Origin of the sequence: Actinotalea sp. Marseille-Q4924 (assembly GCF_916618755.1) — a bacterium.
Classification (GTDB): Bacteria; Actinomycetota; Actinomycetes; order Actinomycetales; family Cellulomonadaceae; genus Actinotalea.
This window is the reverse complement of the sequence record NZ_CAKAKB010000002.1, coordinates 115,344-173,014: the sequence shown is the minus strand read 5'-3', so window position 1 is coordinate 173,014 and position 57,671 is coordinate 115,344. Positions and strand designations below refer to the sequence as shown.

49 protein-coding genes, 1 pseudogene and 1 riboswitch (2 of these 51 cut by a window edge) are annotated in these 57,671 nt (G+C 74.1%); of the genes and pseudogenes, 21 read left to right on the top strand and 29 right to left on the bottom strand.

From position 1 onward, the window contains the following. The 4 genes and pseudogenes from LG379_RS05065 to LG379_RS05055 form a co-directional block, all read right to left on the bottom strand. A protein-coding gene (locus LG379_RS05065) for a TerC family protein (RefSeq protein ID WP_225753507.1) crosses the window boundary here: on the bottom strand, positions 1–653 show its 5' portion. It extends 436 nt beyond the left edge of the window; only the first 653 of its 1,089 coding nucleotides appear in the window; the start codon lies at positions 651–653; its stop codon lies beyond the left edge, outside the window. 220 nt (positions 654–873) lie between these two features. Then, a complete protein-coding gene (locus LG379_RS05060; RefSeq protein ID WP_255632887.1) occupies positions 874–1,815 on the bottom strand; it encodes a glycoside hydrolase family 32 protein in 942 nt (313 codons plus the stop codon). Next, positions 1,755–2,180, bottom strand: a pseudogene (locus LG379_RS17060) (glycoside hydrolase family 32 protein); the annotation flags it as partial. The pseudogene LG379_RS17060 and the gene LG379_RS05060, both read right to left, overlap by 61 nt. A 40-nt stretch (positions 2,181–2,220) precedes the next feature. Further along, positions 2,221–3,204 carry a cyclic nucleotide-binding domain-containing protein gene (locus LG379_RS05055; protein WP_225753506.1) on the bottom strand — a complete coding sequence of 328 codons (984 nt, stop codon included), beginning with the start codon at positions 3,202–3,204 and terminating at the stop codon, positions 2,221–2,223. 106 nt (positions 3,205–3,310) lie between these two features. Here LG379_RS05055 and LG379_RS05050 point away from each other — a divergent pair, with 106 nt between their 5' ends. The 7 genes from LG379_RS05050 to LG379_RS05020 all read left to right on the top strand — a co-directional run bounded on the left by LG379_RS05050 (position 3,311) and on the right by LG379_RS05020 (position 14,270). After that, positions 3,311–6,799: an adenylate/guanylate cyclase domain-containing protein gene (locus LG379_RS05050; RefSeq protein WP_225753505.1), complete on the top strand. Its 3,489-nt coding sequence runs from the start codon at positions 3,311–3,313 to the stop codon at positions 6,797–6,799. After that, the gene (locus tag LG379_RS05045; RefSeq protein ID WP_225753504.1) at positions 6,796–7,641 is read left to right on the top strand and encodes a maleylpyruvate isomerase N-terminal domain-containing protein; all 846 of its coding nucleotides are present in this window, start codon (positions 6,796–6,798) and stop codon (positions 7,639–7,641) included. The genes LG379_RS05050 and LG379_RS05045 overlap by 4 nt, the downstream gene beginning before the upstream one ends. Before the next feature lie 168 nt (positions 7,642–7,809). Next, entirely contained in the window at positions 7,810–10,521 is a 2,712-nt protein-coding gene (gene nirB / locus LG379_RS05040) for a nitrite reductase large subunit NirB (RefSeq protein WP_225753503.1), read from the top strand. Beyond that, positions 10,518–10,997 (top strand): nitrite reductase small subunit NirD, encoded by a 480-nt coding sequence (nirD, locus tag LG379_RS05035; protein ID WP_225753502.1) that lies wholly within the window; start codon positions 10,518–10,520, stop codon positions 10,995–10,997. Before nirB ends, nirD begins: the two co-directional genes overlap by 4 nt. Further along, positions 10,994–12,262 carry a uroporphyrinogen-III C-methyltransferase gene (gene cobA / locus LG379_RS05030; protein ID WP_225753501.1) on the top strand — a complete coding sequence of 423 codons (1,269 nt, stop codon included), beginning with the start codon at positions 10,994–10,996 and terminating at the stop codon, positions 12,260–12,262. Before nirD ends, cobA begins: the two co-directional genes overlap by 4 nt. A gap of 62 nt (positions 12,263–12,324) precedes the next feature. Next, positions 12,325–13,419 carry a uroporphyrinogen-III synthase gene (locus LG379_RS05025; RefSeq protein WP_225753795.1) on the top strand — a complete coding sequence of 365 codons (1,095 nt, stop codon included), beginning with the start codon at positions 12,325–12,327 and terminating at the stop codon, positions 13,417–13,419. Further along, on the top strand, positions 13,416–14,270 hold the full coding sequence (locus LG379_RS05020) for a sirohydrochlorin chelatase (protein WP_225753500.1): 855 nt from the start codon (positions 13,416–13,418) through the stop codon (positions 14,268–14,270). Before LG379_RS05025 ends, LG379_RS05020 begins: the two co-directional genes overlap by 4 nt. Before the next feature lie 30 nt (positions 14,271–14,300). Here the strand turns inward: LG379_RS05020 and LG379_RS05015 are convergent, their stop codons facing one another. After that, positions 14,301–15,716: a M15 family metallopeptidase gene (locus LG379_RS05015; RefSeq protein WP_225753499.1), complete on the bottom strand. Its 1,416-nt coding sequence runs from the start codon at positions 15,714–15,716 to the stop codon at positions 14,301–14,303. A gap of 372 nt (positions 15,717–16,088) precedes the next feature. Between LG379_RS05015 and LG379_RS05010 the strand changes: the two genes are divergently transcribed. Continuing rightward, the gene (locus LG379_RS05010; RefSeq protein WP_225753498.1) at positions 16,089–17,558 is read left to right on the top strand and encodes an L-threonylcarbamoyladenylate synthase; all 1,470 of its coding nucleotides are present in this window, start codon (positions 16,089–16,091) and stop codon (positions 17,556–17,558) included. Between the two features lie 109 nt (positions 17,559–17,667). On the opposite strand, the gene LG379_RS05005 is transcribed toward LG379_RS05010, so the two are convergent. Both LG379_RS05005 and LG379_RS05000 read right to left on the bottom strand, forming a co-directional pair. Beyond that, on the bottom strand, positions 17,668–19,353 hold the full coding sequence (locus LG379_RS05005; RefSeq protein ID WP_225753497.1) for a glycoside hydrolase family 13 protein: 1,686 nt from the start codon (positions 19,351–19,353) through the stop codon (positions 17,668–17,670). A 23-nt stretch (positions 19,354–19,376) separates the two neighbouring features. Beyond that, a complete protein-coding gene (locus LG379_RS05000; protein ID WP_225753496.1) occupies positions 19,377–20,513 on the bottom strand; it encodes a LacI family DNA-binding transcriptional regulator in 1,137 nt (378 codons plus the stop codon). A 302-nt stretch (positions 20,514–20,815) separates the two neighbouring features. Beyond that, a riboswitch (guanidine-III (ykkC-III) riboswitch) is annotated at positions 20,816–20,878 on the top strand. 10 nt (positions 20,879–20,888) lie between these two features. Here LG379_RS05000 and LG379_RS04995 point away from each other — a divergent pair. Then, complete coding sequence (locus tag LG379_RS04995) at positions 20,889–21,203, top strand: multidrug efflux SMR transporter (protein ID WP_225753495.1); 315 nt, start codon at positions 20,889–20,891, stop codon at positions 21,201–21,203. Positions 21,204–21,293: 90 nt separating this feature from the next. On the opposite strand, the gene LG379_RS04990 is transcribed toward LG379_RS04995, so the two are convergent. Next, positions 21,294–22,340: a DUF4380 domain-containing protein gene (locus LG379_RS04990; RefSeq protein ID WP_225753494.1), complete on the bottom strand. Its 1,047-nt coding sequence runs from the start codon at positions 22,338–22,340 to the stop codon at positions 21,294–21,296. Between the two features lie 236 nt (positions 22,341–22,576). Between LG379_RS04990 and LG379_RS04985 the strand changes: the two genes are divergently transcribed. Beyond that, the gene (locus LG379_RS04985; protein ID WP_225753493.1) at positions 22,577–23,482 is read left to right on the top strand and encodes a Gmad2 immunoglobulin-like domain-containing protein; all 906 of its coding nucleotides are present in this window, start codon (positions 22,577–22,579) and stop codon (positions 23,480–23,482) included. Between the two features lie 73 nt (positions 23,483–23,555). After that, positions 23,556–24,173, top strand: coding sequence for a nitroreductase family protein (locus LG379_RS04980; RefSeq protein WP_225753492.1), 618 nt, complete (start codon positions 23,556–23,558; stop codon positions 24,171–24,173). Positions 24,174–24,202: 29 nt separating this feature from the next. On the opposite strand, the gene cofC is transcribed toward LG379_RS04980, so the two are convergent. Next, positions 24,203–24,844, bottom strand: a complete 642-nt coding sequence (gene cofC, locus LG379_RS04975) for a 2-phospho-L-lactate guanylyltransferase (protein ID WP_225753491.1) — start codon at positions 24,842–24,844, stop codon at positions 24,203–24,205. A gap of 70 nt (positions 24,845–24,914) precedes the next feature. Next, the gene (gene cofD, locus LG379_RS04970) at positions 24,915–25,886 is read right to left on the bottom strand and encodes a 2-phospho-L-lactate transferase (RefSeq protein WP_225753490.1); all 972 of its coding nucleotides are present in this window, start codon (positions 25,884–25,886) and stop codon (positions 24,915–24,917) included. Positions 25,887–25,992: 106 nt separating this feature from the next. On the opposite strand from cofD, the gene LG379_RS04965 reads away from it, so the two are divergent. The 4 genes from LG379_RS04965 (at position 25,993) to LG379_RS04950 (ending at position 29,721) form a co-directional block, all read left to right on the top strand. Beyond that, positions 25,993–26,391: a universal stress protein gene (locus LG379_RS04965; RefSeq protein ID WP_225753489.1), complete on the top strand. Its 399-nt coding sequence runs from the start codon at positions 25,993–25,995 to the stop codon at positions 26,389–26,391. 329 nt (positions 26,392–26,720) lie between these two features. Beyond that, a complete protein-coding gene (locus LG379_RS04960; protein WP_225753488.1) occupies positions 26,721–27,791 on the top strand; it encodes a putative F420-0 ABC transporter substrate-binding protein in 1,071 nt (356 codons plus the stop codon). A gap of 101 nt (positions 27,792–27,892) precedes the next feature. Then, positions 27,893–28,930, top strand: a complete 1,038-nt coding sequence (locus LG379_RS04955; RefSeq protein ID WP_370634455.1) for a putative F420-0 ABC transporter permease subunit — start codon at positions 27,893–27,895, stop codon at positions 28,928–28,930. Further along, positions 28,927–29,721: an ABC transporter ATP-binding protein gene (locus LG379_RS04950; protein WP_225753487.1), complete on the top strand. Its 795-nt coding sequence runs from the start codon at positions 28,927–28,929 to the stop codon at positions 29,719–29,721. Before LG379_RS04955 ends, LG379_RS04950 begins: the two co-directional genes overlap by 4 nt. Here LG379_RS04950 and LG379_RS04945 read toward each other — a convergent pair. The 14 genes from LG379_RS04945 to LG379_RS04880 all read right to left on the bottom strand — a co-directional run bounded on the left by LG379_RS04945 (position 29,718) and on the right by LG379_RS04880 (position 46,674). Then, a complete protein-coding gene (locus LG379_RS04945) occupies positions 29,718–30,944 on the bottom strand; it encodes an MFS transporter (protein ID WP_225753486.1) in 1,227 nt (408 codons plus the stop codon). The two genes, LG379_RS04950 and LG379_RS04945, sit on opposite strands and share 4 nt — an antisense overlap. A gap of 2 nt (positions 30,945–30,946) precedes the next feature. Next, positions 30,947–31,408, bottom strand: a complete 462-nt coding sequence (locus LG379_RS04940; RefSeq protein WP_225753485.1) for a peroxiredoxin — start codon at positions 31,406–31,408, stop codon at positions 30,947–30,949. Between the two features lie 89 nt (positions 31,409–31,497). Further along, positions 31,498–32,049 carry a hypothetical protein gene (locus LG379_RS04935; protein WP_225753484.1) on the bottom strand — a complete coding sequence of 184 codons (552 nt, stop codon included), beginning with the start codon at positions 32,047–32,049 and terminating at the stop codon, positions 31,498–31,500. Further along, entirely contained in the window at positions 32,046–33,596 is a 1,551-nt protein-coding gene (locus LG379_RS04930) for a tripartite tricarboxylate transporter permease (protein WP_225753483.1), read from the bottom strand. The genes LG379_RS04935 and LG379_RS04930 overlap by 4 nt, the downstream gene beginning before the upstream one ends. Before the next feature lie 179 nt (positions 33,597–33,775). Next, positions 33,776–35,239 (bottom strand): aldehyde dehydrogenase family protein, encoded by a 1,464-nt coding sequence (locus LG379_RS04925; protein WP_225753482.1) that lies wholly within the window; start codon positions 35,237–35,239, stop codon positions 33,776–33,778. A 103-nt stretch (positions 35,240–35,342) separates the two neighbouring features. Next, positions 35,343–36,851 carry a GMC family oxidoreductase gene (locus LG379_RS04920; RefSeq protein ID WP_225753481.1) on the bottom strand — a complete coding sequence of 503 codons (1,509 nt, stop codon included), beginning with the start codon at positions 36,849–36,851 and terminating at the stop codon, positions 35,343–35,345. Positions 36,852–36,960: 109 nt separating this feature from the next. Further along, positions 36,961–38,046, bottom strand: coding sequence for a tripartite tricarboxylate transporter substrate-binding protein (locus tag LG379_RS04915; protein WP_225753480.1), 1,086 nt, complete (start codon positions 38,044–38,046; stop codon positions 36,961–36,963). A gap of 42 nt (positions 38,047–38,088) precedes the next feature. Beyond that, positions 38,089–38,625, bottom strand: coding sequence for a cupin domain-containing protein (locus tag LG379_RS04910; RefSeq protein ID WP_225753479.1), 537 nt, complete (start codon positions 38,623–38,625; stop codon positions 38,089–38,091). 170 nt (positions 38,626–38,795) lie between these two features. Continuing rightward, positions 38,796–40,070: an MFS transporter gene (locus LG379_RS04905; protein WP_225753478.1), complete on the bottom strand. Its 1,275-nt coding sequence runs from the start codon at positions 40,068–40,070 to the stop codon at positions 38,796–38,798. A 73-nt stretch (positions 40,071–40,143) separates the two neighbouring features. Next, positions 40,144–41,271: an ABC transporter ATP-binding protein gene (locus tag LG379_RS04900; RefSeq protein ID WP_225753477.1), complete on the bottom strand. Its 1,128-nt coding sequence runs from the start codon at positions 41,269–41,271 to the stop codon at positions 40,144–40,146. A 16-nt stretch (positions 41,272–41,287) separates the two neighbouring features. Beyond that, complete coding sequence (locus LG379_RS04895; protein ID WP_225753476.1) at positions 41,288–43,030, bottom strand: iron ABC transporter permease; 1,743 nt, start codon at positions 43,028–43,030, stop codon at positions 41,288–41,290. After that, positions 43,027–44,184 carry an ABC transporter substrate-binding protein gene (locus tag LG379_RS04890; protein WP_225753475.1) on the bottom strand — a complete coding sequence of 386 codons (1,158 nt, stop codon included), beginning with the start codon at positions 44,182–44,184 and terminating at the stop codon, positions 43,027–43,029. The genes LG379_RS04895 and LG379_RS04890 overlap by 4 nt, the downstream gene beginning before the upstream one ends. Before the next feature lie 316 nt (positions 44,185–44,500). Then, a complete protein-coding gene (locus LG379_RS04885) occupies positions 44,501–45,229 on the bottom strand; it encodes an isochorismatase family protein (RefSeq protein ID WP_225753474.1) in 729 nt (242 codons plus the stop codon). A gap of 167 nt (positions 45,230–45,396) precedes the next feature. After that, entirely contained in the window at positions 45,397–46,674 is a 1,278-nt protein-coding gene (locus tag LG379_RS04880; protein ID WP_225753473.1) for an MFS transporter, read from the bottom strand. Positions 46,675–46,881: 207 nt separating this feature from the next. On the opposite strand from LG379_RS04880, the gene LG379_RS04875 reads away from it, so the two are divergent. After that, complete coding sequence (locus LG379_RS04875; protein ID WP_225753472.1) at positions 46,882–47,517, top strand: cupin domain-containing protein; 636 nt, start codon at positions 46,882–46,884, stop codon at positions 47,515–47,517. A 105-nt stretch (positions 47,518–47,622) separates the two neighbouring features. Then, on the top strand, positions 47,623–48,291 hold the full coding sequence (locus LG379_RS04870; RefSeq protein ID WP_225753471.1) for a hypothetical protein: 669 nt from the start codon (positions 47,623–47,625) through the stop codon (positions 48,289–48,291). A gap of 82 nt (positions 48,292–48,373) precedes the next feature. Here LG379_RS04870 and LG379_RS04865 read toward each other — a convergent pair whose 3' ends face one another. After that, a complete protein-coding gene (locus LG379_RS04865; RefSeq protein ID WP_225753470.1) occupies positions 48,374–49,561 on the bottom strand; it encodes an MFS transporter in 1,188 nt (395 codons plus the stop codon). A gap of 321 nt (positions 49,562–49,882) precedes the next feature. Between LG379_RS04865 and LG379_RS04860 the strand changes: the two genes are divergently transcribed. Genes LG379_RS04860 through LG379_RS04845 form a run of 4 tightly spaced genes read left to right on the top strand, consistent with a single transcriptional unit; the run spans position 49,883 to position 53,121 of the window. Further along, positions 49,883–50,938 carry an energy-coupling factor ABC transporter permease gene (locus LG379_RS04860; protein WP_225753469.1) on the top strand — a complete coding sequence of 352 codons (1,056 nt, stop codon included), beginning with the start codon at positions 49,883–49,885 and terminating at the stop codon, positions 50,936–50,938. After that, complete coding sequence (cbiQ, locus tag LG379_RS04855; protein WP_225753468.1) at positions 50,931–51,812, top strand: cobalt ECF transporter T component CbiQ; 882 nt, start codon at positions 50,931–50,933, stop codon at positions 51,810–51,812. The genes LG379_RS04860 and cbiQ overlap by 8 nt, the downstream gene beginning before the upstream one ends. Then, positions 51,809–52,711, top strand: coding sequence for an energy-coupling factor ABC transporter ATP-binding protein (locus tag LG379_RS04850; protein ID WP_225753467.1), 903 nt, complete (start codon positions 51,809–51,811; stop codon positions 52,709–52,711). The genes cbiQ and LG379_RS04850 overlap by 4 nt, the downstream gene beginning before the upstream one ends. After that, complete coding sequence (locus LG379_RS04845; protein WP_225753466.1) at positions 52,708–53,121, top strand: helix-turn-helix transcriptional regulator; 414 nt, start codon at positions 52,708–52,710, stop codon at positions 53,119–53,121. Before LG379_RS04850 ends, LG379_RS04845 begins: the two co-directional genes overlap by 4 nt. Before the next feature lie 309 nt (positions 53,122–53,430). Here LG379_RS04845 and LG379_RS04840 read toward each other — a convergent pair whose 3' ends face one another. The 4 genes from LG379_RS04840 to LG379_RS04825 all read right to left on the bottom strand — a co-directional run. Then, complete coding sequence (locus LG379_RS04840; protein ID WP_225753465.1) at positions 53,431–54,414, bottom strand: LLM class flavin-dependent oxidoreductase; 984 nt, start codon at positions 54,412–54,414, stop codon at positions 53,431–53,433. Positions 54,415–54,416: 2 nt separating this feature from the next. Next, positions 54,417–55,802: a dihydroorotase family protein gene (locus tag LG379_RS04835; protein WP_225753464.1), complete on the bottom strand. Its 1,386-nt coding sequence runs from the start codon at positions 55,800–55,802 to the stop codon at positions 54,417–54,419. After that, on the bottom strand, positions 55,799–56,746 hold the full coding sequence (locus tag LG379_RS04830; protein ID WP_225753463.1) for an alpha/beta hydrolase: 948 nt from the start codon (positions 56,744–56,746) through the stop codon (positions 55,799–55,801). Before LG379_RS04830 ends, LG379_RS04835 begins: the two co-directional genes overlap by 4 nt. Before the next feature lie 309 nt (positions 56,747–57,055). Next, a protein-coding gene (locus LG379_RS04825) for an XdhC/CoxI family protein (protein ID WP_225753462.1) crosses the window boundary here: on the bottom strand, positions 57,056–57,671 show its 3' portion. Its footprint extends 533 nt past the window's final position; only the last 616 of its 1,149 coding nucleotides appear in the window; the start codon falls outside the window, past its right edge; its stop codon occupies positions 57,056–57,058.

Here is a 57,671-nt window from a genome sequence, read left to right as displayed (position 1 = left end):
ACCGCGAAGATCGCCGGGATCGAGTCGACGGCGAAGACGATGTCCGTCACCTCGACGAGCACGAGCACCGCGAGCAGCGGCGTGGCGACGACGACACCCGCCTTGCGGACGAGGAAGCGCTGCCCGTGGTACGCGTCGGTCATGGGCACCCAGCGGCGGAAGAGCCGCAGCGCACGCGACTTCTCGGGGTCGAGGTGCTCGTTGCGCTGCCGGATCATCCGGTAGCCGGTCCACAGCAGGAACGCGGCGAACAGGTAGAGGATCCAGCCGAAGCTCGCGATGAGCACTGACCCCGCCGCGATGAACGCGCCGCGGAAGACCAGGGCGCCCAGCACGCCGAGGAACAGGACGCGGTGCTGGTACTCCCTCGGCACCGCGAAGTAGGTGAAGATGATCGCCCAGACGAAGACGTTGTCGACGGCGAGCGACTTCTCGATCAGGTAGCCGGCGAAGTACTGCTGGCCGGCCTCGGAACCCCAGACCTGCCAGACGATCGCGCCGAACGCCACACCGAGGGCGACCCAGACGGCCGACCAGATCGCGGCCTCGCGTACCGCGATGACGTGCGCCTGCCGGTGCGCGACGAGGTCGACGGCGAGCATGACGAGGATGGCGCCGAGCACGGCGAACCAGACCCACAGGGAGACGTCCACAAGGACCCTTCCGGTCGATGACCGGAGGTCTCTCCCGACCTCCCGGTCCCGACAGGACCCAGGCGGCCCGCGGCGCCGAGCCCGCATCCGACGGGCTGTGGTGACGACGTCCGCGCGGCGGGATACTCCCCTCCAGCGCAGCTCATGGCTGCAACCGGAGTAGTGAAACAGATTTCAGGTTTACCGTCAACGCGCGCAGCCCGGCGAGGCGCCGTTGCTCTCAGGAGAGGCCGAACACCCGCGCCCCGCCGTCGCCCTCCACCGCGACCCGCAGCGCCGGGCCGGCGGCGACGGCGAGGCCCATGACGCCCGCCGTGGTGAACACCTCGCACGTCGGCCCGTCGACGACCACGCGCACCGGGCCGGTGCCCCGCGGCATCTCCCACCGCTCGTCGCCCAGGCGCGCCACGAGCAGCCCGCCGTCGGCCTCCAGCACGACGACCGGGACGACCGCGTCGCGGTCGTCGTCCGCCGCGACCCGCAGCGCCGACCGCTCACCCGCGTCCCACTCGACGTCCACCGCCGACGACGGCGCCGCGACGTCGTGCCCGTCCGTCGCCTCTCCGAGCGCACCGGTGCGTGCGGCGGCGACCGCCGGGTGCGGCTCGCAGACCACGGCGTCGCCCTCCAGCCGGAGCAGGTGCGGGACGCTGTGCGCGCCGGCCCAGCCGTCGCCGGCGACCTGCCGCATCCAGTGGATCAGCCCGCGGCGACCCTCCCGGTCGGCGAACGCCGACCCGGCGTAGTACGACGGGCCGAACGTCAGCCGGGACCACCGCTGCGCGGTGAACCGGCCGTCGGTGAAGTCCCCGACCGCGTAGACCGCGTGGTGCGGGTGGTCCGGCTCCCACGCGGAGAGGGTGAGCACCCACCGCCCGTCGAGGGGGAACAGCTGGGGGCACTCCCAGGCCGGGCCGCTCCACTCCCCGTCCGTCTGGGTGGTGTGCCGGGTCGTGAGGAGCCCGTGGTAGGCCCACGCCTCCAGGTCCGTCGAGCGGTACACCCACGCGGTGGCCGTCCCCCCGCGCTCGTCCCGCAGCCCGCCGCCGACGACCATCCACCACGCGTCGCCCTCGCGGACGACCCACGGTCGCGGTACGCCTCGACGTCCTCCGGGGCGAACTCCGGCGGCAGGTCGGCCACCACCGGCCCCTTCTCCCACCGCGACCACGTGTCGTCCACCGGCCGCGCCACGCGGTTGCGGCCGATGCCCAGCCCGGCCTCCTGGGACACGCTCGTGTAGAACAGCGCGGCCGGGCCGCCGTCCTGCGGGACGGCGATGCTGCCGGACCACACCCCGTCGTCGCCGTCGCCCGGCAGGAGCACCGGCTCGTGCTCGTCCCAGTGCAGGAGGTCGTCGCTCGTGGCGTGCCCCCAGTGGCAGTGCAGCTGCCAGTCGGTGCTGTCGGGCACGTGCTGGAAGAACAGGTGGTAGCGCCCGTCGTGCCATGTCAGCCCCAGCGGGTCGTTGACCCAGCCGGCACGCGGGGCGAGGTGGACGAGGGGGCGCACGGACGACGGGCTCATCGCGCCAGTCTCGCCGACACGGCGGCTCGTCCCGCGGTGCTCACCGACCCTCGGGCGCCTCGTCCTCCCGGCGGTGCCCCGTGACCAGCACCTCGAGGTCCTCGCGGGCGAGCGTGCTGCCGTCCACGAGCGCGACCGTCAGCGGCGTCACCGCCCGCACCGTCGCCGTCCGGGCGCCCTCCAGCAGCGCCCGCTCCCCCAGCACCGCGCCGGGCCCGATCTCGACGAGGAACCGGCCGTCACGCACCACCTCGACGACGCCGTCCAGCAGCAGCGCGACGTCCGAGCCGGCGTCGCCCTGCCGGAACAGCTCCTCACCGGCCTCGAGGCTGCGCACGCGCCGCTGCGCCTTGAGCTCGCCCATGACCTGGCGGGACAGCCGCCGCTCGAGCTCGGTCTCGACGGGCGTGACGACGGCGGACGCGTCCTGGCCGCGCCAGGGCGTCGCCGTCGCCTCCATCGTGTGCAGCCACGCGTCGAAGCCGGTCGTGGCCACCTTCTCCACGAGCGCGCCCTCGTCGTCGTAGACCCAGTGCCGCGGGAACGCGCTCGCACCGGTCACGGACGCCGCGGACGTGCCGTCCGCTCGGAGCTCCAGCTCCAGGGTCGTCCAGACCAGCGGCGCGACGAGGCGTGGCCGCCCGTTGACCAGCCGCGGCGCCGGCAACGGCGCCCGCCCGCCCGCCGTCTGCCGCACGACCGCGCGCGCGCCGTCGTCGGCCACCTCGACCGTCCGCAGGTCCGGCATGGCGACCGCCGGGAAGCGCACCGCGCCCCCGAGGAGGTTGGTCAGCCCGATCGTCCCGCCGCAGTCCTCGCCGAGGTCCACGCCGACGACGCGACCGTCCTCGACGCGCGCGGACGCCTCGACGCGGTTCACGAACCGGAACCGTCCGGCGCGGCGCAGCGTCGCCAGGTCCCCCGGCGCGATCCGGTCCGGCGGCGGGTCGTCGTAGTGGGTCAGGCCGAGGTCGAAGGGCACGCGGAGCACGCCCGTGACGAGCTCGGACGGGATCCAGGACACGGACGTGATCGACGGCACCGTCGCCCCCGCAGGCCAGGGGGTGATTCCGGCCGAACCACCCTCACGGCGCACGCTAGTACGGCGCGCAGAGGTCTAGCCTCCCGACGTGCCCTCCGTCGACCGGCGCGTCGTCACGGTCCTGTTCGCCGACCTCGCGGACTTCACCGGCCTGTCCGAGCGCCTCGACCCGGAGGACGTCGCGCGCGTCCAGGAGGCGTACTTCTCGCTCGCCGAGCAGGCGGTGGCGGCCGAGGGCGGCCTCGTGGAGAAGTTCATCGGCGACGCGGTCATGGCCACCTTCGGCACGACCCGGGCCGCCGACGACGACGCCTTGCGGGCCGTACGCGCGGGGCGCGGCCTCGTCGAGGCTGTCGACCGGCTCGGCCAGGAGCTCGGCATGGCGGGCGCGCTCAGCGTCCGGGTCGGCGTGGACACGGGCGTCGTCGTCGTGACGCGGCTGGGCGCCGGCTGGCGCGTCACCGGCGACACCGTCAACACGGCCGCGCGGCTCCAGGCCGGCGCGGAGCCCGGTCAGGTCCTCGTCGGCCCGCACACGGCGCTGGCGGTCGAGGACGACGTCGAGCTCGTCCCGGCCGGCGAGCGGCACCTCAAGGGCAAGGCCGCGCCGGTCCCGACCTGGCTCGCCGGGGCCGACCGGCAGGGCGCCCACCGGCAGGACGGCCGCCGGCTGGGCTCCCACAGGCACGGCCTGCGCCGGCACGGGCTGACGGCGCCGCTCCTCGGCCGCGAGGACGAGATGGCCCGCCTCCTGGACCTCCTCGAGCCGGCCGGCGGCGACCCGGCCGGCGACGCCCGCGCCGCGCTCGTGCTCGCACCACCCGGGACGGGCAAGACGCGCCTGGTCACCGAGCTCGCCGAGCGGCTCCAGGCGCAGGGCCGGCCCTGCTGGACGGTCCGTGTGGGCCTGGCCCCGGGTCGCGGGTACGACGTGGTCGCGGACCTGCTGCTCGCGGCATGGACGGCATCGAGGGCGACCGGCGGCGCCGACCACCCCGACGACGCCGCCCGGGTGGCGGACGCCTTCACCGCGGCGCTCACCGAGGAGGACCCGGCCCACGCCCGCCGGGTCGCCGAGCTCGTCCGGGCGGTCGTCGACGGCGACCCCCTCGACGCGACACCGGCCGAGCTCTACGAGGCCTGGACGTCCGCGCTCGACGCCGCCGCCCCGCACGCCGTCTGGGTGGTGGAGGACCTCCACCTCGCCGGTGCCGACCTCAAGGCGTTCCTCCACCACGCGCTCGAGCACCCCGCCGTCGGGTCGCGCCGCCGGGTCGTCCTCACCGCCCGGCCGGGGCCGCTCGGCGCGGACGCGCTGGCCGGCTCCCCGCACGTCGCCGTCCTCGCGCTCGAGCCCCTCGCGGCGCAGGCCGCCCGCGAGCTCGTCGTGGCCTACCTGGGCCCCGGGGTCCTGCCCGAGGGGCTGCTCGACGCGGTGGTCGTGGCGTCGGGCGGGAACCCGCTCTTCGTCGAGGAGCTCGTGCGCTCGTGGATCCAGACGGGTCTGCTGCGCCGCACCGACCCCGGCGGGTGGCGCTTCACCGGTGACGCCGCCGGCGCCCCCGCCCTGCCGACGACCGTGCAGGCGATCTACCAGGGCCAGCTCGACGCCCTGCCCGACCCGGTGCGCGCCGTCGTCGAGCACGGCTCGGTGCCGGGGACGACGTTCCCCGTCGGCGCCCTGCCCGCACTCGGGGTGGCGGACGCGACCCGGCCCCTCGACGAGCTCACCCGGGTGGGCCTCCTCGTGGGCCCGCACGAGCACGCCGTCGGCGCCGCGTCGTACACCTACCGCCACGCGCTGCTCCGGGACACCGCGTACGGCTCGATCGGCCGGCACCGCCGGGCGGAGCTCCACGTCCGCTTCGCCCGCTGGATCCAGGGGCTGCCCACGGCGCTGGGCACCGAGCTCGCCGGCACCCACCTCGCACTCGCCCACGACGTCCTGCCCGCCACGAGCGCCGGGCTCGACGACGGCACGACGGCGGTGGACCTCGCGCGGGACGCGGCGGCCCTGCTCGCGAGCGCCGCCGCGGCGTCGATGGTCAGCGCTCCCCAGCGGGCCGCGTCGCTGCTGGCGCACGCGCTCGCGCTGCCCGCCGGCACGGGCGCCGAGCGGCTGACCCGCCGCCTGGACCTCGCCGAGGCGCTGCGCCGCTCCGGGGACCTCGCCCTCGCCCTGGAGGCGTTCGGGGCCGGCGCGGAGCAGGCCCTGGCCCGCGACGACGACGCCGGTCTCGTCACCGCCGCCGTCGGGTACGAGGAGACGATCTTCGCCAGCCGGCTGCCGCGCGACGACCGCTCCGTCCAGCTGCTGCGCGCGGCCGAGCGGCTGGTCCCTGCGGACGACGCGGTCGGCCGCAGCCAGGTGCTCTCGCTGCTCGGACGGGCGCTGCACTTCACCGGCGACACCCGCGGCGCCCAGGAGGCCTGCCGCCGGGCCGTCGAGCTGGTCGACCGCCTGCCGCACCGCTCGGCGGCCGACGGCGGTACGGCCGGCCTGCCCCACGCGCCGCTCGCCCGCGCCCTGCTCGCCCTGCGCATCACCCAGGACGCCCCGGACCAGCTCGCCGAGCGCCTCCGCGACGGACGGCGCGCCTTCGAGGCCGTGGGGGGCGCCGACGCCCCCGACGTCGGGCCCGAGGACCTCGAGCTGCGGCTCGACGTCGCACGCCTGCACCTGCTCGACCTCATCGAGTCCGGCGACCTCGCCGGCGCCGACGCCGTGCTCGCCGTCGCCACGGGGACGGTCGAGCTCCTCGCCCGCCCGCTGCACCGGTGGTACCCGCCGATGTGGCGCGGGATGCGCGCGCTCCTCGACGCGCGCTTCGCCGAGGCGGCCGCCCTCGCCGAGACGTTCCGGACGGAGGCCCACCGCGCGCGGTACGCGTCCGCGGAGCTGGTCTGGACGGTCCAGCGCCTCCAGCTGGCACTGGACACCGGCGGCCTGGAGGACCTGCTGCCCGTGCTGGCGACGCGGCGCGCCGAGGCCCCCGTCCGCTGGGCGTTCGGGCCGGCACTGGCGCTGGCCCGTCTCGGACGGCGCGCCGAGGCGCAGGTCCACCTCGACGTGCACGACGAGCAGCTCAGCCAGGTGCCGCACGACCTGTCGCGGTCGGCGGTGCTCAGCTACCTGGCGCAGGCTGCCTTCCTCCTCGACGACGCCGCGGCGGCCGCTCGTCTCCGCGACGCGCTCGAGCCCTGGGACGGCCACCGGGTCGTCCTCGGCGCCGGCGCGGTCTGCCTGGGGTCCGCGACCGCGCCGCTCGCGCTGTGCCACCTGGCGACCGGCGACGTGGCGGCCGCGACGGCCCTGCTCACCCGGGCCGTGGCCGAGGACGACGCCCTGCCGGCGCCCGCGGCGGCGGTCTGGTCCCGCACCTGGCTGGCGACCGCGCTGCAGCGCGCGGGGCGCGACGAGGAGGCCCGCGGCGTCGTCGTGCGGGCGCAGGCGGACGCCGCGAGGCTGGGCATGGCGGAGGCTCTGCGGGTCCTGGGTGCGGCAGAGGCCGCGCACGGGGTGGCCAGCGACGGCGCCGACGAGGGGCTCGGGAACCTGGTGGAGGAGGTCGGATGAGCGGCGGACCGGCGGGGACGGGTCTGACGGTGACAGGCGCCAAGGAGCTGTCCCTCACCGCGTGGGACGCGTTCGCCGTCGCGGTGACGAGCGCCGGGCGCACCGCACCGGCGACGGCGACCCGGCTCGCCGGCTGGTCCGTGGAGGACCTCGTCCGCCACACGGCGTGGGGCATGAGCATGGAGGCCGAGGCGCTGCGCCTGGCGGTGGTGGGCGAGGCGCAGCGGCACGGCGTGCGGGCCGCGGGACGCGCGACCGACGGGCTCACGGGCCACCCGCTCGACCTCGCGTGGCACCGCAGCCGGGCGGAGCTCGCGGCCGCCTTCGACACGGTCGCGGCCGCCGTGGCACGGGGGGCGTCGCCCGTGCTGCCGATGCCCTACGGGGACGTCCCGCTCCCGGTGGCACTCGACACCTTCGTCATGGAGGCGACGGTGCACGCCGACGACCTGCGCGCGGCGCTCACGCCCGACGGGGCCGAACCACCGCTCGACCCGCGCGCCGTCGCGCCGTGCGCACGGTTCGTGCAGCACTTCTGGCCCGTGCTCGCCTCGCTCGGCACCCCCGTGCCGCACGGCACCAGCATCCGGCTGGTCGGGGACGCCGTCGTGCTCGGCGGCACCTATGACGGGACGACCTGGCACCCGGTGGACCCGCTGCGGCGGCCCGGGCCGGACGACGCGCCGCATCGGTCCGACGGTCCCTCGGTGACCCTGCGCGGCGACGACTCCACCGTCCTGCGCGTGGTGCTCGGACGGGTGCCGGTCGCGGCGTCGCGGCTCCTCGTCGAGGGCGACACGGCCCTCGGGTACGCCCTCAAGGAGCACGTGCCGGGCCCCTGAGCCCGCGCTCCCGCGGCCCGGCGGCTCACACCGGCCCGGGCCCGCCTGTGCGTGAGGTGTTTCCCGCAGGAAACACGACGGCGACGCCCGGGGAAACATGCGCTGCCTACCGTCGGCGTCCTGGCCCCGCAGCAGGGGGTGCCGGACCGGCCAGCACGAGGAGCGCGCATGTCACCCGAGCCGCACGTCCCCGACGCCGAACCCGCCCGCGACCCCGACGCCGGCCCGACACCTGCGCGCGACGCACCCCGCCTCGTCGTCGTCGGCGGCGGCATGGTCGCCCAGCGGCTCGTCGAGGCGCTGCGGGACCGCGACGCCGGCGGCGCCTGGCACGTCACCGTGCTCGCCGAGGAGCCCCGCGCCCCCTACGACCGCGTCGCGCTCACCTCCTACTTCTCCGGGCGCGACCCGGAGGACCTCTCGCTCGGCGACCCGGCGCTGTGGAGCGACCCGCTCGTCACGCTCGTCCGCGACGCGACCGTCACCGCGGTCGACCGGGCCGCCCGGGTCGTCACCCTCGCCGACGGCCGCACCTGGGCCTACGACGAGCTCGTCCTCGCCACCGGTTCCCGGGCGTTCGTCCCGCCGATCGAGGGCACCGACCTGCCGGGGGTCTTCGTCTACCGCACCATCGACGACGTCGCCGCCCTGCGCGGGTGGGTCGAGGAGCAGGCGTCCCGCTGGGACCGCCCCGTGCGCGGCGCCGTCATCGGTGGCGGGCTGCTCGGGCTCGAGGCCGCCGGGGCGCTGCAGGCCCTCGGCGCGCAGTCGACGGTCATCCAGTTCGGCACGCACCTCATGTCCGCGCAGGTCGACCTCGGCGGCGGGGAGGCGCTGCGGCGGCTCATCCAGTCCCTCGGCGTCGCGGTGCGGGTCGACACGGCCACCACCCGCCTCCGCGCGAACCGGCGCGGCACGGTCGGCCGGCTCGACTTCGCCGACGGCGGGCGCCTGGACGTCGACGTCGTCGTCGTCGCGGCGGGCGTCCAGCCGCGCGACGAGCTGGCCCGCGCGGCCGGCCTGCCCGTCGGGCCGCGCGGCGGCGTCGTCGTCGACGCGGCGTGCCGGACGCCCGACCCGCACGTCTGGGCCGCCGGCGAGGTGGCGTGCATCGACGGGGGCTGCATCGGCCTCGTGGCGCCGGGGTACGCGATGGCCGAGGTGGTCGTGGACCGGCTCCTCGGCGGCGCCGCCGAGTTCCCCGGCGCCGACACGGCGACGAAGCTCAAGCTCGCCGGCGTGGACGTCGCGAGCTTCGGTGACGCGTTCGGCACCACCCCCGGCGCGCTCGAGCTCGTCCACTCCGACCCGGTGGCCGGCGTCTACACCAAGCTCGTCCTCTCCGACGACGCCCGGACGCTCCTCGGCGGCGTCCTCGTGGGCGACGCCTCGGCGTACGCGGCCCTGCGGCCCATGGTCGGCCGCGAGCTCACCGGCGACCCTTCCACGTACCTCCTCCCCGAGGGCGCGTCCGGCCGCAGCCGCGGCTCGGTCGACCTGCCCGACGACGCCGCCGTCTGCTCGTGCAACAACATCACCGCCGGCACCATCCGGCACGCCGTCACCGACGGCGGCTGCACCGACCTGGCCGCGGTCAAGGCGTGCACGAAGGCCGGCACGTCCTGCGGCTCGTGCCTGCCGCTGGTCAAGAAGGTCGTCGGCACCGAGCTGGAGAAGGCCGGCATCACGGTGAGCACGACGCTGTGCGAGCACTTCGCGCTCTCGCGGCGGCAGCTCTTCGACGTCGTTCGCGTCACCGGGCTGCGGACCTTCAGCGAGATCCTCGCCCAGCACGGCGCGCCCGGCCTGCCCGCCGGGGCGCGCGGGTGCGACATCTGCAAGCCGGTCGTCGCCTCGGTCCTCTCCTCGCTCGACGACGGCCACGTCCTCGACGGCGACCGCGCCACCCTGCAGGACACCAACGACCACGTCATGGCGAACCTGCAGAAGGACGGGACCTACTCGGTCGTCCCCCGCATGCCCGGCGGCGAGGTGACGCCCGAGGGGCTCATCACGGTCGGCCAGGTCGCCAAGGACTTCGGGCTGTACACGAAGATCACCGGCGGCCAGCGCGTCGACATGTTCGGGGCGCGCCTCGAGCAGCTCCCGCTCATCTGGCGGCGGCTGGTCGACGCCGGGTTCGAGTCCGGGCACGCGTACGGCAAGTCGTTGCGGACGGTGAAGTCGTGCGTCGGGCAGACGTGGTGCCGGTACGGCGTGCAGGACTCCACGTCGCTCGCCGTCGCGCTCGAGCTGCGGTACCGAGGGCTGCGCGCGCCGCACAAGTTCAAGCTCGGCGTCTCCGGATGCGCCCGCGAGTGCGCGGAGGCGCGCGCCAAGGACGTCGGGATCATCGCCACCGACCACGGCTGGAACGTCTACGTCGGCGGCAACGGCGGCTTCACGCCCCGACACGCCCAGCTCCTCGCCGAGGACCTCGACACCGAGACGCTCGTGCGGACCGTCGACCGGTTCCTCATGTACTACATCCGCACCGCCGACCGGCTCCAGCGCACCGCACCGTGGATCGAGGAGGTCGAGGGCGGTCTGGCGGGCGTGCGGGCCGTCGTCCTCGAGGACAGCCTCGGCATCGCGGCCGAGCTCGACGCCGCGATGGCCGCGCACGTGGACCGCTACGAGGACGAGTGGCGCGCCACCCTCGACGACCCGGAGAAGCTGCGCCGGTTCGCGTCGTTCGTCAACGCGCCGACGACCCCCGACCCGAGCCTCGCCTACGTCACGGAGCGCGGTCAGCGCCGCCCGGCCACCGCCGCGGAGCGGGCCGCCGGCCTCGCCGTCCCGGTCGACGCGGTCCGTCCCGACGAGGTGCCCACCGGTCCCGTGCTCGTCGCGGGCCCCGCCCTGGAGGTGCGCGCATGACCGTCGAGAGCCCGACCATGACGACCCCGGCCGACCGGGTCGGCACGTCGGCCGCGTGGGTCGCCGTCTGCCGCCTGGACGACCTCGTGCCCGAGCGCGGGGCCGCGGCCCTCGTCGCCGGCGAGCAGGTCGCGCTGTTCCGGCTCCTCGGCAGGGGACCCGCGGCGTCGTCCGACGCGGGCGCCGAGGAGGTGCTGGCCGTCCAGCAGCTCGACCCGTTCATGGACGCGCACGTCCTGTCCCGCGGCATCGTGGGCAGCCGCGGTGCGTCGCCCACCGTCGCGTCGCCGCTGCTCAAGCAGGTGTTCGACCTGCGCACCGGTCGGTGCCTGGAGCCGGTCGGCCGCGAGCCGCGGCACCTGCGGACCTGGCGCGTCCGGCTCGAGAACGGCGTCGTGCTCGTGGCCGCGACGCCGGACCCGCCCGTCGAGGGGCCACCCGGGGCACGTCCCGCACCCGCGGGGGGTGCGCGATGACCACGTTGCTGGGCATCGAGCTCGCCGGCCGGGACGTGCTCGTCGTCGGCGGCGGTCCGGTGGCGGCGCGGCGCACGCAGGCGCTGCTCGTCGACGGCGCCGTCGTCCGCGTCGTCGCCCCGGCGCTGTGCCCGGAGCTGGCCTCGCTCGCGTCCCGCGGCGCCGTCGCCTGGGACGCCCGCGAGGTCGCCGCCGACGACGTCGCGGGTGCGTGGCTCGTGCAGTGCGCCACGGGAGACCCTGCCGTGGACGAGGCCGTCGCCGGGTGGGCGCACGACCGGCAGGTGTGGTGCGTGACGGCCGGCGACGTCCGCCGCGGCTCCGCGCGCACCCCCGCGACCGCGACGCACGGCGACCTCCTCGTCGGGGTCGTCTCGGGCGGGGAGCCGGACCCGGCCCGGACCGCCGGCGTCCGGGACGCCCTCGCGGAGCACCTGCGGTCGGGCGGCGCGGACCTCCGGCGGCGACGCCGGGCGCGACGCGGCGGGGCGGGGCGCGTGGTGCTCGTGGGCGGCGGGCCCGGCGCGACGGACCTGCTCACGCTGCGCGGGCGGCGTGCGCTCGCCGAGGCCGAAGTGGTCGTCACCGACCGGCTCGGACCGCGGTCGGTCCTCGCCGAGCTGCCCCCGGACGTCGAGGTCGTCGACGTCGGCAAGCGCCCGGACCACCACCCCGTGCCGCAGGAGGAGATCAACCGGATCCTCGTGGACCGGGCCCGGCGCGGGCTCGTGGTCGTCCGGCTCAAGGGCGGCGACCCGTTCGTGTACGGCCGCGGCGGCGAGGAGGTGCTCGCGTGCCGCAGCGCGGGCGTGCCCGTCGAGGTGGTGCCCGGCATCAGCAGCGCCCTCGCGGTGCCGGCCGCCGCCGGCATCCCGCTGACGCACCGCGGGACGGTCGCCGCCGTTCACGTCGTCAACGGCCACGACGGGCTCGACGACGCGGCGCGCACCGCCCTCCGTGACGGCTCGGCGACCGTCGTCGTCCTCATGGGGGTCGCCGCCCTGGGGTCCATGGCCGCCGAGGCGATCGCCCACGGCGCCGACCCGACGACGCCGGTCGCGGTCGTCGAGAACGGCACGACGGACCGGCAGCGGACCACGCGGGCACCCCTGCACGCGGTCGCCGAGCGGGCGCGGGCGGCCGGCGTCCGCGCACCGGCGATCGTCGTCATGGGCGCCGTCGCCGCCGAGGGTCTGCTCGGGACCGCGTGCGGCACGACGGCGCTCCACGGCGTCGTCGACCCGGCCGTCGTGGCGGGCCCGTGAGCGCCGCGCCCGCGGACGGAGCGGTCGAGGCCGCGCACGACGCACCCACGCTCGCGCAGAGCATGGCGGGGTGCGTCGTGCTCGTCACGGCCGAGCGCCGGTCGGCGGAGCTGTCGGCGGCCCTGGAGCGCCGCGGGGCGGTCGTGCGCCACGCGCCGTCGCTGAGCATGGTCCCGCACACGGACGACGCCGAGCTCATGCGCGCGACCCTGGAGCTGCTCGCCACGCCCCCGGACGTCGTCGTCGTCACGACGGGCATCGGCTTCCGTGGCTGGGTCGAGGCGGCCGACGCGCACGGCGTCGCGGACCGGCTGCTCGACGTGCTGCGCGACGCCCGGCTCGTCGCGCGCGGGCCCAAGGCGCGGGGTGCCCTTCAGGCCGCCGGCCTGCGGGCGGACTGGGTCGCGGAGTCCGAGACGTCCGCGGAGATCGCCGAGGCCCTGCTCGCGGACGGCGTCGGCGGGCTGCGCATCGCCGTCCAGCACCACGGCGCCGGTGCGGACGGGCTCGACGAGGCGTTCCGCGCCGCCGGCGCCGACGTCCACAGCCTCGTCGTCTACCGGTGGGGCCCGCCGCGCGACCCGGCCGCGGTCGCCGCGTCGGCGCGGGCGACCGCCGACGGCGAGGTGGACGCCGTGGTGTTCACCTCCGCCCCGGGCGCCGCCGCGTGGCTCGAGGCCGGCGAGCGCGCCGGGGTGGGTGAGGCCGTCCTGGCGCGGCTGCAGCACGGCTGCACCCTCGCGGCAGCGGTCGGACCGGTGACCGCGAGACCGCTGCGGGACCGGGGCGTCGAGCCGCTGGTGCCCGACCGCGGCCGACTGGGCTCGCTCGTGCGTGCCCTCGTCGGGCACTTCGGCGGCCTGACGACGCTGGACACGGTCGCCGGGCCGCTGCAGGTCCACCGCGGCGCGGCCGTCCTCGACGGGGACGTCCTGCCGCTGTCGCCGTCGGGCCTGGCCGTGCTGCGCCTCCTCGCGGCGCGTCCCGGCGGCGTGGTGACGCGCCGCGAGGTGCTGGAGGTGCTGCCGGGGGACTCCAGCGACCCGCACACCGCGGAGGTCGCCGTGGCGCGGCTCCGGGACGCCGTCGGCCGGGACCTCGTCCGCACGGTGGTCAAGCGCGGCTACCGGCTCGAGCTCGCGGAGGTGCGGGGATGACCGGGCCGGTCCTCGTCGGCTGCTCGCACGGCACCGACGACGCCGCCGGTCGGGCGGCGATCGCGGCGATCCTCGACGGCGTGCGGCGGCGACGCCCGCACCTCGACGTCCGCGAGGCGTTCGTCGACGTGCAGCAGCCGGAGGTCGCGGACGTCGTGGCGGACGCGGTCATCGACCGGGACACCAGCGCCGCGGGCGGCGACGCGGGTGCCGGGGCGGGCGCCGTCGTCGTCCCGCTGCTGCTCTCCGCCGGCTTCCACACGCACGTCGACGTCGCGCGCGCGGTCGCGGGCGTCCCCGGCGCGGTCGCGTCCGGGACGCTCGGACCGGACGAGCGGGTCGTCGCCGTGCTCGCCGACCGGCTCCACGAGGCGGGCACCCGTCCGGGCGACGCCGTCGTCCTGGCCGCGGCCGGGTCGAGCGACCCCCGCTCGTCGGCCGCGGTCGAGGCGGTCGCGGACGCGCTGCGCCGGCTGTGGCCGCACGGGCCCGTCACCGTCGGGTACGGCTCGGCGGCGACGCCGACCGTCCCCGAGGCGGTGGCCGCGGCGCGGGCCGACCTGGGGCAGGACCGCGGGGCGCGGGGCGGGCGCGTCGTCGTCGCGTCCTACCTGCTCGCGCCGGGCTTCTTCCAGAACCGTGTCCTGCGGGCGGGCGCCGACGTCGTGACCGCGCCGCTGGCCCCGGACGAGCGGCTCGTCGACGTGGTGCTGGACCGCTACGACTGCGCGGCGGCGGCGGCGGCCGGCGCGTGCCTGCCCGGCCGGCGCTGCCCCGTCCTGGGCGGGTGCTCGGTGCGGGCGGACGACGACGCAGGCCACACGCAGCGGGAGACCGTCACCCTGGGGTGACGGTCTCCCACGACGTGCCGGTCCGGTCGGTCACTCCGTCCCGAACTCGAAGTGCCACGGCTCGGGCGGGCCGCTGCCACCGGGGCGCATGGCCTCCGGGTGCACCCAGCCGAACTCCTCGCCGTTCTCGAGCATCCACCGGTACCGCGGGGAGTCGAACTGGCCGAGGCCACCGAAGCCGCCGAGGTCCACGGCGATGCCGAGGCCGTGGTTCGACCGACCGGCCGGGGCGGCCAGCCAGCCCTTGGTCGCCTTGAGGGAGGCCTGCTCCTCGAAGGTCCGGTACCCGCTGCTGACGACGAGGTCCTCGCCGAACTCCGCCGTGTACGCCTCGTTGACCGCCTCGAGGGCCGCGGCCGCGTCGCAGCGCAGCAGGAAGTCGGGAGCGAAGGCCGGCGCGCACAGGAGGGCCGTGGGGATGCGGCCGTTCTCCATCCCGAGCGTCGACAGGGACGCGGGGAGGAAGGACTCCCACTGCACGACGCGGGAGGCAGCCAGCGCGCTGGGCAGCACGGGCATGGCCTCCAGGGTCGTCAGCTCGGTCGACACCGCGCCGCTCGCCGCGGCCACCGCCGCCTCGAGGTCGGCGAGCCCGTCGGCGACCTCCACCGGCAGGGCGTCCGGTGCAGCGGGCTCCGCCGGGGCCGCCGGGGCCTCCGGGGCCGCGGGAGCGGCACCCGGCTCGGCCGGCGCAGCGGGCGCCTCGGGCGGTGCTGCGGGGGCGGCGGCCTGCGGCGCCGTCACGTCGGTCTGGGCCAGGTCCGTCGTGCCGGCCGCCGCAGCGGGGTCGACCGCACCGGGCTCGGTCGGGGCGGGCTGCGCGGCCGGCGGCGCCGGCGGCGGCACCGCGAGTGCCTCGAGCGGCCGGGGCCGGGTCAGCTGCAGCGGCGGCGCGTCGAGGCCGGGCAGGCCGGGTCCGGTCGTCGCCGTCGCGGTCGCCTCGACCTCGAGGGCGACGCGGAAGACGTCGGCCGCGAGCGCCGCGACCTCTTCGGCCACGGCGAGGCGCTCCGACACCGTCAGCGCCGGCGGGGGTGTGACCGAGTCGGGGAGCACGAGGGACGCGCCCCCGGCCCGCTGGGTCACGGTGGTGCCCTCGTGGGTGCGGAGGAGGGCGCGCAGGGCGTCGACGGACTCCTCGAACCCGACGACCGGGGCGGGCGTGCTGCCGGCCGAGGCGACAGACACCTCGCGCGAGGCCTGCGTGACGAGGGCGCTCGAGGCGTCCGCGGCCGCGAGCGCCGCCCGGCCGACCGCGACCGCGTCGTCCAGCCGAGCACGGGACCACTCGTCCGCGCGGGCCTCGAGCAGCTGCGCCGCGGGCATCGCCGCACCGGCGTCGCCGATCGTCCGGCCGTCCGGGACGACCGACCCACCGGGGATCGCGCCGGCGGCCGAGGCCGTCGCGCCACCGCTGAGCATGACCGTCGCCGCGAGGGCGCCCACTGCTGCACCGCGGGCGGCCGGAAGGCCCAACCGACGGGCGAGCGAACGCGCGCTCGACGCGCCTCCGCGTGTCCTGACCTGGCTCATCGTGCCCCTCACGTCGTGCGCCGCCCGGACCACCCGGTCACCCCGCTCCCGGTGCTGCGGTCCCCGTCGACCGCCGCTGTCCGTCCTCGGCGAGTCCACCCTCACATCCATCGACCGCGAACACCAGGCCCTTGAGGTCCCTTCCCCCTTTAGCCGCATATCGGACACGTACGCGGTGCGTGATTCACCCGATGGGCGTCCCCCGGACGGCTCAGAGGCCGCCGGACGGCTCATGGTCGCGCGACGGCGCAGTCCCCGGCGGGCGGCTGGGACACTGGAGGCACCATGCCCGAGACGCCCGCACCCCGCGCCGCCGGCGCCACCGGCGCAGCCACGGATCAGCACCCGGCCGCCGGACCCGCACCGTCCGACCGCGCGACCGAGGCGCAGGTCGCCGCCGCCGTCGCCGCGCTGCGGCGCGGTGAGCTCGTCGCGTTCCCGACCGAGACGGTCTACGGCCTGGGTGCCGACGCCGCGGACCCGGCCGCTGTCGCGAGGGTCTTCGCCGCGAAGGGCCGACCCGCCGACCACCCGCTCATCGTCCATCTCGCGAGCGCGGCTCAGCTCGACGACTGGGCGGTGGACGTGCCAGAGGTCGCGCGACGCCTGGCGGACCGGTTCTGGCCGGGGCCGCTCACGCTGATCCTGCGCCGGCACCCCCGCGTCCCCACCGCGGTGACGGGCGGGCAGGACACCATCGGCGTCCGCGTCCCCCGTCACCCCGTCGCGCACGCGCTCCTGGAGGCGTTCGGCGGCGGCGTCGCGGCGCCGTCGGCGAACCGGTTCGGCCGCGTGAGCCCGACGACGCGCGAGCGGGTCGTCGCGGAGCTGGGCGACGTCGTGGGGACGATCCTCGAGGGCGGCGACTGCGAGGTCGGCCTGGAGTCCACGATCGTCGACCTCAGCGGCGACCGCCCCCGCCTGCTGCGGCCCGGCGGCATCGGCACGGACGAGCTCGCCGAGGTGCTCGACGCGGTGCCGACCCGGGAGGGCACCGGCGCGCCGCGGACACCCGGTCGTCTCCCCTCGCACTACGCCCCGACGACGCCCGTCCGGGTGGTCGACGCCGACGCGCTCGACGCCGCCGTCGCCGGGGAGCGGGAGGCGGGACGGCGCGTCGCCGTCCTGCGGGTGGCCGGCGACGGGGACGGCGACATCGGCCTCCACGGGGCGGAGACGCTCACGCTGCCCGCCGAGCCCGCCGCCTACGGCCGGGCGCTGTACGGCCGGTTGGCGGAGATCGACCGCCTCGGGTGCGACGTCGCCGTCGTCGAGCGTCCTCCCGCGCGGCACGGGTGGGAGGCGGTCCACGACCGGCTCGGCCGGGCGCAGGGCGTCGACCCGCACGCGCTGCGCGCGGTCCTCCTCGTCGGTCCCTGCGCGGACGAGGGGCCGCCGGACACGGCCGGCGCGGTGGAGGAGCTCCGTGCGTGGCGCGCGACCGCGGAGGCGGTCCCCGTCCTGCTGCTCGGCGCGTGGGCCTCGTCCGCCTACCCGCCGGAGGTCCTGCCCGCCGTCCGCGGCGATCGGGCGATCCACACCGGCCTCCGCCTGACCGGCGGTCCGGGGTGGGCGCTGGTGGCGCTGGAGGCCTCGGACGCCAACCTCGGCATCCCGGTCGGCCGCGTCGAGCTGGCGCTCGCGCTCCACGACACCGGACGGGGCCGGTTCCACCTCTCGGCGGACGACGCCCTGGCCGCCGACACCCGCGCCCTCCAGCGCCGCGGCGTCGTCGGCACGCCCCTCGCCCCCTGACCCCGAGCGCCCCGAGCGCCCCGAGCGTCCCGAGCACAACGGGGAAGGTCTGTGGCGTGATGCGCCACAGACCTTCCCCGTTGTCAGCCGTCAGCGCCCCGACCTGGGGTCAGCGGCGCAGCCAGACCGACGTCTCGCCGGGCAGCTCACCGTCGGTCAGCGGACCGCTCGCGAGCAGCACCTCGCCGGCCGGCAGCGGCACGGGCGCGTCGGAGAAGTTCGTGAGGCACTCCCAGCCGGTCGAGCGGCGCAGGTGCAGGGTCCTCGTCGGCTCGCCGTCCTGGAGCCACTGCAGGGACTCGTCGCCCTGCAGCTCGCGGCGCAGGCGCAGCGCGTCGCGGTAGAGCTCGAGCGTCGAGCCCTCGACGCCGTCCTGCGCCTGGACCGAGAGGTCGCCGAACCACTCCGGCTGCGGAAGGGTCGGCCGGTCGGACGCGCCGAAGCCGAACGACGGGCCGTCCTTCTCCCACGGCAGCGGGACGCGGCAGCCGTCGCGCCCCTTCTCGCGGTGCTCGGTGCGCTCCCAGATCGGGTCCTGGAGGTCCTCCGGAGCCAGGTCCGCGACCTCCGGGAGGCCCAGCTCCTCGCCCTGGTACAGGTAGGCCGAACCCGGGAGGGACAGCATGAACAGCGTCGCCGCCCGGGCACGGCGCAGGCCGCGCTCGCGGTCGGGCTCGGGGTCCGTGCCGCCGCTGAGCAGCCACGCGTTGAGATCGGTGCCGGCGGGCAGGGCGAACCGGGAGGCGTGCCGGACGACGTCGTGGTTGGACAGCACCCACGTCGCCGAGGCGCCCGCGACCTGGGCGGCCGAGAGGGACTCGTCGACGACGACGTGCCACTGCGGCGCGCCCCACGCCGCGCGCACGAGCTCGAAGTTGAACGCCTGGCCCAGCTCGTCCGGGCGGGCGTAGAGGACGCGGCGGCTGTTGGCCACCCAGGCCTCCGCGACGGCGCTGCGCGGCGGGTCGTACTCGTCCAGCACCTCGCGCCACTCGCGGAAGATCTCGTGGACCTCCTCGCGGTCGAAGTACGGGTGGCTGCCGTCCATGGGCAGCTCGGTCAGCGCGTCGGGGTGCCGGCCGCCGAGGTCGCGCAGCGGGTCCGACAGGTCCTTGGCCAGGGCGTGCGCGACGTCCACGCGGAAGCCGTCGACGCCACGGTCGGACCAGAAGCGCAGCGTGCGCAGGAAGTCGTCGCGGACCTCGCGGTTGTCCCAGTTGAAGTCCGGCTGCTCGCGCGTGAACAGGTGCAGGTACCACTGGCCGTCCGGGACGCGGGTCCACGCGGGGCCACCGAAGTGCGACATCCAGTCCGTCGGCGGCTCGGAGCCGTCCGGGCCCCTGCCGTCGCGGAACACGTACCGCTCGCGCGCCGGCGAGCCGGGCTCCGCGGCGAGGGCCTCGACGAACCAGGCGTGCCGGTCCGAGCTGTGGTTCGGGACGATGTCGACGATGACCCGGATGTCGCGCTGGTGGGCCTCGTGGATCATCTCGTCGACGTCCGCGAGCGTGCCCAGGCGGGGGTCGACGTCGCGGTAGTCGTCGACGTCGTAGCCGCCGTCGGCCAGGGCGGAAGGGTAGAAGGGGCTGAGCCACACCGCGTCGACGCCGAGGCCCTGGAGGTGGTCCAGGCGCGAGGTGACGCCCTTGATGTCACCCAGGCCGTCGCCGTCGGCGTCCGCGAACGTGCGCGGGTAGACCTGGTAGACGACGGCCTGGCGCCACCAGTCGGCGTCGGGGTGGGTCGGGGTGTCGACGTGCTTGTCCGTCACGGGGGTCCCTTCGGTGGTGGGCATCGGTCGTGGGATGGAGGCGCCGGTCAGTCCGGGGCGGGCTGCGGCGGGGGTGCCGTGCTGCCGCGCACGACGAGCTCGGTGGGGAGCAGGACGTGCGCGGCGGAGGGGATCGGTGCCTCCAGGGTCGGGGCGGCGCCGGCGCGGCGCGCGCCGATCGCCTCGAGCAGGGCACCGACGGCGGCGCGTCCCTTCGCGTCGACGTCCTGCCGTACGGTGGTCAGCGGCGGGTCGGTCCAGCCCGCGAGGGCGTTGTCGTCGAAGCCGACGACGGACACGTCCTGCGGGACGCGCAGCCCGAGCTCGCGTGCGGCGCGGACGGTGCCCTCCGCGATGGCGTCGGAGAAGCAGAGGATCGCGGTCGGGCGCGGCCCGGCGGCGGCGTCGTCGGCGGGGGTGGTCAGGCCGGTCAGCAGGGCGCGGGCCCCCGCGTCGGTCTCGACGTAGTTGTCCGGCTGGCGGGCGACGGTCGGCGCGGCCCCCGCCGCGGCGAGCGCGTCCAGCCAGCCCAGCAGGCGCTGGTGCGGTGCGTGCGCCGCCGTCGACGCGGTCGCCGCGAGCAGGTCGGCAGGGGACCTGGTCTCGACGCCTGCCACCTCGCCGAGGCCGACCGTCACGATGCCGATCCGGCGGTGCCCGAGGTCGAGCAGGTGCTGCGCGGCGGCGCGCGCCCCGGCGCGGTCGTCGACGTTCACGGCGGGCGCGTCGTCCGTCGGCGGCTGGTCGACGTGGACGAGCGGGACCCGCCGCCGCCGGAGCAGCTCGATCGCCGGGGACCCGGGCAGGCACGAGTAGACGATCGCCCCGTCGACGGCGACGTCCCATGCCGGCGTCGCATCCGAGGGGTCGGGCGTCGGCAGCAGCGTCAGGGCGAGGCCCGTGGGTGCCAGCTCGCGCGCGATCGCGCCCATGAAGCGGGTCGAGATCTCGTCCGAGAAGGTGTGCCGCAGCGACTGCGTGAGAAGCCCGACGGCCCCGACGGCCCCGCGCGCGAGCCCTCGGGCCGCGGGGTCGGGACCGACGTAGCCGAGGTCCGCGGCCGCGGCGAGGATGCGCGCCCGGAGCTCGGTGGAGAGCTGGTCCGGTCGCGAGAAGGCGTTGGAGACGGTCATGCGGCTGACACCGACGACGTCGGCGACGGTCTGCAGCGTCACCTTCCGCATGGCCCTCCCTCGTGGTGTGTCATGGCCCGCATCTGTCGTGGCCGGCCCTAGGCACCGACGGGCGCCTCCCGACGGTCGACGGCCTGCCACGGGTCCGCACGACTCCTGTACCGGTACAGTACCGAACCATCTTGACCGGTCAAGTGGAGGCTCAGCGGGTCGCCACGCTCAACGTGGAGGGTTCCCCGCGCCGCACGCGGGGAACCCTCCACGTTCCGTCCGGCGGGTGCCGGATCGCCCCGGTGAGGAGGCTCACCGCACCACCGCTTGAGTGCGGGGTGCGTCGTTGAGAGGCTCAGCAGGTGGCCCCCGTCGGGGTCCCGGACGAGGGGTGCCGTACCCGGTCAGCGCAAAGACGGCACCAGGGAGACCGTCATGTCATGGATCGTCCTGGTCGCGTCGGGAGTCCTCGAGGCCGTCTGGGCCACCGCGCTCGGCCGCTCGGAGGGCTTCAGCCGCCCGGGCCCGACCATCACGTTCGCCGTCGCGCTCGTCGCGAGCATGGCCGGCCTGGCGTACGCCATGCGCGAGCTGCCGACCGGCACGTCCTACGTCGTGTGGGTGGGCATCGGGGCCGTCCTGACGGTCGCCTGGGCGGCGTGGACCGGCGCAGAGCCGCTGTCCTTCGTCAGGCTCCTGCTCATCCTGGGCATCGTCGGCTGCGTCGTCGGGCTCAAGGTCATCTCCTGAGCGGGCCACCGGCGCCGCGCAGCCGGACCGGGCCGACCGCGGGCGACACCGGTCGCGACGAGGTCGCCGGTGGCGACAAGGCAGCCGGCGTCAGGGGCTGGGTCGGGCTCTCCGCGGATCCGCCGGCGTCACGCTCCACAGCAGCTCCTGCGTCACCGAGGCGCCTGCGGCGATCGGCACCAGCGGCGCCAGCACCTCGAGCTCGACGAGGTGCGCGGTGGGGTGCAGGCTCCCGGGGCCGTCGAGCGGCTCGGGCTGCGGGCACTGGAACCACAGCTCGGCGCGCGCGCCGCCGTCGGGGTACGTCGCGCCCCGCACGGGGCTGAAGAGGAGCTCGAGGGCGGCGCCGTCGGGCCTCAGGTACGCCAGGCGGCCGGACGCGTCGGTGAAGCCGAGCTTGCCCACGACGTCGGCGATCGGGAGACGCCAGGCGCCGGCGACCGGGCCCTGCGCCTCGACGCGACCGACCAGCTGGACGATCTCCAGCGGGGCTGTGGCGGGCTGGCCGGCGTGCGGACGGCCTGCCTCGACGTCCGCCTCGACGTCCACCTCGACCCGGGCCTCCTCCAGCGGCAGCCCGGCACCGGTCGCGGTGTCGACCTGGCACACCTCCCACGGCGCCCACCGGACGGTGGTCGCCGAGACGTTCGTGAAGGTGGTGCGCTGGCGCAGCAGCGTGCCCGCGGAGGCGAGCCAGAAGGCACGCTCCACCCGCAGACCGGTCCGCCTGTCCTCAGGGCTCGTGAGCGTGACGGCGACGGCGTCGCCGACCACGGAGACGCGCGTCGACCAGCGGCCGGCGTCGAGGACCGCGTCGGGCGGCCCCGGCCACTCGTCCGGGCCCGACCAGCCCTGCGGCGCCGGCCACGTCTTGGACCCGCCCAGGTTCGCCCAGCTCCCCATGCCGCCGTCGAGCGGCGCCCACGTGCTGCGCGGTCGCACGGGTCGCAGGTCTGCGTCGAGGTACTCGGGGTTGCGCCACAGCAGCTCGTCGGCGGCCGTGGCCCGCGCGCCGCGCTCCCGTGCCCGCAGCGACATGAGCCGGCCACCGACGCCCGGCAGCAGGACGATCGAGAGCTCGCCGTTGTCCAGGCGCAGGGTGGACAGGTCGCCGTCGTCGACCCAGTGGCATGCCACGGGGAGCCGCTCGACAGAAGGCAGACCGGGCAGCGCGACGACCACAGGACACCTCCGGAGAACGCTCTCTCGTCGCCAAGACCCTACTCCCCCACGCGGCTGCCGAGCGGCAGACCTGCACGTCGGAGCGTCGTGCACGATCTCCCGTCCGAGCCGCGCACCCGGTGCCAGACTGGTCGCAGGGACGCCGCCGTGCCGGACCGGCCGGGGCGCGGCGCCCCGGGCGGAGGGGCACCATGAACCACCGGAGGACCACGGTCGCCGCCGTGACCGCGACGCTCGCCGTCGTGCTCGCCGGCTGCGGGACCCTGGACGAGGATCCGGCCGCGACGCCGGCGCCGACGACGGAGCCGAGCCCGAGCGCCGAGCCCAGCGAGCCGACACCGACACCGACACCGACGACGGAGCCCGAGCCGACCGAGACGGCCACGGCCGAGCAGACCGTCACCGCCTACTACCTCGTCGACACGCGCACCGGCCTCCGGCTCGCCCGCGAGACGCGCGACGTGGCCGGGGACGACCCGCTCGTCGCCGCCGTCGAGGCGATGATCTCCGGGGCCGAGGACCCCGACTACAGCACCAGCTGGGCCCCCGGGACCGAGGTGCTCTCCGTGACCGAGGAGGCCGGGCTCTTCACCGTCGACCTCAGCGAGGAGGCGCGGACCGCGAACATCGGCTCCGAGGGCGCGGCGCTGATGATCCAGCAGCTCGTGTGGACGGTGACGGACACCGCCGACGACGACGGCGCAGGCGTGGCCCTGACCATCGAGGGCGAGCCGGCCGGCGAGCTGTGGGGTGCGGTGACGTGGGACGGCCCCGTGATGCGCGAGGAGGCGATCGACGTGCGCCTGCTCGTGCAGATCGACGAGCCCGCGGAGGGCGCGACCGTCACGTCGCCCGTCACGGTCACCGGTGAGGCCGCCGTGTTCGAGGCGAACCTGCCGTGGTCGGTGCTCGACGACTCCGGGGCCGAGGTCCAGACCGGCTTCACGATGACTGCCGAGGGCCAGACCTTCGCCCCGTACTCGTTCGACGTCGAGCTCGAGCCGGGCACCTGGACGATCGTCATCACCGAGGACGACCCGTCCGACGGCGCGGCCGGGGAACCCATGACCGACAGCCGGACGGTGACGGTCGAGTAGCGCCGCACGCCCCGACCTCTCCCGCGCCGCCGGTGCCGCCCGGTGCCGCCCGGCGGCGCGGGAGGATCGGGCCATGGAGCTGCGCGAGGTCGTCGTCCGCCGCCGGATGGTTCGGTCCTTCACCGAGGACCCGGTGCCACGCGAGGCGGTCGACCGCGTGCTCGAGCACGCCGTCCGGGCGCCGAGCGCGGGGTTCAGCCAGGGCTGGGCGTTCCTCGTGCTCGACGCGCCCGACGACGTCGCTCGGTTCTGGGCGGCGACCACCCCACCCTCTCGCGCCGCGGCGCCGGACCGCTGGCTGCTCGGCATGCGGCGCGCGCCCGTCGTCGTGGTCCCGCTCGCCCGGGAGTCCGCGTACCGGGAGCGCTACGCCGAGCCGGACAAGGCCCGCGGCGGCGAGCCGCAGGAACCTCGCGAGCGCTGGGCCGTGCCGTACTGGTACGTCGATGCGGGCATGGCGTCACTGCTCATGCTGCTCACCGCCGTCGACGAGGGCCTCGGGGCGTGCTTCTTCGGTGTCCCGGCGTCGCGGGTGGCGGCCCTGCGGGCGGAGTTCGGCGTGCCGGACGACCACGAGCCGGTGGGCGCGATCGCGATCGGGCACCCGGCGGCCGACCAGGCCGTGCGCGGCTCGGGCGGGCGGCGCCGTCGGCGGCCGGTGGAGGAGGTCGTGCACCGCGGCGGGTGGTGACCCTGCCTCGCGACGGCCGGGGACCCTCCTCAGCGGCGGAGGGGTCGGCTCCGGGTCAGGGCGGCCCGCTCGGGCTCGGTCAGCGCGTCCCAGTCGGCGGGGGTGTCGAGGTCGTGCGCGGTGCCCCGCCGCTCGACGACGAGGACGTCGAGGTCGAGACGCCTCGCCTCGGCCTCGTGGAGGTGTCGCGAGCCCGGTCCGAAGCACGACGCGAACCCGTCCGCCCGCCGCTCGTCCAGCACGAGGGCATTGGTGCCCGTGCCGGCGACGTCCGGCGCGATCACGACGGCGGCGACGGGCACCGCGAGCGCCGCGACGTCCGCGGCCGCCAGCAGGGGCAGGTCGGCGTGCACCACGAGCGTGCGGTCCGCGCCACGGGCCCTCGCGCGGGCGCGTCCCAGCGCCACGGCGGGGTTGAGCCCGCGGACCTCGGAGGGCTGAGGAAGCACCTCGACGTCCCGGTCACCGACGACGGCGGACGCGTGCTCCGGATCCGTGGTCACGACGACGACGCCGGCGACCTCGGGAGCGCTCGTGAGGGCGTCGAGGACGCGGCGGGCGAGAGCGATCACGAGCTCCTCCCGCGCGTCCGCGTCGAGATCCGCCTCCAGGCGCGTCTTGCCGCCCGGGCCCCGGAGCGGGACGACGGCGACGGTCGTCGGGAGCGTCACAGCGCGCCGGTGGTGCGACGTGACCCGGCGGGTGCGCGGTCGTCCAGCCGCGCGAGGACGGCGGAGCCGCTCACGACCGCAGCTCCTGAACGGCGGCGAGCACCTCGCGCGCGAGCCGCGCCCGGTCGGGACGATCACGCATGACGGCGTCCGTCACGACGACGCGCATCCCGAGGTCCTCGATGTCCGCGCGCTGGGCGGCGTCCGCGTGGTCGACGACGAGGACGTCGACCAGGCCGGCGTACATCCGCGCCACCCCGCGTGCGCTCGGTTCGTGGCCCAGCGCCGTGAGCACCTCTGCGGCCGGCCCCTTGAGAGCCCGACCGCCGATGATCGGGCTGACGGCGACGCACGGCGCCGAGCGGCTCTCGAGTGCCTGGCGTACACCGGGGACCGACAGGAGCGGCGCGATGCTGAGCACCGGGTTGGACGGCGCCACGACGAGCACGTCCGCGTCGCGCAGCGCATCGAGCACCCCGGGCGCGGGCCGGGCGACCTCGGCCCCCTCGAACCGGACGCCACGGACCGGGTCGGCGTGCCGGCGGCGGACGAAGTAGTCCTGAAAGTCCAGCGTCCCGTCCGGGGTGTCGACGACCGTCGCGAGCCGGTCGTCCGTGACGGGCAGCAGCCGGGCCGGCACGCCGAGTGCCGCAGCGAGGCGCGCCGTCGTCGTCGAGAGCGGTTCGCCGGTGCGGCGCGCTGCTGTCCGGGCGACGTGCGTGGCGAGGTCGCGGTCGCCGAGGAGGAACCACGTGTCGACGCCCAGCGCGCCCATCGCCTCGTGGACCGTGAAGGTCTCACCCTCCAGACCCCAGCCCTGGGTCCGGTTCTCGAGGCCGGCGAGCGTGTACATGACGGTGTCGAGGTCGGGGCTGATCCACAGCCCGTGGATCTCTGCGTCGTCGCCGGTGTTGACGACGGCGGTGAGGTCGGGCGGCACCCCGGGGTCATCGCCCACGGTGGTGCGGTGTGCGCGGGCGAGCCCGTCGGCGAGCCGGGCGCCCCCGACGCCACCTGCCATGAGGGTCACCCGTGATGTCACGCGCCCAGCGTATCGCCGGGCACCCTGCGTTCGGTATCTTGGATACAAAGCGTGGCCTACTGGCCGTTCCGCCGAACAAGGGCCCACGCCGTCACGAGGAGAGGCCATGCGCATCGTCGTCGCGTACATCCCCACGCCGCAGGGCGAGGCAGCCCTCGATCGGGCCCTGGAGGAGGCGCGCGCCCACGGCGGCGAGCTCGTCGTCCTCAACGCAGCCCGCGGCGAGGCGCCGCTCGAGTCGAACCGGCTCTACGACGACGGCGCCGTGGAGCTCGACGCGCGTCTGGCGGAGGCGGGCGTGCCCTACACGCTCCGGCGCGAGCTGCGACCCGGCGACCCGGGACAGAACGTCCTCGACGCGGCGCGCGAGCTCGACGCCGACATGATCGTCATCGGGCTCCGCCGGCGCTCCCCCACCGGGAAGCTGCTGTTCGGCTCGAACGCCCAGCGCATCCTGCTGGAGGCGCACTGCCCCGTGCTGGCCGTCAAGGCGACCGAGAGCTGACGATCCCCGCGCTTCGGGGCCAGGGGGGCGGCACCAGAGCGCTGCATCGGTGTGCCCGGCCGCACGCAACATCCGGCGTCAGCGCGACCGTGGACCGGCCGCTTCCCGGCGAGTCGCGCGCTGGGTCGCCGCGCGCCTACGGTGGTCCGGATCGATCAGGACACCGGACGACGCACTTCCTGATCCGCTCGTTTGGATATAGTATTTGAGAACCGCGTGCCGAGCTGTGGCCTGCGGAGCCGGCTCCGGCGTTGGAGCGGTAGAGCACCCGGTGCGAGCTGTGCGCCAGGGAACATCGTGTCCCTCTTCCTGCCTGCCATGGAGTCTCCATGCCCACAGCCCGCTCCACCGCCCTGAACGTCCCCCGCCGTCGGAGGCGTGTCGCGCCAGCAGCCCTCGCGGGCGCGACCCTGCTCCTCGCCGCGTGCGGGGGCACGGCGGCGTCGCCAGGGTCGGAGGCTCCTGCCCCCGCCGCCGAGACCTCGGCGGCAGCGACCGCCACCGACGACGACGCCGCCTTCACCCCCGTCGAGCTCGACAACTGCGGCTTCGCGACCACCGTCGAGAGCCCCCCGGAGCGCGTGGTGACGATCAAGTCGAGCACCTTCGAGCTCATGCTCGCCCTCGGCCTGGCGGACCGTGTCGTCGGCACCGCGTTCCTCGACGGGGAGGTCCCGGAGCGGTACGCGGACGCCGCCGCGGACGTGCCGGTGATCGCCGACGCAGCCCCGGGACGCGAGGCCGTCCTCGCCCTCGAGCCCGACCTGGTCTTCGCAGGGTGGGAGAGCAACTTCTCCGCTGACGGTGCGGGCGAGCGGTCCGAGCTCGAGGACGTCGGGGTCACCACGTACGTCGCCCCGGCCGCGTGCAAGGCCCCGGGCTACATGCCGGACCCGCTCACGTTCGACAGCGTCTTCGCCGACATCATCGAGGCCGGCGAGATCCTCGGCGTGCCGAAGGCGGCGGCCGACCTGGTCGCCGAGCAGGAGGCGGCGCTGGCGGCCATCGAGCCGGACGACCGGGGCCTGCGCGCCCTGTGGTACTCCTCCGGGACCGACGTGCCCTACGTCGGCGCGGGCATCGGCGCCCCGCAGATGATCATGTCGGCTGCCGGCCTGGAGAACGTCGCGAGCGACGTGGAGGACACGTGGACGTCCTTCGGGTGGGAGCAGGTCGCCGACGCCGACCCGGAGGTCATCGTGCTCGTCGACGCCGCCTGGAACACCGCCGAGCAGAAGATCGCCCTGCTCGAGGCCAACCCGACCGCCTCCCGCCTGGCCGCCGTGCGCGAGAGCCGGTACGTCGTCGTCCCGTTCGCGTCGACCGAGGCCGGGGTGCGGAACGTGGACGCGGTGGCCCAGCTCGTCAGGGACCTCGCGGAGATCGAGGTCGCACCGTGAGCGACACCCTGGAGCGGGCTGCCGCGGCCGGCCGCGCCGGGACGGAGCGTCACGCCGGCACGCGGGTGGGCACCCGGGTCGTGCCGACGCCGGGGCGGACGATCCCGGCACCGGCAGCGCCGCCGGCGCGGCCCCGCGTCCCCGGCGGCGTCCTCGTGCTGCTCGCCTCGGGAGCCCTGGTGGCGTCCGTGGTCCTCGCCGTGACGGTGGGGCCGGCGCAGATCGGGCCCGTGGAGGTGTGGCGGTCGATCGGGGCGCACCTGGGCGTCGGCACCGCGCCGCTGACGGAGATCCGCGACTCGATCGTGTGGGACCTGCGGCTGCCGCGCGTCCTCACCGCGGCCGCCGTCGGCGCGGGTCTGGCGATCGCCGGCGCGGTCATGCAGAGCCTCACGCGGAACCCCCTGGCGGACCCGTACCTGCTCGGCCTGTCCTCGGGAGCATCGCTGGGCGCCGTCGGCGTCATCGTGCTGGGTCTGACGATCGCCCTGCCGCTCGCGGCGTTCGCCGGGGCGCTCGTGGCGCTCGCGCTGGCCCTGGCGCTCGCGGGGTCGATGGGGGCGATCACGCCCACGCGCACGGTGCTGGCCGGCCTCGCGGTCTCGCAGGCGGCTGCGGCTGCGACCTCCTTCGCCATCTTCTGGTCGGCCGACGGCGACTCCTACCGCGAGATCCTCAGCTGGCTCATGGGCTCGCTCGGCGCGGCGACGTGGGACAGCGTGGGGATCGCGGTGCCCGCGGTGCTCGTCGTCGGGGGTCTGCTGGTGCTCGCCGCGACCACGCTCGACGCCTTCGCCTTCGGCGACACGACCGCCGCCTCGCTCGGGATCGACGTGCGGCGCGTGCGCTGGCTCCTGCTCACCGGCGTGGCGCTGCTGACCGGCGCGCTCGTGGCCGTGAGCGGGGCGATCGGGTTCATCGGCCTCGTGCTGCCGCACGCGACACGCATGATCGTCGGGGCACGGCACCGCCTCCTGCTGCCTCTCACCGGCCTCATCGGTGCCTCGTTCCTCGTCTGGGCCGACACCGCGGCCCGCACGGTCTTCGAGCCGCGCGAGCTCCCGGTCGGCATCCTGACCGCGCTCGTCGGCGCGCCGGTCTTCGCCTGGATCCTGTGGCGGCGGCGGAGCGCGTCGTGAGCCTCGCGGTGCGGGACGTCCGCTGGCGCGTCGGTGACCGGGCGGTGCTCGACGGCGTCTCGCTCGAGGCGGGTGAGGGACGCCTCGTGGGGCTGCTCGGGCCGAACGGGTCCGGGAAGTCCACCCTGCTGCGATTCGTCGCGGGGGTGGGCTCTGTGCTCGGCTCGGGCGGCCCGACGGGCGAGGTCACCTGGCGCGGCGACGACCTGCACGCGCTACGCCCGCGCGACCGCGCCCGCCGGGTCGCCTTCGTCGAGCAGGACGCGCACACCGAGCTGGAGCTCACGGTCCGCGACGTCGTCGCTCTGGGGCGCATCCCGCACCGGTCACGCCTCGGGCTGACCGCGTCCCGCACCGTCGACGACGAGCTCGCCGTGCAGTCCGCGCTCCACGCCGTCGGCCTCGCCGAGATGCAGGATCGCAGCCTCACGACCCTCTCCGGCGGCGAGCGCCAGCGGGCGCACCTGGGCCGTGGCCTGGCGCAGGAGCCCGAGCTGCTCCTTCTCGACGAGCCGACCAACCACCTGGACATCCAGGCACAGCTCGCCGTCCTGGGGCTCGTCCGCCGGGCCGCCGAAGGCGGCCTCACGGCGGTCGTCGCGATCCACGACCTCAATCTCGCCGCGACCTACTGCGACAGCGTCGTGCTGCTGTCCCACGGGAAGGTCGCGGCGGCGGGTGCGGTCGGCGAGGTGCTCGTGCCCGAGGTCGTGGACCGGGTCTACGGCGTGCGCAGCTCCGTGCTCGAGGGCGAGGACGGCGCACCTGTGCTGTCCTTCCGGATGCCCTAGCCTCCTGCGGCGGCTCGCAGCGTGCGCGCCCGGGCCACGCGCCGGGCTGCGGGCGCAGCCGTCGCCCCGAGCACGGCCATCACGAGGAAGCCCTGCGCGACGGGGAGCACGAGGGTCAAGCCGCCGAGCACGAGGGGCGCGGCGAACTTGCCGAGGTTCCGCGTCGTCGCCGCGAGCCCGACGTACGCGCCGCGCGCGGCAGCGGGGGCGAGCTCGGTCACGAGGACGTTGTGGGACACGCCGTCGACGCCGTCCTGGAGACCGTGCAGCAGCAGGCCGGCCACGACGAGCGGTGCGAGGGCGAGCACGCCGCCGGTCCCGATGGCCAGCAGCACCACGGTCATCGCGACGAGCCCCGCCGCGACGAGCCCCGACGTCGACCAGCGCCGGGCGAGCACCTCGGCCTGCCACGCGGCCAACGCACCGAGGGCGGCGGACACGCCCAGCCACAGGCCGATGACGGCCGACGACATGCCGAGGCGGTCCGCCGCGAGCACCGGGAGGTAGGTCAGGATCGCGAACTTGCCCAGGAACCGGACGATCCCGAGGACCTGGACCGCGCCGACCGCAGGCTCCGCGAGCACCGCCCGCAGCCCGGCGCCGGCACGACGTCGACCCTGCTCGAGGGCGTCGGGTACCACGCGCCACGCCCAGGCGGCCACCGGCACCGCGAGCGCCTGCAGGACGAACGGCGCCGACCAGGAGACGGCCACCAGCAGGCCCGCGACGGGCGGGAGCGCCGCCTCGGCGACCGCCATCGACATCGTGCGCCGCCCCTGGGCCCGCGCCGCGGTGGGTCCGTTCCGAGCCACGGCACCGATGATGACCACGGACAGCGCGAGCACGGCGCCGAACGCCGCTCCCTGCGCCGCACGGAGGGCCAGCAGCGGACCGAGCGCGGGCGACGTGATCACCACGGCCAGGCCGCACAGCCCGAACACCGCGAGGGCGCCGGCGAACACCGGCCGGGTCCCCACACGGTCGGCGAGCACGCCGGAGAGGAAGGCCGAGGCGACGCTCGGCAGCAGGTACAGGCTCGTCAGCAGGGACACCTGGGCCGCAGAGAGGCCGTAGTGCGCCTGCAGCGCCGGCAGGGCGGGGGCGATGCCCTGGACGCCGCTGACCGCGATCGCCGTCCCGACGCACGCGACGAGGACGACGCGGCGCCGGACGCCGTCGGGCGCCCGCGTCCCCGGAGTCCCCGAGAGACCCGGCCGGGCCACGCTCAGCCGATCCCGAGCCGCTCCCGGACCTGGGCCACGTGCCCGGCGGCGTCGACGCCGTACATCGCCTCGAGCACCGTGCCGTCCTCGTCGACGACGACGGTCGAGCGGATGAGCCCCTCGGTCACGACGCCGTCCTTGACCTTCTCGCCGAACGCCCCCCACTCGCGCGCGGTGACGGCACCCGGGTCCGATGCCAGCGTGAACGTGAGGCCCTGCTCCTGGGCGAACTGCTCCAGCGCCTCCATGCCGTCCGGCGACACGCCTACGACGTCGTAGCCGTGGCCCTCCAACGACGCCAGGGACTCCTGGAAGTCGCACGCCTCGGTCGTGCAGCCGCCCGTCATGGCCTTCGGGTAGAAGTACACGATCGCCCGCCGGCCGGGGGTCAGCGTCGCGCGACCACCGCCGAGCGCAGGCAGATCAAGGGCGGGGGCGGGCGATCCGGGTGAAAGGGCGGGCATGAGGTCTCCTGGACGTGGGGAGGGTGGGACCGGACGAGGCACGAGGCGGCGGGCTCACCGTCCCGATCGAGCTGGGGTGGGACCGGCGGTCAGAACAGGTAGCCGTCGAGCGCGGGCATGTTGAGCACGAGGACGACCAGGGCGTACACCGCGGCCGAGCTGAGGAGGCCGCTGACCACGGCGATCCACGCGCGCTCCCGGGCGATGAGCATGAACCCGGTGATGAGCACCCCGGTGCTGATGACGAACCCGACCAGGAGCGCGACGAAGTAGTACAGGACGCTGAAGACGACGATCGTGAGGAGGCGTCGACCCCGCCGCCCGTCCAGCGCCAGGAGCGCGTCGAAGCCCGAGGTCGCCTCCTCCACCTCGTGGACGAGGCGCTCCGCGGCGGCCAACGGGTCGCCACCGGCGGGCACCTCGACGGCACTGGGGGGGGTCGGTGCGAGGACCGGCTGGGGTGCCGGGGCCGCCCTCACCTGGACCACGAGCTGGACGAGCAGCACCGCAGCCATGATCAGCGCGGCGATGAGCGGCACCCGGCCGGCGTTCGCCGGGTACGAGGCCATCTGCACGGCGTACCAGGCGGTCCCCGCTAGCAGGACCACCGTCAGACCGATCTGGAAGCGCTTCTCGCTCATCGCGTCACCTCCCGGCTCACGCTGGGCCTGTCGGTCCCGGCGCCACCGGAGGTCGACCCGCTGCGGCGGCGGCGGACGGCGTCCTTGACCTTCGGCCAGACGGCCACGAGGACGACGAGGACGATGAGGACGATCGGGATCGGGCGCAGCAGGAACGACGGCCCGAAGACCTGCAGCGAGAGACCGAGGTTCTGGTCGATGAGCGGCCCGAGGACGAACCCGAGGGTCACACCGGCCGCGGAGTAGCCGGTCGCCTTGAAGATATAGCCGACGACGCCGAAGATCAGTGCGACGACGATGCCCAGGGGCATCCGGGAGTCGATGAAGCTGCCCAGGAGGGCGATCGCGATGAGGGCCGGCGCCAGCAGCTGGGGACGCACGAACGCGAGCTTCGCGAGGGTAGGGGCGAGCGCGAGGCCCATGACGCTGCAGAGGATGTTGCTCAGGGCCATGACCCAGGCGATGAGGAACACGATGTCCAGGTGGTTGTTGATCATGTCAGGGCCCGGTACGAATCCCAGGATCAGCAGGATCACGATCACGAGGGCCATGCCGGAGGACCCCGGGATGCCGAAGGACAGCGTCGGGACGAACGAGCCTCCCTCCTTCGCGTTGTTGGCCGCCTCGGGGGCCAGGACGCCGACGGGGTTGCCCTTGCCGAAGGACTCCGGGTCCTTCGAGGACCGCTTCGCCAGGGCGTAGGCGCCGAACATGCCGAGGGTCCCCCCGACGCCGGGGACGACCCCGGAGACCGCGCCGATCGAGCCGCTCTGCAGCACGGTCCGCCAGTTGCGCACCCCGTCCATGACGCCGTCGACGACCCGGGAACCCCTCTCCTTCGACCGGGAGGCGGGTGCGTTCCCCGCGATGGCGACGCCTCGGGTGTAGATCGCGTACATCTCGGAGACCGCGAACAGGCCCATGGTGATCGCGGTGATGCTCAGGCCGTCCATGAGTTCGAGGTTGCCGAACGTCATCCGGCTGATGCCGGTGATCGGGTCCAGGCCGATGAACGAGAGCATGAGGCCCAGCACGCCGGATATGACGCCCTTGAGCCGCGTGTCCGCGTCGCTGATCCCGATGACGAGGATGCCGAGGATCCCGAGCATGAAGACCTCGGGCGACCGGATGTAGGTCATGAGCTGCAGGGCGATGGGGATGGCGAGGATGAGGACGACGACGCCGAACAGCCCGCCGAAGGCGCTCGCGGCCGCCGAGACGCCGAGCGCCCGGCCGGCGCGACCCTGGCGGGCCATGGGGTAGCCGTCGAAGGTCGTCACGACCTGCTCCCCGGTACCGGGGACGCCGAACAGGATCGCGGTGATCGAACCACCGAAGGACACGGCACCGTACGCGCCGAGGATGAACGCGAGGCCCTGGGCCGGGTCCATGCCGATGATCAGTGGCGTGAGGAGGGCCAGGGTGGCCAGACCCCCCAGGCCGGGCAGGAAGCCGATGACCAGACCGATGGCCATGCCCACGGTGAGGTACAGCAGCGACACCGGCTGCAGCAGCAGCAGCAACCCGTCGAGAACCGACTGACCCATCGAGCGACTCCAGGTGGATGAGGAGCGGCGTCATCCGCAGCCGGGGTTGGCCCGAAGGAGCAGCGACGCCGTCGTCGTGCCGAGGTGGTGACAGGCGTCACATCCTCCGGCGCCCTGAGTATACTAAATACACTTTGCTGGTCAACGGCTCGCGGGGCTTGCGGTCCGATCCTCCGGCCTCAGTCCTGAAGACTCACGGCGATGACCTTGTGCTGGCAGTAGGAGAGGATCTCCTCGAGGCTGCTCTCCTTGCCGAGCCCGCTCTGCTTGTACCCACCGAACGGCGTGCCGGGTACACGGCGGCCGGACCCGTTGATCCACACATACCCCGCCTGGATGCGATGAGCGGTTCTGTGGGCGTTCACGAGGTCCCCGGTCCAGATGTTGGCCGTGAGACCGAAGGAGGTGTCGTTCGCCTGGGCGACCACGGCCTCCTCGTCGTCCCATGTGATGAGTGACAGGACGGGCCCGAAGATCTCCTCCCGTGCGATCGTCATGCCCGGGTCCACGTCGCCGAAGACCGTGGGCGGGACGAAGAAGCCCGGACGGGCCACCCGCTCGCCGCCGGCGAGGAGCGTCGCCCCTTCCCGGCGGCCCACGTCGACGTAACCCATGACCCTCTCGTAGTGCTCCCGGTAGGTGAGGGGGCCAAGGTCCGTCCCCGGCTCGAGAGGGTCACCGACGGTGAACCGCTCAACGAGGGCCACGACCTCCGCCGTGAACGCGGCGCTGATGTCCCTGTGTACGAACACCCGTGAGTTGGACTGGCACGACTGACCCTGCGAGCGCGCGAAGTTCATGCCCTTGACCGCCGCCGCAGCCGCCCGCCTCGGGTCGGCGTCCGGGAAGACGATCATCGGGTTCTTCCCGCCGAGCTCCAGCGTCACGTGCTTGATGGTCTCGGCACCGGCGCGCAGGACGGCCCGCCCGGCCGGCACGCCCCCGGTGAAGGCGACCCGCGGGACTGCCGGGTGGGCGGCGATCGCCGCACCGGCTCCAGGGCCGCGCCCCGTCACCACGTTGAACACGCCCGGCGGCAGGATGCCCTCGGCGAGCTGGCCGAGGCGGATCGCCGACAGCGAGGTGTGCTCCGACGGCTTGACGACGACGGTGTTCCCCGCCACGAGAGCCGCGGCCGTCTTCCCTGCTGCGAACTTCAGAGGGTGGTTGAACGCCACGATCCGACCGACCACGCCGTACGGCTCACGGAGCTCGTACGAGAACCGGTCCGCTCCGTCCAGCACCGATGAGCCCTTGATCTCGGAGACGAGACCGGCGAAGAGCCGCAGCTCGCGGACACCACCTCGCACGTCGTCGCGCATGGCGGTCAACGGGTTGCCCGAGTCGACGGAGTCGATCATCGCCAGCTCGTCCTCGTGTCGCTCGAGCACGTCGGCGAGCCGCCGGACACGATCACCACGCTGGGACGGCGACATCGCCCGCCACGCGGCGAGCGCGTCGTGGGCGGCGTGGACCGCGTCGTCGACATCGGCGTCCGTCGCGTCGGGGATCCGCGCGATCTCCTTCTCGGTCGAAGGGTCGACGCTCGGGAGCACCGCCCCACTGCTGCTCGACCGCCACTCTCCTCCGATGAGCATGCGGGCGTCGGCAAGCCTGCCGATCACCTCGGACGGCACCAGCATCACTCCACCATCCCTTCTCCCTGTCGCCTTCGTCGCCTTCGGTGCGTTCGGGCCGTCCACCCGCGTGGTTTGCCGCGGCCGGCACGCCGGCAACGTCGCGAGATCATGCGGCGGCCTCGACGAACTCGGCCACTCGCTCCCCGATGATCACCGCGGTGAAGTTCGTGCTGGCGCGGGTGATGGTGGGCATGATCGACGCGTCACCGACCCAGAGGTTCTCGATCCCGTGGACCCGGAGGTGCTGGTCGACGACGGCCAGGGGGTCGGAGCCCTGGCCCATCATGCAGGTGCCGACCCCGTGGTGGTAGGTGTCGTACGTGCCGACGGCGTGCTGCGTCCACGCCACCGGTGACGTCGGCTCGACCGGCGCTCCCACGAAGGGGGCCAGGCTGGGGTGCTGCGTCAGCTCGTGCACGAAGCCCATACCTGCCCGCACCGCCGCCACGTCACCGGGGTCCAGCAGCAACCGCGCATCCACGTGGGGCAGGGCCCTCGGGTCGTCCGAGGCGAGCCGGACGCGACCACGGTTGCGCTGCTGCAGCAGACGCACGGTCATGGAGACGAGCGGCGCCCCGTCCGGCCCCGGCTGCGGCGGCCCGAGCATGAGGTGAAGGTCGCCCGCCGCGAGTCCGGGATCACTCTTGACGAGGAGCTTCAGCCGGGTCGCCATCCAGTCGAACGGCTGCCGTGACAACCCCCCGGCGAAGGTCATCTGGACCACGGGGTGGTCCTGGTAGTTCCCGCCCACGCCCTCCAGGGCGTGGGCGGTCGGGATCCCGATCCGCCGCAGCTCGGCCTCGGGCCCGACGCCCGAGAGCTGCAGGATCTGCGGCGAGTGGAAGACACCGGCACACAGGACGACGCGGTCGCCGGCGACCACGTGCTCGCGGCCGTTCTTCGCGTGGACGACCCCTGTGACGCGACCGCCCTCGAGCGTGAGGCGGTGCACGGGCGCCTCCGCGACAACGGTCAGGTTGGCCCGCCCACGGGCCGGGTCGAGGTAGGCGACCGTGCTCGACTGCCGCTGGCCTTCCTTGATCGAATAGGGGGACGGGCACACACCCAGCGGCTCGGGGCCGTTGATGTCCGGGCACGCCGGCAGCCCCATGCCGAGGGCACGCTCGACGAGGGCCGCGAGCGGCTCCGATGCCGGCATGTCGAGCGTCCATGGCCGCTTGACGTACAGCGGCCCGTCCGCACCGTGGAAGGGGCTGTCCGGGTAGTCCTGGTCCGCCTCGATGCGCCGCATGACCGGGAGGACGGCGTCGTACGACCACGCATCGTTGCCGAGCGCGGCCCAGAGGTCCATGTCCGCACGCGGGGGTCGCACCACGGACGCCTGGTTGACCGACGAGCCGCCACCCATGATCCGGCCCGAGAGGGACGACATCTCGCTGCCGTCCGGTCGCGGCGTCGGGTAGTGCAGCACGTACGGCGACTCGTGCAGCTGGTGCTGCATCGACGTCAGGGCGACCACGTCGGGCAGCGGCGACGGGTCCGGACCCGCCTCCAGGAGGAGGACACGACAGCCAGCGTCCTGTGAGAGGCGCGCCGCAGCGGCGCACCCCGCCGACCCTCCGCCCACGACGATCACGTCGTACGACTGGTGCACCGTCCTCCTCCTTCCGTACGGACACCTGCTGCACGCCCCGGGACGCCATCACCCGGCGCGACGAGGGGTGCGAGGGTCGCGTTCGACCCCCGCACCCCTCGGTGGGCCCTCAGCTCTGGAGCAGCTCGCGCAGCGCGTCCAGGGAGCCGGTGACCTCCTCGAGCAGCTGCACGGTCTCCTCGCGCGGCAGCGGGTCCGCCGGGGACCCGGCGGCCTCCATCTCCTCGCCGTAAGAGGTCTCCGTCGCGGCCGCGTAGATCGCGCCGGCGAGGCACTCCGTGACCCCCTCGTCCATGCCGGGCGGGCCGACGACGATGCGCTCGAGGTCCGACATGGAGGCGAGCGCCGAGAGGACGTCCGGCTGGTCCGAGTCGAAGTCGGTGATCAGGGGCACGTCTGGAAGCTCGGCGAGAGGCTCGGTGCTCACAGCGACGACGGGGTTGGCGCCGGAGTTCTCCACCGTCTGCACCGCGACGGCACCGGAGTTGATCGACGCGTCGACCTCGCCGACGATGAGCGCCGCGTCGGCCTCGGAGCTACCGGGGTACCCACCGATGATCTCGTTCGGGAAGCCGAAGACCTCCGAGAGCACGACGGCGACGTAGTAGGCGTCGGAGCCGACGCCGCCGATGCCGAACGTGACCGGCTCCTCGGCCGAGAGGATGGATTCGAAGTCGGTCAGCCCGGTGTCAGCCCCCGTGTATACGAGAGGCGGCAGGGCCGCCAGCCGTCCGAGGACGGTCCACTCGGAGTTGTCGAAGGTCGCACCCTCCTGCTCGGTGATCTCGGCGAACACCGCACCCGGGTAGTTGATCAGCCCGATCGTCAGGTCGTCCGGGCTGCTCTGGAACACCGAGTTGGCTCCGACGAGCCCGCCGCCACCGGGCCGGTTCTCGACGTTCACCTGGACGCCCTCAAGCTGCTCCTCGAGGTGCGGCTCAAGGGTCCGGACGAACGTGTCGAAGCCTCCGCCGGGGTTGTACGGCACGACCATGGTGACCGTCTCGCCGTCGAGGGCGGCGCAGGCGTCGGCCTCCTCCGTGGGCGCCGCAGTCTCACCGCCCCCTGCCGCAGTCTCCTCCGGCTCGTCCCCCAGTCCGCCCCCGTCACCGGATGTGCATGCCGCGAGCGTCATCGCCGCTGCAGCAGCGGTGACGCCCATGAGGGCTCGCCGCCTGGTGTTGTGTGTACGCATGCCGTCCTCGCTTCGATCGCAGTGCGGACCAGTGGGTGGGTGTCAGGCCTTGTTCTCGGGGAACCGCTCGATCGCGTGCAGTCCGAGCGCCTTGATCGCGAAGGTGTCCTGGATGGCCAGGTAGCGGCAGGACTCCGTCTCGCTGTCGTTGAAGTGCTGGTGCCACATCCAGACCGGGAAGCTGAACATGTCGCCCTCTTCCCAGTCGATCCGGTGCTCGTTCTCGCCGTCCCAGCTGATGACGGAGTGCCCGACGCCGGAGACGATGTAGATGACCGCCTCGGTGGTGTGGCGGTGGTTGACCGAGGCGCCCAGCGGGGGCAGCTCGCTCAGGTGCGGCTGCAGGCGGACGTCGTGGCCGAGGCGGTAGAAGCGCGCCTTCGTGTTGCGGTACTCGCGGGGCGTGAGCTCCGTCGTCTTGAGGTTCTTGATGATGACCGCCTCGGTCGGCGGGTTCTTCTTGTTCCAGGACTCGCGCGGGCCCATCTCGCTGTTGTAGGCCGTGCTCAGCGGCTGGTCCCGCTTCTCGACCTCGGAGATGTCCGGTGCGCCCTTCACAACGGGGGTCAGGTCTGTCATGGGTTGGTCCTCTTTCCACTCGGCCGCGCCCGACGAGGCGTGGCGTCGCCCTCGACGCCGACGGGGTCGCGTGCTTACCAACATGTTGATGATACTGAATACAATCTACGGGTCAAGGTCTCCGGAGCCTGAGGACCCAGGCCGTTTGGTTCACGCCTGGGCTGCGAAGGTCATGCCGGCGTCTCTCCAGCCGCCACCGCTCGCGGCGCCTCCTCCCGCGCGGCACGGACCCGCCGCAGGGCCGGGAACGCGGCCGCCGCCACGACGACCGCGGAGACCGCGGCGAGAACCAGCCCCGATCGGGCGCCGCCGACCTCCACCAGCGCACCGACCGCCACGCCGCCGAACGGTGTCGCGCCGAGGAACACCGTCGAGTGGAGGGCGATCACACGTCCGCGCATCTGCGGGACCGTGTTCACCAGGAGGATGGCCCGACCCAGCACGTTGAGCATGAGGTTGGTGACGCCGAGCAGCGCGACGGCGACGAGCGCCATCCCGAGCGTCGGGCTGACCGCGACGAGGAGGTTGGCCGCACCGAAGCCGACGCACGTCCACAGGAACCGCCACGAGTCGGCACGGGTGGCGGCCGCGCTGGCGAACGACCCGAGGACCGCGCCGATGCCGAGCGCGGAGGTGATGACGCCGTACGTACCGGCGTCGCCGTCGAACGTCTCCGACGCCAGCACGGGGAACACCACGCGGAAGTTCTGCCCGAGCAAGGAGACGATCGCGACGATGAGCAGCGTCGCCCGGAGCTCCGGCGTCCGCCACACGTAGGAGACCCCCTCGCGCAGCTGGCCGCGCCCGCGCGGCTGGACCGGCACGGCGTGGAGCCGCCCGACGTCGATCGCGGTGAGGCTCACGAGCACCGCCACGAACGAGACGGCGTTGACGACGAAGGTCACGCCGACGCCGACGAGGAGGATGAGGACGCCGGCCACGGCGGGGCCGAGGAGGCGGCCGAGGTTGTGCATGACGCCCGTCAGGGCCTGGGCGTTGACGATGTCCGCGTCGTCGACGAGCTCCGAGACGAACGTCTGGCGAGCGGGGACGTCCACCGCGCTCACCACGCCGAGGCCGACGGCGAGCACGTAGACCCACATCACCGTGACGACCCCGGTGAGCGTCACCACGGCGAGCGTCGCCGCGAGCGCGGCCTGCAGGGCCTGCGTGACCATGAGGAGCCGCCGCGTGTCGGTCCGGTCGACGAGGACCCCGCCCCAGGCGCTGAGCAGGAGCACCGGCAGGAACTGGCAGAACAGGGAGATCCCCAGCACGAGCGGGCTCCCGGTCAGCTCCAGGAGCAGCCAGTCCTGACCGATCCGCTGCATCCACGTCCCCGCGACGGAGACGCTGTGCCCGGCGAAGTAGGTGCGGTAGTTGCGCTGCGAGAACGAGCGGAACATCCGCGTGCGCAGGGCTGTGAGCCGGTTCCGGACGCTCACCCTCACCTCCTCACCTGCCTGGAGCGGACAGCGCACGACGACGCGCTGCTGGGTCAGTGCTGGGGCACAGACCTCATGAGGCCGCAGCCATGGCGCGGTCCTGGGTCCACGGCAGCGCGATCGCGTGCCGCGTCGGCAGGTGGACGCTGACCGGCGTGCCCGACGGGTAGCGCAGCGCCGCGGGGGTCCGGCAGCTGAGCTGCGCCGAGCCGAGCTGCACCTGGTACATCATCGCCTCACCGGTGAAGAGCCGGGTCCGGATCTCGCCCGCGAAGGTGTTCAGACCGATCCCGGCCCCGGGGCTGACCTCGATGTGCTCGGGCCGGATGCTGACCATGCAGCGGTCCCCGGGCTCCGTGTCCACCACCTTGCCCACCATCACGTGGCCGTCGGGCGTGCGGACCCGCCAGGCCTCCCCGTCGCGGTGCTCGACGACACCCTCGATGAAGTTGGTGGTGCCGACGAAGTCCGCGACGAACGCGTTGGCCGGGTGCAGGTAGATCTCGAACGGGTCCCCGACCTGGCTGACCTTGCCGTCGTGCATGACGGCGACCTTGTTCGACATCGACAGCGCCTCGGACTGGTCGTGCGTCACGTAGACGGTCGTGATGCCCTGCTCGCGCTGGAGGCGCTTGAGCTCGAAGCGGAGCGACTCGCGCAGCTTCGCGTCGAGGTTCGACAGCGGCTCGTCGAGCAGCAGCAGCGCCGGCTCGATGACCAGGGCACGTGCGAGCGCGAGCCGCTGCTGCTGGCCACCCGAGAGCTTCGTCGCGAACCGACCCGCGAGCTGGTCGAGCTCGACGACCGCCAGTGCTCGCTCGACGCGCTCGGTGACCTCCGCCTTCGACGTCCTGCGTCGCTTGCCCACTCGCAGCGGGAACGCCACGTTGTCGAACACGTTCATGTGCGGCCAGATCGCGTAGCTCTGGAACACCATGCCGAGGTTGCGGTCGTTCGCCGGCACGGCGACCTTGCGGGTCCCGGAGTACATGACGCGGTCGTCGACGACGATCTCGCCCGCGTCGGGGCTCTCCAGCCCGGCGATGCACCGCAGGGTGGTGGTCTTGCCGCAGCCCGACGGGCCCAGGAGGGTGAAGAACTCCCCCTCGTCGACCTGGAGGTCGATGTGGTCCACGGCGAAGACGCGCCCCGACCGCGACTCGTCGTGGAAGGCCTTGGCGAGGTTCTCGACACGCAGCATGCGTGGGCTCCTTCTGTCAGGTGTCGCGCACGCCGATGCGCGCGCCGACCTTGTAGGCGATGGCGACGAGGATCATGAGAGCGACGACCATGACGACGCCGAGCGCCGCCAGCACCCCGGTCTCGCCGTTCTCCCACAGCTCCCAGATGGACACCGAGAGGACCCGGGAGCCGTGGGAGTAGAGAAGGATCGAGCTCGACAGCTCGCGGATGGACACGATCATCACGTAGACCCAGCCCGCGACGATCCCGGGCATCATCAGCGGGATCACGACCCGGCGGAACGTGTCGAACCAGGTGGCGCCGGACATGTGCGCCGAGTCCTCGAGCTCGGAGCTGATCTGCGTCAGGGAGGCGCTCGCGTACCGCATGCCGAAGGGCATGTACCGGGTCACGTAGGCGATGAACAGGATGAACAGCGTCCCGTAGATCGGCAGGGGCGAGCGCAGGTAGATGAAGATCAGGGCCACGCCGAGCACCAGCCCGGGGACGGCGAGCGGCACGCTCGCGAGCGTGTCGAAGTACCGGCGCCCCCGGAACCCGGACTTCAGGGAGAGCCACGCCACGACGCTCATGAGCAGCATGACCGCCGTCGCGCTGCCCACCGCGAGCAGGCTCGAGTTCTGGATGGACTGCACGATGCCGGGCATCGTCAGGATGCGGGCGTAGTTGTCGAGGCTGACCGTGCCCCACGCGGCGGCGCTCGTCGGCTGCTGGTAGTACGGCAGGAGCGACATCCACACCAGCATCGCCAGCGGCAGCACCACGACCGTGAGGAAGTACAGGGCGAAGAGGATCGACACCGGCCAGCGCCACGCGCCCAGGTCCATCGGCCGGGGCCGGAAGCCCTTGCCCGAGATGGTCGCGAAGCGCTCGCCACGACGGTTGACTCGCTGCACGAACAGCAGGCCCGCCACGGTCAGGATCAGCAGTGTGATGGAGTAGATCGACGCGATGTCGTATCGCACGGGATAGCTGCCCAGCGCGTGGAAGATCCGGGACGTGAACACCCAGACGTCCGCGGGGATCCCCAGCACCGCGGGCGTCTCGAAGGACTCGAGCCCACGCACGACGCTGATGAGGATGGCCCCGAAGAGCGCCGGTCGGACGAGCGGGATCGTCACCCGCCGCAGCGTCTGCGGCACGGTGGCCCCGCTCATGAGGGAGGACTCCTCGAGCGCGGGATCCGTGGCGCGGAACGCCGCGAACATGAGCAGGAAGACCAGCGGCGCCTGGTGCATGCCGTCGATGAGGATCATGCCGAGCAGCGAGAACGCGTCGACCTGCAGGAAGCCGAGCCCGACCTGGCGCAGCAGACCGTTGATGAGGCCGATGTCCTTGCTGAGCAGGAACACCCACGAGATGGTGAACAGGATGCCGGGCACGATCAGCGGCACGATCGACGCCGCGTAGAGCAACGGCTTGAGCGGCGCGTTCGTCCGGGTGCAGAAGAAGGCCAGCGCCGTCCCGCTGATCACGCTCACCGCCGCGGAGCCGAACGCGAAGACGAACGAGTTCCCGACCATCTCCGGCGTGCCCGAGACGCTGTACGCCGCGACGATGTTCGCGAAGCTGAAGCCCTCACCTGTCGTCAGGCCCCGCCAGACCAGGTAGAACAGCGGGGACAGCACCAGGTAGCCGACGACCACGAGGGCCACGACCCCGATGACGCCGGTGGCGGTGGGCCGCCGGCGACGCGGCGCCACGGGGGCGGCCGCGTCGCCGACGACGGCGTTCGGTGCGTTGACCAGGGCCGTCATGCCGCGTTACCGCCGCGGACGACCTCGTCCCACAGCTCCGCCCACTCGGCGTAGTTGTCCGCCACGTCCGCGACGTCGACCACCAGCGGGTCGATGTCGACGCCTCCGAGCGTCTCCTGGGCCATGGACTCGTTGGCCGGCGTCCGGCCCTCGTCGATGAAGATCTGCTGGCCGCCGTCGGCGCTGAGGATGAAGTCCTGCAGGAGCATGGCCGCGGCGGGGTTGTCCGACAGGCAGTGCACCGAGGTGGCCGTGATCTCGGCGACGACCGGGATGTTCACCGGGTCCCACGCGATCGGCGCGCCCTTGCCCTGCAGCTCGAGCAGGCGGTGGACGTAGTGGTTGGGGGCGATGGCGTACTGCCCCGCCACGACGAGCTCGGTGGTGGTGGTGTGGCCCGACGTGATGTCGGCGTTCGCGGCCAGGTCCTTGAACACCTGCACGGCCTCCTCGCGGGTCTTGCCCTCGGACTCCATGTGCATGACCATCCCGGCGAACCAGAAGACGTCGCTGCCCTCGAGCGCGAGCTTGCCCGCGTCGAACGTGGCGTAGTCCTCCAGCGACTGCGGCACCTGCTCCGGGGAGACGGCGTTCGTGTTCCAGCCGGGGACGATGTAGCTGAGCCGGTCACCGATGTAGTTGTCGAACCGAGCCGCCTCCGAGAGCTCCTCCACGAGCGGGGAGGCGGCCGGGGCGAGCAGCGCGTTCTCGTCGAGGATGGCCATCTCCAGCGTGTCCATCTCGATGAGGTCAGCGCCGGAGAAGCGGGCGTCGGACTCCTCGAGCACGCGCTGGCGGATCTGCTCGCTGCCGGCGCGGTACACGTTGACCGTCAGGTCGCCGTACTTCTCCTCGAAGGCGTCGACGATGACCTGCGGGTCGTTGATCTCGGTGTAGAAGTCGACGGCGCCGTCGCGGGCGGCGACCGCCTCCTCCAGCAGGAGGTCCTCCCGCTCGGACCCCTCGAGGGATCCGGCCCGCTCGGCCAGGTCGACGGCGGCGCTCTCGGCGCAGACGTCGCCTCCGCCCCCACCCTCAGCGGCCGGGTCCGGCGTGCTCTCCGTCGGCGAGGCGCAGGCGGTGACCAGGATCAGGAGACCACCGGCAGAGGCGGCGAGAACCGCTGAGCGGTGACGGTCGCGGTGCAGGGACATGAGGTGCGGGCTCCTTCGTGCTGTGCCCGAGGTGCGGAGTCGCCGTTGACACCGCGGGGGAACCGTCGGGCTGATGCGCGTCGGACGGGCCGACGAGCGGGGCTGAACGGGGTGACCGGTCGTCGTCGACCGGGAGGCGGCGCGATGCGCCGCGGTGCGCTGCCAGGACTCGACCCGGGCTCAGCGGAGACCGTGTGAGATGCGCTCTCGGTCGAAACCTTCGAACACATCCCGTATTTCGTATTCAGATCGTGAACGTAAGGGGTGATCTGCATCACGTCAAGGAAGCGGCCCGGCGTGTGGGGCCGGCTCCGCCTCAGTCCGGAGCGACGGGGCGCGGGCCCTCGAGCCAGGCGATGACGTGGGCCGAGTCGAGGACGTCGGCGTACTTCTGGTCCATGTCGAAGAGGTTGATGGCACGCGACGCCTCGTGCCGGTCGTAGACGCAGTCCTCCACCACGATCATGTGCAGGCGCAGGCTGCAGCCGTCGACGACGGTCGCGCGGACGCAGCCGCTGACGCTCTCGCCGACGACGATGAGGGTGTCGATCCCCTCCCCGATGAGGTGGGCGGCCAACGGCGTGCCGAAGAAGGCGCTGGGTCCCGTCTTGCGCAGGACCACCTCACCCGGCTCGGGTGCCGCCTGCTCCACGATGTCCAGTCGCCTGCGGTGCCGGTCCAGCTCCTCCGGCGTCCGCGGCCGCGAGTCGTGCCGGCCGCCCAGGCGGGCGCCCCAGCCCGGCATCCCGGCCTCGTCCTTGTCGAGCGCGGTCACGTGGATGACGGGCACCCCGTTCGCCCGCGCTGCCGCGAGGACGGGTCGCGTCCGTTCCAGCGCCTCCCACCCCGCCAGGCCGGTGCTGCCGGGCCACGTCCTGACGGACTCCAGGAGGGGCAGCGGCTCGTCGCCGATGGCCTTGCGGTAGTTGTCGACGGAGAGGACCGCGGCCTTGCGGCCGAAGCCGTACGTGCCCTTCGTCCCTGCTGCCGCGAGGTGTGCCTTGTCCTGCTCGGTGAGGAAGGCGTCCCACACGCGCTGCTGCATGCCGTGACCTCGCTTCGTCGGGAGGTGATCGCCGGCGGCGGTCGTGTGCTCGCAGTATTCTGGATTTCGTATCCAGCGGCAACCGGCCCGAGCGCTCCTGTCCACGGGGACGCCGGAGTGATGGCCGGGCTCCACCTCACAGGTGCCCGCGACCGCGGAGGCCCACGTCAGTCGGGCGGCCGCTGGAGCCGCCGACGGCGCGTGTAGACCGCGGCGGCCAGGGCGAGCACCGCGAAGGCGAGCAGGGTCGGCGGAGCCCCGGAGACCGTCGCCAGACCGCCGGCGGCCAGCGCGAAGAACGGGCGCATGCCGAGGTGCGCCATGGAGAAGACCGCCATGACGCGACTGCGATGGTCCTCCCGCGCCAGCGTCTGCAGCCCCGCACTGAGGAGCGGCGTGCTCAGGGCGAAGCCCAGCCCGATCGGGGCGGCCGCGACGACGGTAGCGGCGAGCGACGGCGCCGCCGCGACACCGACGAGCCCCACCACCTGCAGGGCGAAGGCCGTCGGGAGCAGCCAGGCCGGCGCCAGGCGGCGCTCCACCGTGCCGAACCCGACGAGGCCGAGGAGCGCGCCCACGCTGTAGCCCATGATGATCACCCCCGCCGCCTCGGGCAGCGCTCTCCCGGCGGCGATCGTGGGTGCGAGCGTGCGCAACGCCTCGACCGCGCCGTTCGTCAGGACGACGGCGAGGACCATCGCCGGCATGACGGGGCTGTCCATGATGACCCGCAGGCCCTCGCTGATCGACGGCGCCCGAGCGGGCGCTCGCGCCGTCGGCGGGGCCGCGGCGTCCGTGCTCCCTCCACGCCGCCGCCGGGGGCCGACGAAGGCCATCGACACCACGGGACCGAGGAAGCTGACGGCGTTGAGGGCGAATGCCTGCGCCGGTGTCCCGACGAGCAGCAGCAGCGACGCCAGCCCCGGTCCGGCGACCTGTCCGAACTGGAACTGCAGGACGTTGAGCGCGGTGGCCCGCGGCAGCTCGGCACGGCTCACCAGTGTGGGGAGCAGCGCGCCGTGCGCCGGCTTGTTGACGGCCTGCGCCGTGCCGAGGAGGAAGCAGAACCCGATCAGCAGACCCGCGCTGAGTCGCTCGGCGGCGGCGACCCAGGCGAGCGTCCCGGCGGTCGCCCCCGCGACCGTGCAGGCCACGCCGACGACCAGACGGCGGTCCACCCGGTCGCCGAGCACGCCGGCCGGCAGGCTGAAGAGGAGGAGCGGGATGAAGGTCGCGAAGTTGACGACGCCGACCATGAACGGCGAGCCCGTCAGCTCGAGCACGAGGACGGAGGCGGTGACGTTGTGCAACCACGTCCCCGGTCCGGAGACCAGGCCCCCGAGCCAGTACGCAGCGAAGCGACGGTTGCCCAGCAACCGCCACGCCCCCCGGGGGCGGCCCGCGTCGGGGTCACCCTGCGCGTCGGAACCGGTCCGTGGCGCCACCTCGACCTCCTGTTCAGGCTGGTCTCGATAATGTATCCAGAATCCTTGACAGTCCGGCACCGATGCGATGGGCTGGGCTCCCGCACGCCCGACGTCGCGCGCCCGGGACCGCCCGCGATCTCCGTGACCGCCTGCAGCCCGTGCCGGCCGACGTCGATCGCACCACCGGGTCCCCAACCGGGCGGACCCTCGGCGACAGGAGTCTTCATGGCGGACCACGACCACGGCCACGGCCACGGGCACGGGCACGAGGAGCACGACCCGCACGCACCCGGCGGAGACCCGACGGGCCCGCGCCGCACGGGCAAGCTGCACTACCACGAGGAGGAGGTGCGGCCGCTCGAGGCGAAGACGATCATCCACCGCCAGCCGCACCTCGACCTGTACTCCGACCGCGACCGGCGCCACCCGGCACGCGACGTCGACCTGCCGCTCCGCTCCATCCAGCTGCACATCTCCGAGCTCGCCCCGGGGCAGCAGACCCGTCTGCACAAGCACCACAACGAGGCCGCGATCTACATCATCAAGGGTGTCGGCCACAGCGAGGTGCAGGGCGAGCGGTACCCCTGGGAGCAGGGCGACTTCCTCTTCATCCCCACGATGCAGTGGCACACGCACGTGAACTCCGGTGACGGCCCGGTTCTCTACATGGGCATCACCAACAAGCGCATGCTGGACTGGCTGGGGCTGGACCGGAAGGTCGAGGCCGGCATCCACATGCCGATGGAGGAGGTCGAGAAGGAGATCGCGGCGAAGAAGTTCTCGCCGTACTCGCACTACAGCATCAACCCGGAGGACGGCGTGCGGTTCGGTCCCGAGGGCTTCATCACCCGCGCGGACTGACCACGACGGCGGTGCCCCGCACGCCCCGGCGTCGCGGGGCACCGCCGTGTCCGAACCCCGCCTGGCCGCGTCCGCCCCCGGACGCCGCCCAACGAAGGAGCGACGGTGGACCATCACGAGCACGAGCACGAGCCGGTCCGGCCCCCGGCGGGAGCGCACATCGAGACCCGCGGGCCCCTGCCCGGCCGTGGCGAACACCCAGGGCACGACGACGGCCACGGGCACGACCACGGGACCGGCCACGGCCACGCGCACGGGCACGGGCACGAGGTCGTCCCGCCGGATCTGCCGTTCCGCCCCGTCGACCCGGCGAACGCCGGACGCGGCCTGCGGGCCATCGTGTGGGACGCGCTGCCGGCCGACGCGGTGCCCACCGGGACGCTCACGCAGCCGGTGCCGGGGCACGTCCTGGCCAACGCGGACGGCGACGTCGCAGCGCTCACGGCTGCCCGCATGTCGCAGGAGTTCGCAGACGCACCGCACGTGATCGTCGCCGTGCAGGACGGCGACCTCAACCCCACCACGGACAGCGACGTCCAGGCGGTGCTGGACCAGAGCGGGGGCGGCGTCGTCGTCTTCGGCGTCTCCTACCGGGTCGAGGTGGCCGAGACGCCCGTCGAAGCCGGGCACAGGGCGGTCCAGGGCGAGAGCTGCCCGGAGTGCGGCTCCGCGGCCGCGTTCGAGATCAGCCGCTCCGAGCCCGACGCGCGGGGCGCCACACCGATCCTCGTGGAGTGCGGCGACTGCGGCGCCGTCTGGGACAGCTGGGCCTGACGGCCCGGGGACGTGCGTCTCCGCGTCGTCGCTCCCGGGCCGCTCGACGGGCCCGCGACCGGCCGCCGGCTCCTCCCGGCGGTCAGGTCGCGGGCCTCTCCGCGTCCTCCACGACCGCTCCCCGACCCCTGGCCAGGGCACCGGCGATGAACAGCCCCCCGATGACGGCGGCCACGGGGAACCCGACGCCGGCGCCGGTGGCACCGATGAGCGGGCCGACGATGACGGGCGCGAGCGTCGCGGCTGCCTGGTTCACACCGGAGCGCAGCCCGAGGGCAAGGCTCCGCACCTCGGCGGGCACCGCCTGGCTGGTGAGAGTGATGAGCATCGGCAGGCTCAGCCCCTGGCCGAAGCCGACGAGGGCCGCGACGACGTACGCGAGCGGGACCGATGCCCACACCCCGGAGAGCCCGACCCCGAGCAGCGACACGAGCAGCGAGAACGCGGTGACACCGATCGGGCCGCCCAGCGCCGCGATACGACCGGTCAGCAGCGAGGTCACGCTCGCCGCGACGCCCATGAACGACAGGACGGAGCCCGCGAGCGCCGGCGAGAGGCCCTCGCTCACGAGGTAGAGCGGGAAGAAGGCCGACCACACGGCCGGGATCCAGAGCCGGGTGAAGGTCAGCAGCATGACGACCTGCACACCCTGGATGCGCAGGAGCGTCCCGGCGGCGCCGAAGCCGGACCCGCTGTCCTTCGTCGTCGCGGCCCGGCCCGCGTCCGGCAGCGTCCAGGAGAGGGCGAAGAAGACCAGGCCCCACGCCACGACGACGAGGAACGCCGCCGCCGTGCCCGCGAGGCCGGCAACAGCACCCGCGACGAGCGGCGCCACGATCTGGCCGACGTTCGCGGCGAAGCCGAACTTGCCCGTGTCGTAGGCGCGGGACTTCCCCCCGCGCATCCCGGCGGCGTACGACTGGCCGCCCAACCAGCCCAGCGGCCGGACCACCCCCATCGCCAGCTGGAGCACGAACAGCAGGAGGACGGACGGCGCGAGCGCCATCGCCACGCCGATGACCGCGGTGCCGAGCGTGCCGATGAGGAGGGCCTTCCGGGGGCCGGTGCGGTCCATGAAGGCGCCGATCGGCACCGAGAGCACCGTCTCGGCAAGGGCCTTCGTGCCGACGAGCAGCCCGATGACGCCGATGCTCGCCCCGAGCTCGGACGCACGCAGGGGCACCAGGAGATAGAGGATGGCGTTCATGCTGAGGCCGAAGCCGCCGGTGGTGTAGGCGACGATCCGTTCTCGGCGTGAGAGCTCGACCACCGTGGAACCACCCTTCGCTCGGGGACCCCGCCGGCGGCCGCCCGCGTCGCTCGGCGCGGACCGCGCGCGTCGGCGCACGCGTATCTTGGATACATAGATACACCCTTCGGCGCGCTGCGCCCAAGCCGCGACGCCCGCCGACGAGGAGCTCCTCGGCCGGGGCGTTCGCGGGTCAGTACTGGACCGGGGGCCGTCGTCCGTCGAGCCGCCCTGGACCCGGGTGCGAAGGGATACTTGAACATCCGCTCAGGTGTGCATATGTTGGATACAGAATCACGACGCTGAGGTCGTGGTCGTGCCCCCAGTCCCGGAGGACCACCTGTGCACGTCCCTGACGGCTTCCTCGACGTCCCGACCTCCCTGACCACGGGCGTCGTGGCCGCGACGGCGATCGGCGTGGCCCTGCACCGCGGCCGGCACGAGCTCGACGAGCGGGCCGTCCCGCTCGCCGGCATGACGGCCGCGTTCGTGTTCGCGGGCCAGATGGTCAACTTCCCCGTCGGCCTCGGCACGAGCGGGCACCTCATGGGCGGGGCGCTCGCCGCGGTTCTCGTCGGGCCGTGGACGGCCGTCCTCAGCGTCTCCGTCGTCCTCCTCGTCCAGGCTCTGCTCTTCGCCGACGGCGGCCTGACGGCCCTCGGGACGAACATCACCCTCCTCGGCGTGACCGCCGTCGCGGTCGGGTGGTTCGCGACGCGGGCAGCGCTGCGCCTGCTCCCCCGCCGACCGCGCTCCGCGGTCCCCGCCTCGGCGGTCGGGGCCTTCGCCTCCGTGGTCGCGGCGGCCGCGCTCTTCGTGGCCCTCTACGCGGCCGGCGGTGCCGCGCCGGTCCCGCTGGGCGCCCTCACGGCAGCGATGCTCGGCTGGCACGCACTCATCGGTGCAGGCGAGGCGACGATCACGGCGCTCACGGTCGGCGCCGTGGTGGCCGTCCGTCCCGACCTCGTCCGGGCCGTGCACGACCTGCGACCGGTCCTCACGAGCGCATCCGGGGAGCCGCTCCCGAGCGCCGGCGGGGGCCCGGTGCACGGCCGCCCGACCTCCGGCGGTCCCCGGCGCCGACCCGCGCCCCGCGTCGTCCTTGCCGGGCTGGCCGTCGCGAGCGTGCTCCTGGTCGTCGTCGGCGCCCCGCTCGCCAGCTCCGACCCGGACGGCCTCGAGCAGGTCGCCGAGCAGACCGGCTTCCTCGGCACGGCCAGGGACCACCTGCTCGGCACGTCCGCGCTCGCCGACTACGGCGCGGTCGGCGGCATCCCGGTGTGGGCGGCGGGCCTGGTCGGTGTGGCGGCCACGGTGGTGGTCGGTCTGGCGCTCTTCCGTCTGGCCGGGCGCTCCCGGCGCGGGGTGTCCGGCGCCGTCGGAGCACCTCGTGGCTGACCGGCCGGGCGTGCACCGTCACAGCGTCGGCCTCGTCGAGGCCGTCGGCCCCGTCGCCTCCCAGGGCGCGGTCGGGCTCGTCGACCGGGTCACCGAGCCTCCCGCGCGTCTCGCCCGCAGCCGTCCGGCCCCGCCAGGTGCCGGCGCCCCGTCGCCGGTGCACCGCCTCCCGGCGCCGGCGAAGCTCGTGGCGCACGTCGCCCTCGTCCTCGTCGTCGTGGCGACGCCGGCGGCCTGGTTCTGGGCCTTCGGCGTCTACGCGGTCCTGCTCCTCGCCGCCGTCGTCGCTGCCCGGCTGCCCGCCCGGACCGTGCTGCGCGGCATGAGCGTGGAGCTGCCGTTCGTGACGTTCGCCGTCGTCCTGCCCTTCGTCGCGCTCGGGCCCCGCACCGAGGTGCTCGGGCTCAGCCTGTCGGCGGCCGGGCTCCTCGCGGGATGGAACGTCCTGGCGAAGGCGACCCTCGGCGTGGTCGCGTCGGTCGTGCTGGCGAGGACCACGACGGTCCCCGACCTCGTCGCGGCCCTGCGCACGCTGCGCGTCCCCGGGACGCTCGTGGCGATCGTCTCCTTCATGGTGCGGTACCTCGGGATCGTCCGGCAGGACCTGCACCGGATGCAGGTCGCCCAGGAGGCGCGCGGACTGCCCCCGCAGCGGCGGGCGCGGCTCGCGGCGGCGGTGCGCGTCGCCGGCGCCCTCTTCGTCCGGACCTACGAGCGCGGGGAGCGCGTGCACCTGGCGATGCTGGCGCGCGGTGGCGGGAGCGGGCTCCGGATCGCTGCCGCCCGTCCTGTCGCCACGACGCACCCCGCCGTGGCCGCGGTCCTGCCCGTCCTCGCGGCCACGACCCTCGCGGTCGGGTGGGTGCTCGCATGAGCCACCCGGTCACGGCACTCCATGACATCGGGACGACGACGCCGGCACCCCCCGCCCTGGCCGTCCGGGGCCTGGCGTTCGCCTATCCCGACGGGCGCCAGGCGCTGCACGGCGTGGACCTCGTGATGGAGCGCGGGGAGCGCGTCGCGCTGCTCGGCCCGAACGGCGCCGGGAAGACGACGCTCGCCCTGCACCTGAACGGCATCCTGTCCGGTGGCGCGGGCACGGTCGACGTCGGCGGGCTGCGCCTGGCCCCCCAGGACCGCGCCACGCTGCGGGAGATCCGACGCCGCGTCGGCCTGGTGTTCCAGGACCCGGACGACCAGCTGTTCTCGCAGACCGTCTGGGACGACGTCGCGTTCGGGCCGGCGAACCTGGGCGTGACCGGCGACGAGCTGGAGGATCGGGTGCACGGTGCCCTGACAGCGGTCGGGATGGCCGGCGTCGAGGGCAGGCCCCCGCACCACCTGTCGCTCGGCCAGCGCCGCCGGGTCGCCGTGGCGACGGTCCTGGCCACCGACCCGGACGTGCTCGTCCTCGACGAGCCGACGAGCAACCTCGACCCGGCCGGGCGACGCGAGCTCGTCGAGGTGCTGCGCGGCCTGCCGGTGACCCAGCTCGTCATCACCCACGACGTTCCGCTCGCCCTCGAGCTGTGCCCGCGCACGGTCGTCGTCGACGTCGGCACCGTCGTGGCCGACGGCCCGACGGGGGCCCTCCTCGGCGACGAGGACCTGCTGCGCCGCCACCGCCTCGAGCTGCCCTTCGGCATGACACCCCACGGCTTGCGGGCCGTCACCGGGTGGGCTGCGCCGGACGCGCCCCACGCCCAGCACGCCCAGCACTCCCGGCACACCCAGGACGCTCACGATCCGCACCGCGCGCCGGGGCCACGGTGATCGGCACCGGGCGGACGGGGACCGAGCCTGGCCCGCGCGACCAGGACGCCCCCCATGACGAGGCGGCGCGGCACGTCGACCCGCGCGCCGTCGCCGCCGCCCTCGCGGCCATCGACGAGATCGCGGACCTCGAGGGCTGGGCGGGCCGGTTCGCCCTGCTGTCCGACCCGACCCGGCTGCGGCTGCTCTTCGCCCTGCACCGGACGGGCGGCCTGTGCGTGTCGGACCTCGCGGCGGCGGTCGGGATGAGCGACAGCTCGGTCTCCCACGCCCTGCGCCTGCTGCGCGAGCGGGGCTGGGTGCGCGCCGGCCGCGAGGGGCGCCTGGTGGTCTACCGCCTCGACGACGAGACGGTGCACGACCTCCTGCACCGCATCGGCGCCCGCCACGGCCCGCACCGTCACTCCTGAGCGCGCCGGTCACCGGGGGCGGCAGGGAGGACCGGTGAGGCGTCGTCAGCCGGGCCGTGCGGGAGGAGGGAACGCCGCCCGGCGGCGGCCCGAGCAGCGCCGCGGGCCGGACGCCCGGAGGCTCCCCGAGCAGGTCGTGCTCGAGCCTCGTCGAGGGCTCGGGGACCGTGGTCGGCGCGGTCGCGGGCGTCGTCGTCGGCGTTCTGATGGTTCTCCGGGAGGGGCGGCCGGGCGCACGACGGGGGGCACGTCCCACCCGCCCGGACGAACCGGACGCGGCGGGCCGTGCCCCGTCGTGTGGCGTGCGGGTCAGGCGCTGCGGAACTTCGGCAGCACCTCGCTGCCCAGCAGCTCGATCTGGTCGAACCACTTGTCGAACTTGAACCGGAAGTCGAAGACGAGGTGCTCGACCCCGGCGGCCTCGAACTTCTTGAGCTCCTCGACGGCCTCGTCCGGGCTGCCGACGATGAGCTGGCCCTCGAGGTCCTCCGCCGTCTCGAACCGGCCCGACGGCGGCTTGACGGCGAACTTGGCCTTGTTGGCCCAGGCGAGCAGGCCGGGGATGTTGACGTGCTTGAGCGCCTCCTCGCGGGTCCGCTCGATGCTCGTCGGCGGGATGACCGCGACGGTGGGCATCTTCTTGCCCTGCTCCGCAGAGAGCTCGCGCATGGTCTCGACCCGCTTGTTCAGCGTCCCCATGCTGATCCGACCGGGCATCCAGCCGTCGCAGAACTCGACAGCGAGACGCGCGGAGCGGGGGGTCGCGCCGCAGTACCAGAACGGCAGCCTGCCGCCCAGCGGCTTCGGCTCGATGGAGACGTCGGTGAAGGAGAAGACGCCGTCGTCGTAGTCGACCTCGTTCTCCGTGAAGACCTTCTCGAGGATCTTCGCGTTGGAGCGGACGAGCTCGACGCGGTCCAGGTCGCCCCAGCCGATCGCCTCGAACTCGTGGTCGAAGGTACCGGCACCCCAGCCGAGGATGATCCGGTCCGGGCCCACGAGCTGGGACATCGTCCCCGCCATGAGCGCCGTCACGAGCGGGTGGCGGAACGGGATGAGCGAGCCGGTGCCGAGCTGGATCTTCTCCGTCACCGCGCCGATCGCCGTGAGCACGGTGAGGGCGTCGTAGAACTCCCGGTTGGGCTTCTCCATCTCCCCGTGCGGCTCGAAGACGAGGTGGTCGCGCACCCAGACCGAGTCGAACCCGATCTGCTCGGCGGCCTTCGCCCCCTCGATGATGTTGTGCTTGTTGGCGTGCTCGCCGAAGTGGGGCAGCAGGAGTCCGAACTTCATGGTCAGTTACCTCCGTGGTTCGCGGCGGCCATCCGGCCGTGTCCTGGCGTGCCGGTGACCTGGCCGTCGGCGAACACCTCGGTGCCGCGGACGTAGGTCCGGTCGATGCGGGCGGAGATCTCGCGCCCGTCGTAGCAGGTCCATCCGATCTTGGACAGGACGCCGTCGTGGGTGATGGTCCACGGCGAGGCCATGTCGGCGACGACGACGTCCGCGTCGGCCCCGACGGTCAGCTCGCCCTTGAGCCCGGCGAGCCCGAACGAGGCGGCCGGTCGGGTCGCGACCAGGTCCACCACGCGCTCGAGCGTGAGCTGCCCCTTGTTCACCGCGTCCAGCAGGAGCGGGTAGTAGTACTGGATGCCCGGTGTGCCGGTGTGGGCGCTCCACATCTCGGTCCAGCCGACCTCCTTCTCCTCGCGGGTGTGCGGCGCGTGGTCGGAGGAGCACATGTCGATCGTCCCGTCGCGCATGCCCTGCCAGATGGCCTCGCGGCCCTCGTCCGGGACCCAGTAGGACAGCGCGTACGGGCCGAGCCGCTCCACGTCGTCCCACGTGGACAGGAACGGACCCCAGTGGTTGACCTCGCAGGTCACGTCGACGCCCCGCGCCTTGGCGCGCCGCACCGCCTCGATGGACCGCTTAGTCTGGATGTGCGCGATGTGGATCGGGCAGTCGGCGGCCTCCGAGAGGCGGAGGATGACGTCGATCGCCGTGTCCCAGATGACGCCGCTGCGCGCGGCGTAGGCGGACGCGTAGCCCTGCGGCGTGTTCTCGCCCCGGGCGAGGACCTCCCCCTCGATGTAGTCCATGAGGGCCTGGTCGTGCGGGTGGATGATGAACCGCTTCCCCGTCTTGGCGATCTCGTCCATCATCCGCAGGAGGTGGCCGTGGTCGTGCATGCCGGTGCCGGCGGGATGCGGGTAGGTGCGGCCGGTGTCGACGACCATGTAGATCTTGTAGGCGTTGATGCCCATGTCGGCCATCGCCTGGATGTCGTCCCACTGCGTCGGGGCGGGGTTGTGGTTCCAGTCGACGATCGACGTCTTCGCGTAGCGCTCGAACACGTCCGTGAGCGTCTCGACGTTCGTCGTCGGCGGGTTGAGGTTCGGCATGCCGAAGATCGTCGTGACCCCGCCGGCGGCCGCCTGCCGCGACGTCGTCTCGATGTTCTCCTTGTGCTCGTACCCCGGCTCGCGGGTGTGCACGTGGACGTCGACCATGCCCGGGAGCACGTGCTTGCCCGTGACGTCGACGGTCGTCGTCGCCTCGACGGGCGTGTCGCGGCTCACCAGTCCGGCGATCTTCCCGCCGTGCACGAGGAGGTCGGCCTCCACCGAGCCGCTCGGGGTGGCGACCGTCCCGCCGGACAGTCTCAGGTCGACGCTCATGAGGGGACCTCCATGGTCTCGGTGTGGTCGCCGGTGCTCCCGGCGCTGCTGCGGACGACGACGTCGGCGGGGCGCACGTAGCGGTCGAACCAGTCGACGATCCGCGGCGTCGTCTGCTCCCAGTACCGGTCGTACGCGGCGTAGTGCGTCGTGTGGTTCTGCATGATCAGCTCTTTGGGTCCCCGCGCGGCGTCGTAGAGCGCGACCGCGTGGTCGGTCGGGGTGGTGGCGTCTCCCTCGACGCCGATGACCAGGAGCGGGGTCGTGAGGCGACGGGCCGAGTCGATCGGCCGGTAGGCCATGATCTCCTCGGCGCAGGACAGCGGCACCGAGCTGGGGATGCGGTCGTCGACGTCGGCCTTGATCGTCGTCGTCTTGCGCTCCGCGGTCGGGATCATGATCTCCTCGCGGGGGTGGACCATCCGGCCCTGCCCGGCCGTGACGCGCAGCCTGCGGTCCTCGGCGAGGTCCTTGAGGTACTGCAGCCACTCCGACTCCGAGCGCATCCGGTGCAGCCAGTCCGTGCCGTCCGAGACGGGGACCTGGCTCACCGCCGCCTTGACCCGCGCGTCCACGTCGGCGAGGAGGATCGCGTTGCCGCCCCCGGTGCCGCCGGTGCCGAAGACGCCGATCGCGTCCGCGACGACGTCGTCGCGCGTCGTCAGGTAGGTGACCGCGTTGACGAGGTCCTGGAGCTGACGGCCGGGCGAGATCACCTTGTCGCCCGCCGAGTCGCCGAACCCGCGGTAGTCGAACACGAGCACCGCGAAGCCGGCGTCGGTGAGCGCCTGGTGGTACCGGACGTACAGCTTCGCGTCCTTGAGGCCGAGCCAGCCCGGGCCCTGCACGATCGCCCGGTACGGGCCCGAGCCGTCGTCCGGCGTGCGCCAGAGCCCGGCGACCTCGTCGCCCTCGCTGTAGAAGGTCACCTCGGTGGTGCGCATCCTCAACCCTTCGTCCAGGTACCGCCGCGGCGCTGCGGAGGTACCGCTCCGGCCCTGGTCACCAGGTCCACGTCTCCTGTCGGGCCGTCCGTCCCGTCCCGCCGCGGCGGTGCGGCACGCGAGCGCGCCCTGTCGAGCGGCCTCCGAAAGTATTACGCATTTCGAATCCAAAATCCAGCAACCTGCGGAAACGGTGGGCGACGGAGGTCCCAGGTCGCCCGCGGAGGCCCTGAGCAGCGCTGATGCGCGGGCTGGCCGCGCCGGCCGGCCCGGCCCCACCGGCGGGCGGAGGGGGTGCGCCGACCGGGGTCACAGCACCGGCAGTCCTGACAGGTCATGGTGGATCGGGCCCTCCACCGCGGACAGCGGCGCACCCCGTCCCCCCCAGGACCGCGCGATCACCTCCGCCGCGATCGACACCGCCGTCTCCTCCGGGGTCCGCGCGCCGAGGTCCAGCCCGATCGGCGACGAGAGCCGGGCGAGCTCGTGCTCCTGGACACCTGCGGCACGCAGCCGCGCCAGCCGGTCCTCGTGCGTGCGGCGCGATCCCATGGCGCCCACGTACGCGACGTCGAGGCGGAGCGCGACCTCCAGGACGGGCACGTCGAACTTCGGGTCGTGCGTCAGCACCGCCAGGACGGTCCTGCCGTCCACGAGCCCGCGGTCCGCCTGCGCGCGCAGGTACCTGTGCGGCCAGTCGACGACGACGTCGGGCGCCTCGGGGAAGCGCGCGACCGTGGCGAACACCGGGCGCGCGTCGCAGACGGTCACGCGGTACCCGAGGAACGCGCCCATCCGGGCGAGGGCCGCGGCGAAGTCGATCGCACCGAACACGATCATGCGCGGTGCCGGCGCCCACGCCTCGACGAGCACCCGGGCGCCCTCGCCCCGTCGCTCGCCGTCCGGTCCGTAGGTGAGCACCCCG

Bases quoted from the DNA above. Each gene is read 5' to 3' on its own strand.
- LG379_RS05045 (WP_225753504.1), top strand. From the start codon at position 6,796: ATGAGCGGCGGACCGGCGGGGACGGGTCTGACGGTGACAGGCGCCAAG.
- nirB (WP_225753503.1), top strand. From the start codon at position 7,810: ATGTCACCCGAGCCGCACGTCCCCGACGCCGAACCCGCCCGCGACCCC.
- nirD (WP_225753502.1), top strand. From the start codon at position 10,518: ATGACCGTCGAGAGCCCGACCATGACGACCCCGGCCGACCGGGTCGGC.
- cobA (WP_225753501.1), top strand. From the start codon at position 10,994: ATGACCACGTTGCTGGGCATCGAGCTCGCCGGCCGGGACGTGCTCGTC.
- LG379_RS05025 (WP_225753795.1), top strand. From the start codon at position 12,325: ATGGCGGGGTGCGTCGTGCTCGTCACGGCCGAGCGCCGGTCGGCGGAG.
- LG379_RS05020 (WP_225753500.1), top strand. From the start codon at position 13,416: ATGACCGGGCCGGTCCTCGTCGGCTGCTCGCACGGCACCGACGACGCC.
- LG379_RS05010 (WP_225753498.1), top strand. From the start codon at position 16,089: ATGCCCGAGACGCCCGCACCCCGCGCCGCCGGCGCCACCGGCGCAGCC.
- LG379_RS05005 (WP_225753497.1), bottom strand. From the start codon at position 19,353: ATGCCCACCACCGAAGGGACCCCCGTGACGGACAAGCACGTCGACACC.
- LG379_RS05000 (WP_225753496.1), bottom strand. From the start codon at position 20,513: ATGCGGAAGGTGACGCTGCAGACCGTCGCCGACGTCGTCGGTGTCAGC.
- LG379_RS04995 (WP_225753495.1), top strand. From the start codon at position 20,889: ATGTCATGGATCGTCCTGGTCGCGTCGGGAGTCCTCGAGGCCGTCTGG.
- LG379_RS04985 (WP_225753493.1), top strand. From the start codon at position 22,577: ATGAACCACCGGAGGACCACGGTCGCCGCCGTGACCGCGACGCTCGCC.
- LG379_RS04980 (WP_225753492.1), top strand. From the start codon at position 23,556: ATGGAGCTGCGCGAGGTCGTCGTCCGCCGCCGGATGGTTCGGTCCTTC.
- LG379_RS04965 (WP_225753489.1), top strand. From the start codon at position 25,993: ATGCGCATCGTCGTCGCGTACATCCCCACGCCGCAGGGCGAGGCAGCC.
- LG379_RS04960 (WP_225753488.1), top strand. From the start codon at position 26,721: ATGCCCACAGCCCGCTCCACCGCCCTGAACGTCCCCCGCCGTCGGAGG.
- LG379_RS04940 (WP_225753485.1), bottom strand. From the start codon at position 31,408: ATGCCCGCCCTTTCACCCGGATCGCCCGCCCCCGCCCTTGATCTGCCT.
- LG379_RS04935 (WP_225753484.1), bottom strand. From the start codon at position 32,049: ATGAGCGAGAAGCGCTTCCAGATCGGTCTGACGGTGGTCCTGCTAGCG.
- LG379_RS04930 (WP_225753483.1), bottom strand. From the start codon at position 33,596: ATGGGTCAGTCGGTTCTCGACGGGTTGCTGCTGCTGCTGCAGCCGGTG.
- LG379_RS04925 (WP_225753482.1), bottom strand. From the start codon at position 35,239: ATGCTGGTGCCGTCCGAGGTGATCGGCAGGCTTGCCGACGCCCGCATG.
- LG379_RS04915 (WP_225753480.1), bottom strand. From the start codon at position 38,046: ATGCGTACACACAACACCAGGCGGCGAGCCCTCATGGGCGTCACCGCT.
- LG379_RS04910 (WP_225753479.1), bottom strand. From the start codon at position 38,625: ATGACAGACCTGACCCCCGTTGTGAAGGGCGCACCGGACATCTCCGAG.
- LG379_RS04900 (WP_225753477.1), bottom strand. From the start codon at position 41,271: ATGCTGCGTGTCGAGAACCTCGCCAAGGCCTTCCACGACGAGTCGCGG.
- LG379_RS04895 (WP_225753476.1), bottom strand. From the start codon at position 43,030: ATGACGGCCCTGGTCAACGCACCGAACGCCGTCGTCGGCGACGCGGCC.
- LG379_RS04890 (WP_225753475.1), bottom strand. From the start codon at position 44,184: ATGTCCCTGCACCGCGACCGTCACCGCTCAGCGGTTCTCGCCGCCTCT.
- LG379_RS04885 (WP_225753474.1), bottom strand. From the start codon at position 45,229: ATGCAGCAGCGCGTGTGGGACGCCTTCCTCACCGAGCAGGACAAGGCA.
- LG379_RS04875 (WP_225753472.1), top strand. From the start codon at position 46,882: ATGGCGGACCACGACCACGGCCACGGCCACGGGCACGGGCACGAGGAG.
- LG379_RS04850 (WP_225753467.1), top strand. From the start codon at position 51,809: ATGAGCCACCCGGTCACGGCACTCCATGACATCGGGACGACGACGCCG.
- LG379_RS04840 (WP_225753465.1), bottom strand. From the start codon at position 54,414: ATGAAGTTCGGACTCCTGCTGCCCCACTTCGGCGAGCACGCCAACAAG.
- LG379_RS04835 (WP_225753464.1), bottom strand. From the start codon at position 55,802: ATGAGCGTCGACCTGAGACTGTCCGGCGGGACGGTCGCCACCCCGAGC.
- LG379_RS04830 (WP_225753463.1), bottom strand. From the start codon at position 56,746: ATGCGCACCACCGAGGTGACCTTCTACAGCGAGGGCGACGAGGTCGCC.